This is a genomic window from Pseudorhodobacter sp. MZDSW-24AT, from assembly GCF_002794355.1.
Taxonomy (GTDB): Bacteria; Pseudomonadota; Alphaproteobacteria; order Rhodobacterales; family Rhodobacteraceae; genus Pseudotabrizicola.
The window spans coordinates 169,331-225,933 of the sequence record NZ_PGOI01000013.1; the positions used below are offsets into that span (position 1 = coordinate 169,331).

Below are 56,603 nucleotides of genomic sequence, written 5' to 3' on the forward strand. Positions count from 1 at the left end.
GCGCCAAAAGCCCTGTCGCAAGCACAAATGGCAAACCCAAAAACAGCACAGACGCCGTCTCACCCAGATGCGGCAAACCGTAGACCCAAGGCAGCACGATCAAATAGACGGGAAGGATCCCTGCATAGGCGATCGTCCATGCCAGCATTCGCCCTATCAGCCGCCAGATCGGATGCATGTCGCTTGGCCCGCGCCGTGTTGCCACCAAGGCCAGTCCCATCAGCATGGTTTGCTGCAAGATCAGCACGAATGCCGCAGGCAAGACATAGGTGGCATATCCCGCCACCGGGTTGAACAGCGGCACTTCCACCTGCGAGACGGGGCTCACCTGCGCCAAGGCCACCTCGGGCGCCGTGCCTTGTCCGATCAACCGACCGATTTCCACCTCGGCCCCCATCTGGCGCAGCGGCACGCCCGCGCCCTGCATGACGCGCTGATACATCAAAAAATAGCTGGCATCGCCATAAAGCGCGACCGGGCTTTGGTTGCCGCGCAGCAGCGCGCGTTCAAAGCCTTCGGGGATCACCATGACCCCATAGGCCTTGCGCGCCTGCACAAGACGCGTGGCCACGACCATATCGGGCGCATCTTCGGTCAGCGCCACCGCTTCCGAAGCGTCAACCCGCCGCGCAAGCTCGGCCGAAGAGGTCGAGCGGTCCAGATCCACCAGAACCACCGGAACGTCGCGCAACACTTCAGCGCGATACGGCAATGGGTAGATCAAGGCATAGATGACCAGCGACAGAAGCAGGATCAACCGCACCTGCGGATCTGCGAACATGCCGCGCCATTCCGCGCGAAAAGATGCCAGAACCGCCTTCATGAGGACGCCATGGCTGTATCGCGCAGCCCTTTCAGACGGGCAAGCACGGCAAGCCCCAACACCAAGGCAAGGATCGCCAACCAGACGACAGACCACACCGAAATGTCCAAAGGCGTGGCCCGCAACGACTGGTCAATCCGCAACTGCACATACCATGTGCCCGGGATCAACGCGCCCCAACCTTGCGCCAGTTGCGACATTGCCTCACGCGGGAACCCAAGCCCCATGAAGCCGAAGGCGGGCGCTGTCACGATCGCGATCAGGCTTGCCGCACGGCCCATGTCGCGCGTCATCACAAAGGCCAAAGCGCCAATCAACTGAACGCTCAGAATGAACAACACAGCGCCCGTCGCCATCAACAGAAAAGACCCGCGCAACGGCACGCCAAGCCAACCATACAGCACCAGATCGGATACCGCCAAGATCGTCAGGAAAATCAAGGTATAAGGCAGGATCTTCCCCAGCATCGCCGGCAAAAGGCCACCGGCCATCCTTGCCAACACGCGCGGATGGCGGCCAAGGCCGAAATCCAGCGAAATCGCATAGGCGGTCGCGGCCGCCGCGATGATCTGCAACACCGTCGGAACCAGTGCCGCCAGCAGGAAATGCACATAATCGAAAGCCGGATTGAACAGGGCATGCGCCTGCAGCGGAATGGGCTGAATGCGGACAAGCGCCTGAACCGATGCCTCGCCCTGCCCCTGCCGGATCGACAGCCGCAGCCCCGCCAGCGCGGTGTCGATGGCGTTGCGCGCCCCACGCGCCACCATAGACCCTGCGCTCATGTGCTGGTTGTCATAAAAGGTCACGATCTCGGGGCGGGCGCCGCGCAAAACGTCGCGCTCCAGCCCCTGCGGCAAATAGACAGCGCCGCGCACCGCTCCTTGGACAATCAGGGCACGCGCGGCGCTCAGGCTCAACGCCTGCTCCCGCACCACGATCTCGGGTGTGGCATCCAGCATCCGCGTGATAGACCGCGACAGATCCGAACGGTCCAGATCCACCACCACCATGGCCATCCCGGTGGGAATGCCCGCGCGGAAAATCCCGATCATGATCAGCAGCAGCATCAGCGGCAGAACCAGCGCCAGCCCGGCCAACGCGGGGCGTCGCAAGAACAGCCGGAATTCGCGCAGCATGACCGCCAACATCGCTTATCTGTCCAGCGAAATCAGCGCAGACATTCCCGGGCGCAGGCCGGAAACCGGCGCCACCGGGCGCGCCCGAACCTCAAAGCTGCGCAAGTCAAAATCACCCGTCGCACGGGTGGCGCGCCAGCTTGCGAATTGTCCTTGCACATTGATCAGCGTGATCTCCGCCTCCAGATCCCGCGCCAGCGCCGGCACATGCACGGAAAGCGTCGTCCCGACCTCCAGCCCCGTCAGCAGATCCTCGCGCAAGTTGAAGGTGAACCACGCCTGTTCCAGATCAACAATCGTGAACAGGGGCGCACCCGGACCGATGTTCTCTCCCAGTTCGATCAGTCGCGCGGAAATCTCGCCGCTCAAGGGTGCAAAAATGGTCAGCTCGTCCAGATCGGCCTGACGCTGCGCAAGCGCCGCTTCCGCCTGCGCCACTTGCGCGGCCGCCACTTCGCGTTCCTCCTCCGACGCGCCGGCACGGGCAAGGTCAAGCTGCGCCTGCGCCGCCTCGACCCGGCGCGCGGCGGTGTCGACGTTCCGCGTGGTCTGATCGATCACCGCCTGTGGCCGCAGGCCTTGCCCGGCCAAAGCCGTGTCGCGTGCGACCTGTTCTTCGGCAAGGCGCAAATCGGCTGCCGCTGCCGCCAGTTCCGCCTCCCGTGCGCGGATGACCTCGGGCCTTGTCGCCCCGGCAGCGGCCTCCGAGGCCCGTGCCACCTCCAGCCCGGATGCCGCCGCCGCATGGGCGGTCACCAGTTGCGGGTTGGAGAGCCGTGTCAGGACCTGCCCGGCCTCGATCCGGCCACCCAAATCCGCCGCCAGTTCCGTCACGCGACCCGACGCCCGCGCCGAGACATCGACCCGCGGTGCCGCGACCTCCCCTTGAATCAACAAGGGCCCCGGTCGGCTGACCCACCAGACCGCTCCGGCAATGAACGCGACGATAAGAAGGAACAGCACCACTGGGGCTGCGGATGTTTTGGTCAGGCGTTGCTGAGTTGGCATCGGTCAGGCTTTCCTGAAAGTGAAATCGCGAATCCTACAATTGACCTACGGGCCGCACGAAAGGATGACAATCAGCGCGGCGCGTATCTTCACGTCAGACAACGCAGTTTGCACAGACCATGTCGCCCCGCCCTCCCCGATGGAACGGTTCTCGGAATGCCGCGTTGCCAAGGGCAGCGCAAAGAGGACAACATGTCAACATTCAAAACCGTCAATCCGGCCACCGGCAAAGACCTGCAGACGTATCACCTGATGTCGCGGAACGAAGCGATGGAGCGCGTGGAGGCCTGCCATGCGGCCTTCGAGGATTGGCGGGGGCTGACGCATCTTGAACGGGCGGCCCATCTGAAACAGATCGCCCAAACCTTGCGGGACCATGCGGATGAGCTGGCGACATTGATGACGCAGGAAACCGGCAAGCTGCTGAAAGACGGCAAGACCGAAGTCGAGATCTGCGCGCAGATCTGCGATTACACGGCCCAGCACGGCCCTGACCTTTTGGCAGATGAAGACCGCACCTACGGCCCCGACCAGAAAAGAAGCGTGGTCAGCTATCAGCCAGTCGGTGTGATTTATTCGATCCAGCCTTGGAATTTTCCGCTCTACCAGCCGATCCGCGTGCTGGCGGCCAATTTGATGGCAGGCAACGGATGCGTGCTTAAACATGCCAGCATCTGCACCGGCACCGGCCTGCGTCTGCGCGAATTGTGTATCAAGGCGGGGCTGCCAGAAGACCTGTTTCAGGTAATCCTGATCGATCACGACACAAGTGACGCATTGATCGCCCATCCCAAGGTGCGGGGCGTCACGCTCACCGGCAGTGACGCTGCCGGACGGCACGTCGGCGCGGTGGCCGGAAAGGCTTTGAAAAAGACGGTGCTCGAACTCGGCTCCAATGATGCCTACCTTGTCCTTGAAGACGCCGACATCGAAACCGCCGTCAAGTTTTCGGTCATGGGGCGGCTTTACAACAACGGTGAAACCTGTGTTTCGGCGAAGCGCTTCATCGTGACGGAAAAAGTCTACGATGATTTCGTCGCGGCGTTTGTCGCGCAAATGCAGGCAATCCGCATGGGCGATCCCACCGATGCCGACACGCAACTTGGGCCGCTGTCCAGCACGGATCAGTTCGAGACCGTCAAGAAGCAGGTCGAAGACAGCGTGGCGCGCGGCGCCAAAATCCTGTGTGGCGGCAACCCTGCAAAGGATGCCGGAGCCTATTACCCCGCCACCGTTCTGGCCGACCTTGCCCCCGGAATGCCTGCCTATGACGACGAGATCTTTGGTCCTGTCGCCTCGGTCATCCGCGCCAAAGACGATGACAATGCCATGCGCCTCGCCAACGAAAGCCGCTATGGCTTGGGGGGCGGTATCTTCACGCAAGATCAGGATCGCGCCTTTGCCTTGGCGCGCGATCATTTCGATACCGGCATGGTCCGCATCAACTCCTTCGGCGCGATGGACCCAAACATGCCTTTCGGTGGCGTCAAGGATTCGGGCTATGGCCGCGAACATGGCGGTTTCGGGATGAAGGAATTCGTAAACGTGAAGGCGATCTTCTTGCCCTAAGCCGCAAGGCCTGCCATCGGGGCAGGCCTCGCTGAGTGCACGCCACGGAAACGTGGCGTGCTCAATCATTTGAACCCTATGTGACGCAAAGGACCGCAGATCATGCCCTCCCCTGACACCGTCAACCGCAAATTCGTTCTTGCACAGCGCCCGAAGGGCGAGCCTGACGATCAGACGCTGCGCCTTGAGACAGAGGCCGTCCCGACCCCGTCCCATGGGCAGATGCTGCTGCGCAACGAATATCTCTCGCTTGATCCCTATATGCGCGGCCGCATGAGCGATGCGCCGTCCTACGCCGCACCGGTCGAGATCGGCGCCGTCATGGTGGGCGGCACAGTGGCGCAAGTCGTGTCGTCCGATGTCAATGGCTTTGCCCCGGGCGATTGGGTGCAGGCTTTCGGCGGCTGGCAGGATTACGCGCTTTCCGATGGCAAGGGCGTGGTGAACATGGGCAAGTCCCCTGACCATCCTTCTTGGGCGCTTGGGGTCTTGGGAATGCCGGGGCTGACAGCCTGGACAGGGCTCACCCAGATCGGGGAACCCAAGGCAGGCGAGACGCTGGTCGTGGCGGGCGCTAGCGGGCCGGTGGGGGCCACGGTCGGACAGATTGGCAAAATCTTGGGCCTTCGCGTCGTGGGCATCGCAGGGGGCAGCGAGAAATGCGCCCATGTCGTTGACACGCTCGGCTTTGATGCCTGCATCGATTACAAGTCAGCCCGCTTTGCCGAAGCTCTCAAGGCCGCCGTTCCCGATGGCATCGACATCTATTTTGAAAACGTTGGCGGCGCCGTCTTTGATGCCGTGATGCCGCTTCTGAACACGCGCGCGCGCTTGCCGATCTGCGGCCTGATCTCACAATATAACGCGACCGCTTTGCCCGAGGGGCCGGATCGTCTGAACCAGCTGCTCGGCCTTATCCTGCGCAAGCGCCTGACGGTGCGGGGCTTCATCGTCTATGATGATTTTGGCCATCTCTATCCCGAATTTGCCCGGCAGATGGGCGCTTGGGTTTCCGAGGGAAAGATCCAGTATCGCGAAGAGATGATCCACGGGCTGGAGCAAGCGCCAGCGGCCTTTCGCGGCCTGCTTCGCGGCGAAGCCTTTGGCAAGCGCGTGGTCAAACTGCGGCCCTGACCACCGCACCCAGACCACCGGCGCGCTTTTTCCAAAGGCGCGCCGGTGGGACCGCCGCACCAAAGCCACCGAATTTCACGCTTTTGTGACGTCAGATCACGGCCACCCTCTGTTAAGAAACAAATCATGAACATACACTCTGTTCATGGCACAGAAAACTCTTCAGCAAAAACTGGCGATTCTCGCCGATGCGGCGAAATACGATGCCTCTTGCGCGTCTTCGGGCGGGGAAAAGCGGAACTCGCGCGATGGCAAGGGTCTGGGGTCGTCGGGCGGGTCCGGGATCTGCCACGCCTATGCGCCAGACGGGCGGTGTATTTCCCTGCTCAAGATCCTGATGACGAATTTCTGCATTTACGATTGCGTGTATTGCGTCAACCGGGTCTCAAGTCACGTGCAACGCGCGCGCTTTACCGTCGACGAAGTCGTGCAGCTGACGGTGGAATTTTACCGGCGAAATTACATAGAAGGCCTGTTTCTGTCGTCGGGCATCATCCGCTCACCCGATGACACGATGGCCGATATGGTCCGCATCGCGCAGACACTGCGCGAAAGGGAAAACTTTCGGGGGTATATACACCTCAAAACCATTCCGGACGCAGCGCCCGAGTTGATTGAAGCGGCCGGAAAATGGGCGGACCGCCTGTCGATCAATGTCGAACTGCCGACGGAACAAGCCCTGACAACGCTCGCGCCCGAAAAATCGGCGCAGACCATCCGCCGCGCGATGGCCGATGTGCGCAGCCGCCGCGAAGCCTCACAGGATGTCAGCCTGCGGGGAAAGCGGCCCACGCGTTTTGCCCCTGCGGGCCAGTCCACGCAGATGATCGTCGGGGCAGACAGCGCCACCGATGGCCAGATCCTCGGCACGGCGTCGCAACTCTATGGCTCTTACAAACTGGGAAGGGTCTATTATTCTGCCTTTTCTCCCATCCCAGACAGTTCGCGCCTGCTGCCCCTGATCCGCCCCCCCTTGATGCGCGAGCACCGCTTGTATCAGGCCGATTGGATGATGCGGTTCTACGGATTCTCGCATGATGAGATTGCCCCGAAGTCGGGCATGCTCGATCTGGCGATCGATCCCAAATTGGCTTGGGCCTTGGCCAACCGGCAGCATTTCCCGGTGGATGTGAACACGGCCCCGAAAGAAATGCTCTTGCGTGTTCCCGGGTTTGGGCCGCGCTCGGTGCAACGCATGCTGACCGCACGGAAGCATCGCACCTTGCGTTATGAAGATCTGGTTCCGCTCGGCTGCGTCTTGCGCAGCGCCCGCCCTTTCATCTCCCTGCCCGGTTGGTCGCCGCGCGGCATGGTCGACGATGTCAATCTGCGCGCGCGCTTCGCGCCGCCGCCCGAGCAACTGTCTTTGTTCTGATGCAGCAGATCCAGTTGCCAAAAATCGGAACCGTGGCTGCGTGGCGGTCACATGTGCGCAGGCTTGCGGCCGCGGGAACCCCCGCAGACCATGTTCTGTGGCAGGTAGGGACCGAAGGGACCGATCTTTTCACCGAAGCGGCGCCCGCGCCTGCACAGCCTCCGTCCGCGCGGCCCTCTGCGCCGCTCACGCTGTCACGCGACGCGCTGGTGGCAATCGAGACGGCGCTGTGCCACTCTGACCCGCAGCGATTTGCACGCGCCTATGCCTTGGTTCTGCGGCTGTGGCAGGGTGAAATCCGCTGGGGCGATCGCTCCGATCCCGCTTTGCGCCGCCTGCTGGAGCAGGAAAAGGCGGTCCGGCGGGACATTCACAAGATGCACGCCTTTGTGCGCTTTCGCGAAGTGTCCCCCCCGGGGGCGGCGCGCCGCGCCTTTGCCGCGTGGTTTGAACCGGATCATCCGATCGTCGAGGCCGCGACGCCCTTTTTCGCAAAACGGTTTGGTGACATGGATTGGGTGATCGCCACGCCAACCCTCACCGCGCGTTTCGAGGACGGCGCGCTCACCTTTCAGGAAACTGCAGATCGCGCTCCGCCGCCGGACGATACGACAGAAGCGCTTTGGTGCACGTATTTCTCCAGCATTTTCAACCCCGCGCGATTGATGGTCTCGGCCATGACCTCCGAGATGCCGCGCAAATACTGGAAAAACCTGCCCGAAGCCGCCTTGATCCCCGATCTCATCCGCACGGCGCCAACCCGCGCCAAGGCCATGCAGGACGCGATGCCCACGATCGCATCAGACCATGTCGCGCGCCTGCGCCCGCAACGCCCAGCTCTGGCGGCCGACATCGGCCTTGCGGATCTGAAACCAGCCCTTGATGCCTGCAGGCGGTGCCCGATCGGCGCCTGCGCCACCCAAGGCGTTGCCGGAGAAGGTCCACGCGGCGCGGCCTTGATGATTGTCGGAGAGCAGCCCGGCGACTCCGAAGATCTCGCCGGTCGGCCCTTGGTTGGTCCTGCGGGGCAGGTGTTCGACCGCTGCGCCCGCTCGGCCGGGCTCGACCGAAGCCTGTGCTACATCACCAATGCCGTCAAACATTTCAAATTCACCCCGCGCGGAAAAAAGCGCCTGCACCAGCGTCCAAACCAAGGCGAAGTTTCAGCCTGCAAATGGTGGCTTGATCTGGAACGCCGCGAAGTTGCGCCCAAGCTTCTGGTCGCGCTGGGCGCCACAGCGGCAGGGGCGCTGACGGGTTCAGATGGCCATCTTCTGGCCCGACGCGGCACCGTTGAAACCACCGCCGAAGGCCAACCCGTTCTGATCACGCTGCATCCCTCCTACATCCTGCGCCTGCCAGATCCGGTCGCCCGTGCGCGCGCCGAAGACTTTCTTGTGCAGGATCTGCGGCGCGCGCGAGAGCTCATCGCCCACCCGCCAGACGCGCAAGAGCATCCCACGGCGCGATAAAAGCCAGCGCGTCGCCGTTTGTCAGACACGCCTCTGGAAGGGTGCCCCGCCACGACCGCCCCCAACCAAGGGGGCCAACACAGCGCGCTAAGCGTTTTGCCTGCGCTCATTCCGCCAATGGCCAGAGCGGCGTCTTTCGGCTATGCCTCCAACCCAACCGTCTTCCTGCCCCCAGATGGAGAGCCAGATGCCTGTCATGCCGACCCGCCGCGCCTTCCTTGCCACATCGTTTCTGATGGCTGTTGCCCCCATGCTGCTGAACACCCCGGTCTTGGCGCATGAAAGCGATCCGTCAGGCTGGCTGATCGAAGCCAAAACGGCGCATGGCCTTTTGGAAAAGGGCGCGCTGCTGCTCGACACCCGGGCAGAGGCTCTGCGAAATGCGCCTCCCCTGCCCGGAGCGATCCCGGTCACATGGCAGGAGTTTTCTCACCCAGACCTCCCGGAAAAGGGCCATTTGCTGAAGGATGACGCGGTCTTGACGGCAAAGCTCCGCGCCTTGGGCGTGTCCGCAGCGGTCCCGGTGATTGTTGTTGCCGATCCTGCCCAAAGCTGGGGGGAAGACGGGCGCATCGTATGGACCCTGCGCGCGCTCGGCCACAGGCAGACCTATCTGGTCAATGGCGGCGTCGCGGCTTTGTTGGCAGAAGGAGAGCTTCCAGAACGCAGCGCAGTCGGCCCCGGGGATTTCACCGTCACCCGGACACCAGCGTTCGAGATCGAAAAGGAAGAGCTTGCCGCCCTCATCGGACAGCCCGATGTGGTCATCCTCGACACGCGCGAGCCGCGCGAATTCTCAGGGGCGACACCTTACGGCGAAACCCGCGGCGGCCATGTGCCGGGCGCAAAGCATGTCTATTTCAAAGACCTGATCGGCGCGGACGGCCGGGCATTGGAAGGCGCGGCCCTGCAGGCCCGGCTCGACAGCCTCGGCATCACCGCCCAGACGCAAGTGGTGTCCTATTGCACCGCCGGAATCCGGTCAGGATTAGTGACAGCCATTCTGCAATCTGCGGGCGTGAACGCGCGCAATTACGCAGGGTCGATGTGGGAATGGTCTGCCGCCGATCCCGCAACCTATCCGCTGGTCACAGAGTAGCACCCGCCACCTCAGCCTGGCGTCACCGACCTGTCACGCGCGCCGAGAGCCCTATCGCACCGCCCCCGCCCTCAGCGATCAGACGCGGCAGGTCAGGTCCTGATCGCGTGGCGGGATGTCCGGAAGAAGCGATCCGCACGGCGCAAGGGATGGCCCATCCAAGGGCCACCCCGCCCACCGGCCTTGGTCCAAAGCCGGCGGCCGTGCAGCCGGATCGGGCGGATGCGTGAACGGCCCCGCGTTTGCCAGCCCGCAAGGGGCGCAGATCCGCACGCGTTGGACCAGCAGCGCCCTTCATGCGCTGACAAACGCGCGCACGAAGGGGGTGGAGGGCCTTGCGCGGATGTCTGGGGGTTTGCCGATCTGCTCGATCCGCCCCATCGACACGACCACCATCAGATCTGCGAGTTCAATCGCCTCTTCCTGACCATGGGTCACAAAGACCGTCGTCAGCCCCGTAGTGTCGTGAATATCGCGCAGGCCTTGGCGCAGTTCCTTACGGACCCTGGCATCCAGCGCACCAAAGGGCTCGTCCAGCAGCCGCATGCGCGGCTCGATTGCCAGCGCACGGGAAAGATCGCCGAGGCGCTGAACTTTGACAAAGTCCCCGGCCCACGTGGCGGCTTGTGGGGCACTTCCACCAGTCTTCGTAACCGCAACGACGAGACCGGCATCTTGAACACGAGCTCTATGTGGGCCGCCTCGTCTGGAACCGACTTCATTTCAGCAAGGATCCGGATACCGGGAAGCAGCACGCGCGGCTGAACCCGGAAGACCGCGTCACCAAGGGGCCAATGGCACATCCGCGGATCATCGACGACACCCTCTGGGACCAAATGAAGGCGCGCCAGGGCGCGATGGAGACCAAGGACACAGATGTGCCGATGAGGGACCGGCGCCGACCAAAGTTTCTCTTCTTCGGCCTGATGGCCTGCTGTTGCTGCGGCGGCAGGTTCTCAAACGTGCCCAAGGACGGCTTCGCCTGCTCCACCGCCCGGAAGAAGGCCAGAGCGGTCTGCACCAACGTGGCAGTGATCAAGCAGGCCAAATTGGAAGCCCGGGTGCTGCTTGCGCTGGAACATCATCTGATGGACGAAGAGGCGGTGCAGATCTTATGCGAGGAATATGCGGTCAGACCCGACGCCTGCGCTCGGCCTGCGGATTGCCAGTGCATGCTGTGATCGACTCATCGGTCCGAACCCAAAATGCCTCGCGGGGAGCGGGGCGTAGAGGGCAAACAGTTTGCATTCAGCGGACGATGAGTTTCAAGGCATTAATATGTATGACGAAATATTTCTTTGGCTGCAGGGGCATGCAACCGCCGCAGCCTACCTGAACTCCGCTGCACTGTGCAATTTGCGAAGCTCGACGAATGCTTACAATCGCCGCAAGGCTGGTTCGATCCCTTCATAACCTAAGACTGTTAGGTTCCAGACTCATTGATTTTCATCGCCACAAGAGTACGTTGGCCGCATGAGCGATGGCTGAGAGGAACAGCGTCGGGCACCTTTAATAGCGCGTTGCGACGCGCCACAAGACCCTTAACTTGGCGAACATGATATCGATGCGACTGCGCCGTTCATAGCAGCGCTTGTCGTAGCCGATCGCCGTGCCGCGTGACTTCCGACCCAAAATACAGGCGTATATTCCCTTGTTTTTCAATGCGTCTCTGAACCAATCCGCATCATAGCCCCACTCGGCGATAGTCCAGTCGGAAACTGCCAGGCTGCTCAGCATGGCCGCGGCCCCAGTGTCGTCGCTGACCGCGCCTGCCGACATAAAGAGCCGGATGGGCCGCCCTGTGGCATCTGTTAAAGCGCACAACTTGGTGTTGAGCCCGGCCTTCGTCCGGCCGATCAGGCGCCTACGCCCCCCTTTTTGACCCGCAGGCTCGAGGCCGTGGGGTGGGCTTTCAGATGGGTGGCATCGATTATGATGGCCTTCTGCTCGGTGCCTTCGATAGCCAGGCCTTCCATCATCCGGGCGAAGATCCCCATGTCGCTCCACCGCTTCCAACGATTGTAGAGCGCCTTCGGCGGGCCATATCCCCTCGGCGCGTCACATCAACGCAACCCATTACGTTTGATTAAAATTACCCCACTCAACAGGCGCCGTTCGTCAGCCCTTGGCTTGCCGTGGGACCTGGGAAAGAACGACCGACGCCGGTCCGTCTGCACGTCGGTCAGCCAGAAAAGATTGCTCATCATTGCCCCCACAGTTCGGAAGCGTGATCCATGCAGCCAGCGCAACCGCAAACGGATTAATGGGTCCTAACCCTTAGGACTTTAACTGTATCGCTCATGGGATGGCCAAGCTGGCGGGAACCCGTCTGCCGGGTTGAACATCGCCGGCGCCCGCGGCATGTGAATGGGCCGGGTGCCACCAGTACCTCGCGCCTCACGACCCAAACAGGCAAAGACGCCAGATGAGACTCCTTTTGGTAGAAACGAACCCTGGCTTGCAGAGTCGCTGAGGGCGGTTCTTTAGCGCGAACGGTTCATCGTGGATCATGCGGGCAGTCTGGAGGCAGCACGGGACGCTGCCATGCTGGGGGCCTTTGATCTGGTCCTGCTTGACAGGTCTTTGCCAGATGGCGGAGGCCTGTCGCTGCTTCCGACGTTAAGGGCGCAAAGGCGGCAGAGTCCAGCGCAGAGCTTAGACTGTGAAGCCCGTTATAGACGCCATGCAAAACGACACAGGGTCAAACCGACCCTGTCGCCCGAAACAAAAGGCTCACGATCAGGCCCATAGGGGTTGCAAGCAGCTGAATGAGTCCAGCTGATGGACGATCCCGAATATCAGCGCGCTCAGGCCGACACCCGCCCAGAGGCCATATTTGTTCAGCGCATTCGCGATCACGCCTCGGAACAGAAAATCTTCGCCGATCGGGGTCAAGATTGCTCCGCCAACAAAGGCAAGGGCAAAGGGAAAAATTCCTGACTGCATGGCGACATGCAGCACCGCTTGAGTGTCCGCTTCCGAGAAACCGAAAACATTCCTGTATAGGTCCTGAATAAGGATGCTTGCGCCAAAGCCCCCGGCACCTAAGCCCACCGCAAGGAAAAGCCATGGCGCTGGCACGCGCCGAAGGCCAAGCGCGGCAAGGCTTCGGCCGCTGGTCAGATACACCGTGGCAAAGCCTGAAAGACCCGCCACCGCGCCGCCATAGGATGCCAAGATGCTTTGCAAAACCGCACGATCGCTGCCGACAGAGCCGACCACGAGCGCAGCCCAAAGAAGGGCGATGTGAAATGCGGCCAAGCCAACGGCTATTGCGGAGAGGGTTGGCGGTTTGCTTGGCCTGAAGACTGGGGTGCTGGTGTACATTGTGACATTCCTGATCTTGGCCGACAGCACGCATCCACGATGGCAGGCGCGCCGGGGCCAACGCGTGCGCTGTGCAAGATGCCCCGCGGGAGGGCGGGCCATGGTTTGCTGGAACAGGCAGGTCATCGGCGTGGATGTGACCGTGCCCATTCCAAGCGGTTTACGAAGATGATCCAGATTTATCGGAGCTTTGCCTTTACAGGTTCCGGCCTGTCAGCCCCAAAACGCCGGCCGTCTGGATCAAATGGCAACCCAAAGCCAGTCAGCATTCCCTGCGGCTTGGGTCGCGGTCGCAACGCTGTGCGCGGGCGCGGTCAGAGATGATCTGGGCATTGAGCGCGGTCTCGCTGGTGAGGTTTTGCAGTTGTGCCCGTTCCAGCGCAGAGCGATCGTCCTGCACGCAGCCGGCCAAAACGCCCATGACGGCCACGAGCCCAAGAATGTGGGTCGTCGTTCGCGACCCCTGCGACACCGAGGTATTGTCCATTTGATTTTCCTTTCGAAGGACTGAATGCCTGCTTGCGGCGGCGGGCCGCATGGCTGCGACCCTCCGTCGCCGTGCAAAGAGCCGACGAAGATTGCGTGAACATGGCGCGGACAAAAGAATTCAACCCGCTGCCGACGCTCTGTCAGGCATATCGCGGGGCGGCGCTGCCCTGAAACGTGTCAGGCGCGTTCCATGTCTTGGTTTTTGCGGTGACGGTCCGCCCATGCCCCCGGCGCAAGCCCCTCGTGGCGGGCGAAAGCCGTGGCAAAGGCGCTGACCGAACCATAACCGACACGGTGCGCTATTTCGGCAGTGGTCAGATCACGGCGCAACAGCAAGTCGCGCGCGACCGCCATGCGCCATGACCTTGCATATTCCATCGGCGCAGAGCCAAGCGCCTCTTTGAAACGTTCAAAGAAGATTGAGCGTGACAAACCCGCCTCGCGGGCCAATGTCGCCACCGACAGGCCAGTCTCTGTGGCGTTGTGAATCTGGTAGAGTGCGGCACGAAGTTTTGGGTCCGTCAACCCGCGCAAAAGACCGGGCAGACAGGTGTCACCTTTGTAGGATCGCAACGCCTCTATCATCAGCACTTCGAGCAGCCGCTCCAGCATCATGCCTCGGGCGGGCCGATCTTCGCGGGTCTCCTCATGCACCATCTTCACGAGCGCCAGCAGCCGTTCTTGGCCCGAGACATGGATCATCTGCGGAAGCAGCGACAGCAGCAGGGTCTTGTCCGGCGCGTCAAATCGCCAGTGCCCGACCAGTGCCTCCATCTTTAGTGGCCCGTCTGACGGACCAAGGCGAAACAGGCCGGGTCCGGTTTCAAACGGCGGCCGGAGCGCAGCTTTCGGGGGCGGGTCCTCGCTTGTCATCGTAAAATGGTTCGCGGCTGGCACCATGATAAAATCGCCAGCAGAGAGCATGACAGTCGGTTGATCCTGCACGGTGATGACCGCGCGGCCCGTGACGATCGCGGCATAGAACGGATTTGCCATGTCGCGGCGTTCCACGTGCCAGCGCCCTCTGGCCACGACCGCCTTTGCAATATCCGGGCGTGGTTTCAGCAAGGCGATAACGCTGGACAAAGGGTCTTGCGGGGCGTCAGGCATGATCCGGACTTTTGATGAATTTTATCGGATTTACGAATATAGATCATCCGCGACGTCGGGTCTACCTCTCTGCCACACAGACAAGGAGAGTTCATTTGCCCCGTATTCTTATCACCGGCTGTTCGTCTGGATTTGGCCAAGCCATCGCCGCCCATTTTCTTGATGAAGGTTGGGAGGTCATCGCCACAATGCGGTCCCCTGCGCAAAGCCGTTTGCCGGACTCGGCACGGCTGCGCATCCTGTCGCTGGACGTGACAGACCCGCTGAGCATCCAGACTGCGCTGGCAGAGGCCGGACCACTTGATGCGCTGGTCAACAATGCCGGAGTGGGGATGTTGAACGTGCTTGAAGGCGCCAGTATCGAGAAGGCGCGCGCGCTGTTCGAGATTAACGTTCTTGGCACTCTGGCAGTGACGCAGGCTGCGATGCCTGCGATGCGACAGCGCAAAAAGGGTGTGATCGTGAACATCGGTTCCAGCGTCACCCTGCGCGCCTTTCCGGCCCTGTCGATTTACACCGCCAGCAAGGCGGCCATAAACGCCTTTACCCAGAGCTTTGCCCTTGAAGCGGCAGAGTTTGGGGTGCGGGCGCATGTTGTGCTGCCGGGCAGCGCGCCGGAGACGTCTTTTGGCAAGAACGCGGTGGCGCGCATGGGGATGGATGTGCCGGATGCCTATGGTCCGTTTGTGAACGGATATTTGCAATCCCTTCGGAATGGCACCGAAAAGACATCCGCACGCGATGTGGCACAAGCGGTCTGGCGCGCCGTCACCGATGCCAATGCCCCGATGATGCTGCCAGCCGGGCCGGATGCAGAAGCCTTGTTCCAAAGCGTCAATCGCCACGCGGCGTGATCCGCGCACGTCGCCATACCCCACGGCAGGCCCCCCTGCCGTGGTTCATCCAAGGACCCCATACATGAACCGTTTGATTGATCTTGCCCGGCACGTGCCGACGTCAGAGGCCGCTTTGACGATCGCCTATACACCGATCCGGCTGACGCTGCCGAACCGTCAGGCTCTGGAGCTTCGGCTGACCGCACCGGCCTTTGGCCGTGATCTTCCCATCCTTTTGTTTTCGCATGGCTATGGTCCGTCGCTCTCTCTTCCGTCCAAGGATGGCTATGCGCCGCTTGTCCAGTTTTGGGCAGAGCGGGGCTTTGCCGTCATCCAGTCGACCCATGCCAGTTCCCGGATCGGCGGGTTGGGGCAGGATGGTGCTGACGCGCCCTTTTACTGGCGCGAAAGAGTGGCAGAGATGCGCGCGATCCTTGATCGGCTGCACGAGGTGGAGGTGCAGGCCCCTGCGGTGGCGGGACGCCTGAACCATGACCGGATCGCGGTGGCGGGGCATTCGTTCGGCGGGCACACAGCCGCGCTTTTGCTTGGGGCCCGGTTGGGTGGAGAGGATTTTTCCGATCCGCGGATCAGGGGAGCCGTGCTGTTGGCCGCACCGGGGCGGGGCGGGAAAGACCTGACACCGGAAAGTGCTGCGAGCTTTCCGTTTTTTGATGTGGACTTCAGCCCCATCAAAAATCCGATCCTTGTGGTCTGCGGTGCCACCGACAATCCTCATTTCACGGCGCGCGGTCCCGAGTGGCATGCGGATGCGTTTACCGATGCGCCGGGGGCAAATGCCCTTCTGACGATTGCGAGCGTGGGTCATGGCCTTGGGGGCATCGCCGGACTGGATGCAAAAGAGACAGAGGCCGAAATTCCCGACGCGCTTGAGGCGACGCGACGTCTGTCGCTGGCATGGCTTTACAAAACCTTGGGCTTTGACACAGGCCTGTGGGAAACAGCACGTTCTGTCCTGAATGGTGTTGGGGCCGATTTGGCTGTTCTGGTGGAAAAGGCGAAATAGCCGGCCCCCCCTAGATTGGCACGTCCCCGCGCAGAGTGCCGACACCAGCACCGAGGAGAACACCGATGGCCCTTAACGTGATGCGCGCCCGTGGCGACGGGAAAGGCCCTGTCCGTCGTCGGCGTGCAGCCGAACTCTTGCCGGTCATGCGGCGGAGCATCGGCAAGATCGTGCGGATTCTGGTTGCCCTGTGCCTCACCACTTTGACTTCGCAGGTCAGCGCCCAAACAAAGGGGGCGACGGAAACAGAGGGGAGACAGGTCTTGCAGGAAGAACTGACAGCTTCGGGTCCGGCAGGCGCACTCAAGGGCACCCTGACCCTTCCTGATGACGGGGAAACGCTTCGCGGGAACACGCCGGCCTTCCTGATCGTGCCCGGCTCTGGGCCGACGGATCGCGATGGCAATTCGCCGCTGGGCATCGCGGCCGCGCCCTATAAACTGCTTGCCGAAGCCCTCGCCAGCCGGGGCTTTCCTTCGCTGCGCATCGACAAACGCGGTATGTTCGGGTCCAAAGACGCGGTTTCCAATCCGAATGATGTGACGATTGACCGTTATGGCGATGATCTTGTTGCGTGGGCATCCGCGATACAGGCGCGGCTTCCTGCCGGGACGGGCGCACGCTGCATCATTCCCATCGGCCACAGCGAAGGCGGCCTTGTCGCGCTTGCCGCGGTGGGGCGTCTTCCAAATGCCTGTGGGATCATCTTGATCGCCAGCATTGGCCGACCCATGGATCAGGTGATTTCAGAGCAGTTGCGCGCCAATCCCGCGAACGCCCCCTTCCTTGCAGAAGCCGAAGCAGCCCTTGCAACGCTGAAGCAGGGCGAACGGGTTGACCAAAGCACCCTAAGCCCAGCGCTGCTGCCGCTGTTCGCGACAGAGGTTCAGGGCTTTTTGGTGGACACGATGTCTTATGACCCGGTGGAACTGGCCGCCACAACACAGGTGCCGATGCTGATTGTGCAAGGCCTGCGCGATATCCAAGTCACGCAGAAAGACGCGAGGATGCTTGCTGCGGCGGCACCCAAGGCCCAGCTTGCCCTGATCCCTGACGTCAATCACGCGCTGAAGGTGGTGGAGACTGACGAGCTTTCCGCCAATCTGTCGACCTATGCCAACCCTGCCCTTCCGATCTCTTCCGCCGTTGTCGAGGTGATCGAACGGTTCACGGCAGAGGTGATGGGGCGGCAGGCGAAGGAAATCGACTAAGCGAGGCACAGGCCCTTTTCGCCAGAGCTTACCCAGCGGGAGCGGCGGCCTTCAAAGCCGCGACGATTGCGGCCGCTTCTGCCGCAAGGTGCCGTCGCGTCGGGGTGATCCCCAAAACCACCATGCGCCAGTACAGCGGTGCTGGCAGCAGATCCAGCGCTAAGTCACGATCAAGGCTGTGCCCCAATTCCCCGCGCTGGATCGCACGGTCAAGGATGATCTGCGCCCGTTCCCTGCGCGCAAGAGCCACCTGCGTGTTGAGATCGCGCATCGGCGCGGAGCGCGCGGCCTCGGCATGCAGGTCTGGCAGGATGCGCCGGATCAGGGGGTGGCGGAACACAGCGCGCAAGCGCATCAGGAACGCCAGAACATCGGCCTCTAGGCTTCCATGATCTTCGGGCATGGCAATCGTCAGACCAAGCTCTGATACTGCCGCTTTTGCAAAATCATGATGTGACGAAAAGCGACGATATATCGCCGCCTTGCCTGCTCCGGCCCGCGAGGCGACCCTTTCCAGACTGATGGCGGCGAAGCCCCGCTCCGCCCATTCGTCAAAAAAGGCGCGATAAAGGGCTTCGGTCAATTTGGCACTTGGCACGGCTGCGCCGGATGGCTTTCGTCCGGAATTTTGGATGGAACGGTTGCGTTTCAACGATTGCGCCCTTATATGGTCGATACGTTACCGTATCATCCATATGAGGTTTCACTATGGCTGACAAGTTCGATCACTTTTCTGACCTTCTCTGCGCCGCTCTGGGTGAGCGGCTGCACCCCGCAGACAGCCTGCTTGGCATGTTTGCAGAGGATGTCATTTTCGAATTTCCCTATGCGCCCGATGGGCTTCCCAAACGACTGGACGGGAGAGCGGCGCTTGCGGCGCACCTAGAGCGAATTGGCCCCTTGCTCAGCTTTGGCACGATGGAACTGGGCGATGTTCATGCGGCAGGCGAAACGGTGATCTTTGAATTTGCCTGCGCAGGCGCGGGCGCCAAGACACGCGAGCCTTACAATCAAAGCTATATTTCCGTGGTCACGCTGCGCGACGGTCGTATCGCGCGGTATAGGGATTACTGGAACCCGCTCGTCGTGGTGCAGGCCTTCGGTGGCCCGGAGGCCGCTGCCGCCGCATTCAAAGGGGCTGCGTCATGAGTGGTGCAAAGGTTCTTGTGACTGGCGGCACGGGCAAAACCGGCCGCCGCGTGGCCTCGCTGTTGACCGCAGCCGGGATTGACGTGGCCATTGGCACACGTCGGCCCCAAACGCCAAAGGACAGGCGTTTCGATTGGACGGAAGCCTCTTCTGCGGCGGCCTTTGATGCAATGGACGCGGTCTATCTGGTGGCCCCAACCGATCGCACAGACCATTTGGCCGTCATGGCACCGCTTCTGAACGAAGCCCTTGACCGTGGCGTCCGGCGGTTTGTGTTGCTCAGTTCGTCACTGCTTCCGCCCGGTGGTCCGATGATGGGTGAGGTCCATGCATGGTTGGCAAACAATGCGCCGGAATGGGCCGTGCTTCGCCCCTCGTGGTTCATGCAGAACTTTTCCGAAGGGCCGCATGCCGCAACAATCCGCGACGGCGGGATACTCTATTCGGCGACCGGCACCGGGCGTGTTGGCTTTATCGATGCCGATGACATCGCGGCCACCGCCGCCATGGCCTTGACGGCTGCCCTGCCGCTCAATTCCGATATCGTGCTGACAGGCCCTGATGCGCTGAGCTACGATGACGCCGCTCAGATCATCTCGTCCGTTCTTGGCAGACAGATCCGCCATGCCTCACTTGACCCGGCGGCGCTTATTGCGCGATTTGTGGCGCAGGGCTTGCCCGCTGACTATGCAACAACGCTTGCGGGGTTGGATGCAGATATCGCAGCGGGCGCCGAAGATTACACGACCTCGGGCGTTGAACAGGTGGCCGGGCAGCGGCCTACGTCTTTCCAAACCTTTGCCAAGCGTGCGCGGAAAAGCTGGGCATGACAGCCCGATAGCTGCGGCCAAGGCGCTGCGGGCTGCAGCATCCTTTCGCGGAAAGAGGGCGTCTGCCCTTGGCAGCCCACTTTGGGTCACTCATTCGCAATCGGCGGTGTTCGGACCGGGCCGGACTTGGACGTGGACCACCAGATGATCCCTGTGATGATCAAGATCCCGACGCTGGGCACAAGGTTGACGGGCGTGCCGACGGTTTGGCCACGGCTGCCAAGGTCTGCCCCGATATCGAGGTGGAGCATCATGGCAAGACCAAGGGCACTGACGTTGTAAACGCCATGCAGCACCACGGCAATCTCAAGGCCCCCCGTCCTCCAGGTGATGATCGCCATGGAACCGAACAGCACGAGGTAGGACCCAAGGATGTAGGGGGCCAGACTGCCGTGAAGCACCGAGAACACCACGGTCGTCACAACAATACCAAGGGCCGCCCCAGACCGCGGCCCGCCTGTCCAACTGCCGATCACGCGGAACATCAGGCCCCGAAGCCCATATTCCTCGCCAGCGGCGGCGAGCGGCGTCAGAGTCATGCCAATGACGAAGAACGCGACCAGATCGGCCTTGCTCCACACGATCGCATCATCTGGCGTCAAGAAAACACCGACCGACATGACGACCAGCAAAAGCGGGCCAAAGGCCAGCAGGGCGCGGCCAAAGACGCCAAAGCGAAACCGCCCGGCGACGGAGTGAAGCGATCGTGCGGGCAGGCCGTAAAGCCAGCGCTGAAGCACCATGCTGTAGGGAATGAGCAAAGCCAAGGACAGCGAACCCGCAGCAAATTGCAACGGCGTGAATCCGGTTCGACCAAGAAGGTGCGTATCAATCGCCGAAGCGGCGGCAAGACAGATTTGCGCGAAGATAACCAAACCTGCGATCAGCGCTGCAATCGCGATCAGCCCCCGGCCAATCCGTCGGCCTGCCCCTGCGTAAACACGGTGATATTCCGCATCAGGCGGCACCTTATCTGCCCGAAGGCAAGTGTCGTTTTGCAAGAACCAGCTTGTTCCTGACATGCTCATCGTTCCCATATCCTTCTTTCAGCGCGTCAGAGCAGCCAAGCTGTCACTGACGCCCGACACGGTGGCCGCGCAAAGCCCTGCCGATTGATCCCCTCGCCCCAAGGCTGACAGAGTCAGTCGCGAAGCCGTTTCATGAAAAAATGCCGCGCCTCGTGATCGGGATAGCCCTCGATCCGGCCAAATTCGGTGTAGCCCAGACGGCGGTAAAACTCTGGCGCTTGAAACGAAAAGGTATCCAGCCAGATGCCATCCATCCCGCGGGCGCGCGCCTCGTCTTCAAGGCGCGCCATCAGATGGCCACCGATCCCCTTGCCCCGCCCCTCTTGTCCCACGGCAAGAAGTTCGACGAAGACCCATTTCAAATCGGGCGAAAAGCGCGCGACGAGGCCGCCAAGATAAAGCGTCTCTTCATAAGCCTCAAACGCCACCGTTTCGGATCTGAACGACTGTCCCTTGGCCTTGGAGTGGTCATCCAGAAGCGCCAGAATTCGTGTGCGTGCGGCATCCTCGTCGCCGTCGGCTGGGCGGATCTCGGTCATGATGGAATGTCCCGTCTAGGTGTGCAGGGGGAGAGATGCCCCCATGATGGCCTTATCTTGCGGTGCCCCGCCCTGCCCCGATTTGCACTTTGTTCAAATGGTGTGGAGCGACGGGTGCGCAGGTCATCAGGCCGTCCTTTCGGTTTGCTTTGGCGTGACGCCATGACTGACGGTTGCGCTGGTGACTGATGCGCCTAGTCGGAAGGCCGGACCTGAAGCCCGGTCCACCGCGCCGCAAACGCCCACATGTCGGCGTATTCGTCGATCACCATATGGGTCGGTTTGCCAGAACCATGACCTGCGCGGGTGTCAACGCGCAGAAGACGCGGACGATTGCCCAGATCGGCGGCCTGCACCGTGGCGGCATATTTGAACGAATGGGCGGGAACAACGCGGTTGTCCGTATCCGCCGTGTTGATCAGGATGGCGGGATAGCGCGCGCCCTCTTGGATCGTGTGAAGGGGCGAATAGGCGTGCAGGGTGTGAAACTCTGCCTCGACAGCCGGGTTGCCAAATTCCATGATCCAGGTGGAGCCGCTGGTAAAGCGGTCAAAGCGCAGCATATCAAGCACGCCAACACTGGGCAGAGCCGCGGCAAACAGATCGGGCCTTTGGTTGACCACCGCGCCAACAAGCAACCCGCCGTTGGACTCTCCGTGGATCGCCAGCCCATCTGGTGGCGTGATCCCTTGGTCTATCAGATAGTCCCCGGCGGCGATGAAATCGTCGAACACGGTTTGCTTGTTGGCCCGCCGCCCGGCGTGATGCCAAGCCTGTCCGTATTCCCCCCCGCCCCGGATGTTTGCCAAGGCATAGGTGCCGCCCTGTTCCACCCATGCCATGGCGGCGGCCGAGAAATGCGGCACCATGCTGATGCCGAACCCGCCATAGGCCGTCAGCATCGTTGGGGAGGGGCCGATAACATCCGTGCGCCGGACGACAAAGAGAGGCACCCGGGTGCCATCCTTTGACTTATAAAACCGCGGCTCGACAGAAATCTTTCGCAAATCAACCGCGAGTTCGGGGGCCGCCCATACCGTCGTGCGCTTGGCCGCAACATCAAGGCGCAGAACCGTCAGCGGCGCGTCATAACTGGTAAAGGCAAAGAAGGCCTCGTTCTTGCCGGGACGGCCCTGCACGATCCCGGTGCTACCGGGCCCCGGCAGCGAGACTGTGGCATCAAACGAGCCATCCAGCCGGTACAGGTTCACCTGTGACTGCACATCGACGGTGTAGGACACCAAAAGCCGGTCGCCCAGCACAGCCGATCCGCCTTCGCGCAGCACCGCATCGGGCCGTTCCGGAATAAGCTCTGAAACCTCGGGCTGCGGCTCTGTCAGATCGAGCGTCACGATCCGACCCCGCGGCGCATCCTTTTGCGTCGCAAAATAAAGCGTGGTGCCGATATTGCCCAACAGGACCCACCGATCGTCATGGCCCTGCACGATGGGCCTTGGGTCTGAACCGGGCACAGTCAGATCGGTGACCGTCACCGCGACGCCCCCGGTCAGCGCAGAGGTGTAGATGATCAGAAAACGGCCATCGGCGGTGACATCCACCGTATGCAGCAGCGCTTGGCCCGGTGTTGCCGGGTGGATCAGCCGATCTTCGGACTGCGGAGTGCCAAGCCGGTGGAAATAGACAGCATGGCCCTCTACGCTGGCGCTGAACGCCGCCCCTGCCTCGGGCTCGGGGAAGCGGGAGTAATAGAACCCCGACCCATCGGGATGCCACGCAAGGGTGGTAAAGCGGGCCCAGTCTAGCGTGTCATCCAGCAACGCGCCTGTCGCCGTCTCCATCACCCGAATGCTGCGCCAATCGGACCCGCCGTCTTGCATGGCAAACGCCACATGGGCGCCATCTGCAGAGGCAACCCATTCGGCCATGGCCACGCTGCCATCTTGTGACCACGTGTTCGGGTCAATCAGGACTTGATCTGCACCATCGACACTGTTTCGCATCAAAAGCTGCGTCTGATTGTCGAGCCCGCCACTGCGGGTAAAGAAATATCGGCCGCCACGTTCTGCCGGGGGCGACAGGGTTTCGTGATCGAGGATGGCTGTCAGCCGCTGACGAAAGGTATCGCGGCCATCAAGGCTTTGAAGATACGCCGCCGAGAGCGCGTTTTGCGCCTTTATCCAGTGCGCAACCTCGACATCCTCTTTCGGGTCGTTTTCCAGCCAGCGATACGGATCGGCGACTGTCACACCGAAATGCACCTCGGCGGCCGCGGTCTGGCGGGTTTCGGGATAGATCATGGGCGCAGTCTCCTCTGCAACGGTTGGGGCACCTGACAGCAGCAGCGCGATGGCCGTGCCACGAAAACGGCACAGCGCACGGGCACAGGCGCGGCCCAAGGTCCGGGGGGAAAGGGCTGTCATCAGGTCGGCTCCTCTTTTTGTGCGGGCGCAGCTTTCGGCGCGGGGCCGTCAGTCGACAGGGTCACAAATGGGCAGTGTCGCCCCCGCACGGATCGCCGCGATGATGCGGGACGTGGCGTCTTGTGCCGTCACGCGGGCCCCATCATTGATCACGGCAGAGCTGATCTCTTCGTCCACCAGTCGCATGGCGGCGGTGATGGAGGCGGCACAAAGCCTGACCTCAAAATCATCCGCAGGACGCGATGCCCGGTGGGCGACGATGGCGACAAGTTCCCTCTCGGCCTCGTCGCAGGCCATCAGCCACGCCGACCGGAGCGCAGGTTCGCGATACAAGATTGCGAGGATGCGGACAGCGGCGATGCTGTCGCGCACAAAGGCCTCGTCAGCGGCGAAAGCGGCCATGGACCGACCCAGAAACTGCTCGATACTCTCGGACTTGGGCCATTGCCCGAGAAGCGCCGCAAAGCGAAGCTCGCTCACCTTTAACACGGGTTCGACACAGGCCTCTTTCGACCTGAAATACCGCCAGACGGTGCGCGTCGATATCCCTGCCGCCGCCGCGATGTCATCGCCGCTGGTCGCCTCGAAGCCCTTTTCCCAGAACAGCCTTGCGGCGTGCCGGGAGACGTCAAGCCGGGCATCCGTCACTCTTGATCCGTCTGGCACTCTCTCGCCTTTCCTCGCTCTTGTTCGGTCAGGGGGGCTGCTAATCACGCCCCACCCTGTCACTAAGTGACACGCATGATATGTCACTTAGTGACAGAAAATGCAAGGCGTCGGCGGGACTGTCGCCAGACCGGACCTCAAGCCCAAGAAAGCAGGACAGCAACGCATTGGAATCACGCTGATTTTTGGAAAGAGCGCAAAATCATGGCAGACCGCCGATGCGGCACAAGCGGCCAGATCAGCCTCGCCAGTCCGTCATCCGGGGATCATCGGTTGCCGACATGCCCCGCAGCCACCGCGCGAAATCGACCATCGCGGGGCTTTGGGGGCGGTCTGCTGGCCATGTCAGAAAATAGCCCCCGACCGACAAGACGGTTGAGAACGGCTGAACCAGCCGCCGTTCCGCAATGCGGCGCGAGAACATGCCCACAGGAAGGAGCGCAACCCCAACGCCTTCGGACGCGACATCCGCCATCGCGAGCGAGGAATCAAACATCGGTCCCGTCAGAGGCGGACAGGATGTGCCGACCTCTGCAAACCAGCGGGGCCATTCATCCCCACGATAGCTGCGCAGCAGAACTTCGCGTTTCAGGTTTTCCGGCGTCTCCAGATATTCGGCAATAGATGGCGCGCAGAGCGGTGTGAGCGGAGCGTCCAGCAACAGTTCTGACTCGACCCCCGTCCAAGAGCCGGTCCCATAGCGGATCGCCATATCAAGCCCTTCTCGCAGGATCTCGACACGGTTGTTGTTTGTGGACAGGCGCAGGTCAATTGACGGATAGCTCTGCCGGAACTCTGGCAACCGCGGCAACAGCCACCCGACGGCAAAGGTGGTGACAACGCCGATCTTCAGCGTCTCGATATGACGATGCCCGGTGATCCGGTCGAGCGTGCGCGCCATCGCGTCAAACCCGTGTTCCAGCACGGGATAGAGCGCCTTTCCCTCATCAGTCGGCACCAATCCGCCGGAGGCGCGCACGAACAGGGCCACGCCAAGCCGATCTTCAAGCCGTGCGATCTGATGGCTGACGGCGGCTTGGGTGACGCGCAACTCTATGGCAGCGCGGGTAAAACTGCCTTGCCGATACGCGGCTTCAAAGACACGCAGGCCGTTCAAAGGCAGGTCTGGGCGATCCATGGGCATTACTCCAGCTAATGCCAAGGGTGATACTTTGTCGTTTGATGGCCGTAAAGTCGCAGGCTAGAGGCAGCCCCGCGACATTAACTGATGCCCTGTGTGCTTCAACCGATGATGGCCCTGCGCCTCGCCCGGCCGGATGCGGGGCGAAGGACGCATATAGCGCCATCCCCAAAATGAGGACGACCCTATGTTGACCAAAGCCGCCAAGCTGCCCTTTCTGGCTGCCGGGCTTGCGCTGGGACTGCTGACAGCCGCCCCCGCCATGGCCCAAAACCCGGAGGACCGTCTTGCCGCGACCATCGAACGCATCGAACGCGATCTCGACGCCCGCGTCGGAGTGGTGATCCGCGACAGCGGTTCGGCATGGTCGCTAGGCCACCGCGCCGATGAACGGTTTCTGATGAACAGCACCTTCAAGACCATGCTCTGTGGTGCGGTGTTGCGCCGTGTGGATGACGGTGTCCTTTCGCTCGACGAAGACATCGCGATCAGGGACAGCGATCTTCTTGACTATGCCCCTGTCACCGAAACGATGGTGGGAAAATCCATGAGCATCGGTGAGCTTTGCTTTGCCGCGCTGGATATGAGCGACAATACGGCAACCAACCTGCTGATTGACCGGATCGGCGGACCGCAAAGCGTGACCGCGTTCCTGCGGGACATTGGCGATCCGGTCAGCCGGCTGGACCGTCGCGAGCCCGACGTGAACAATTTTGCACCCGGCGACCCGCGCGACACGACCACCCCGGATGCGATGGCCTTGACCATGGACGCCTTGCTGAACAAAGACGCCCTGACAGCAGAGTCGCGCGCGCGGCTGGTCGATTGGATGAGCGCCGGGGGCGTCACGGGTGCCCTGATCCGGGCCAGCACGCCAGAGGGCTGGCAGGTGGCGGACAGATCGGGAAGCGGGGACTTCAACCGCAACATCGCCGCCATGGTCACTCCACCGGGCAAAGCGCCCTATTTCATTTCCATCTTTCTGTCAGATGCCGATGCCGACTTTGCCACCCGCAACGCCGCAGTCATCGCCCTGTCAGAGGCGGTGATGCAGGTTGTGACAAACCGTTGACGGCACCGGGACAGCGCTGCGCGGATCACTCTGCGCGGCGCCACTGGCGAATGTGATCGATCAACGCCCGCAGCTTGGGCGCCATGTGCTTGCGCTGCGGGAAATACAGAAAGAACCCGGAAAACGGCGGAAGATACTCGGTCAGCAGCGGGACCAGTGCGCCAGAGGCAAAATGCTCGCGCATGCAATCGCGCGGCGCAAAGGTGATGCCGCCATCCGCCAAGGCGACCCGCAACATCAGCCGCAGGTCGTTGGTCGTGACTTGCGGATCAACCATCACGTCAAAGGGCTTGCCATCCTCTTCGAATTCCCATCGCCACGGCGCGCTGTCGGGCGCAGGACGCCAGCCGATGCAGCGATGCTGCAGCAGATCCCTTGGATGCACCGGCACACCATGCACCGCGACATAGCCGGGTGACGCTGCCGCCACTTCGGTTTGCGGGCCACTGACCGGCACGGCGATCATGTCTTGCTCGATCACCTCGCCCAGCCGGACACCGGCATCATAGCCGCGTTCGACAATATCGAACTCATCGTCCGTCACCGTCACGTCAACGGTGATCTTTGGATAGGCCTGCGCAAATCCGGCGAGCAAGGGGCCGGACAGGAAATCTTCGGCAATGGATGTGACCGCCAGCCGCAGCTTGCCACTGGGTGTGTCGGCATTCACCTCGAGCGCGTCCTGCACCGCCGCCATGGGCGCGCGCAAACTGTCCACCAGCCGCTCTCCGGCTTCGGTCAGGCGCACCGCCCGCGTCGTGCGCATGACGATTTGCAGCCCCAGCCTGTCTTCAAGACGGCGGATCCCTTGGCTGACAGCGGATCGCGTCACACCAAGCCTGTCTGCCGCGCTGCGAAAGTTCCGCTCTTCTGCGACGGCAAGCAGGAGTGGCAGCAAGTTCAGGTCCATCCGATTGCCCCATTGTCCAGCATGACTAACCAGCCAGTCCAATATCGGGCCAATACCGTTTACAGTCACGGTCGTCCATCTTGCTTTGCACCATCAGGTTGAAAAGGAGACAGCGATGGACAAAGTCATTCTGATTACCGGAGCGTCCAGCGGGATAGGGGAAGGCATCGCCCGCGAACTTGCAGCAAGGGGGGCAAAGGTGTTGATGGGCGCGCGCCGCACCGAACGGCTTGACGCCATTGCGGCGGCCCTGCGCGCAGGGGGCGCAGAGGTTGCCACCCACGCCCTTGACGTCACAGACCGTGCCGCGGTGCAAGGCTTCGCGCAGACCGCCCTCGACCTTTGGGGGCGCATTGATGTGTTGGTGAACAACGCCGGGGTCATGCCGCTGTCCCCGATGTCCGCGCTTCAGTTCGAGGAATGGGAGCGGATGGTGGACGTCAACATCAAGGGCGTCCTGTGGGGAATAGGCGCTGTATTGCCCGCGATGGAACGGCAAGGCAGCGGCCAGATCATCAACATCGGGTCGATCGGAGCCTTGCAGGCGGTGCCGACCGCCGCCGTCTACTGCGGCACGAAATTCGCCGTTCGCGCGATATCGGACGCGCTGCGCCAAGAAAGCAGCCGCATTCGGGTCACCTGTGTCAATCCCGGTGTGGTGGAAAGCGAGTTGGCGCACAGCATCACCCATGATGCGACGCGCAAGTTGATCGCGGATTATCGCGCGATTGCCCTGCAACCTGCCGATATCGCGCGCGCCGTGCGTCAGTTGATCGACGCCCCACCCGGCGTGGACACGACAGAAATCACCATTCGCCCGACAGCATCCGCAAACTGAGGCCCATCATGGAGAAAACGATCATGCTTACCGCCGCACTTTTGGCCATTGGCGCAGAGTTTGGCCAAAGCGCCACGCCCCATCCTTATGTCGGAATGTGGGTCACCGAAGATGGCCGTATCCGGCATGAACTTTTGCCCAATGGCCGTTATGTCGAGGCCCGTGGCAACCGCGAGCGCGCCTATGAAGGCCGCTATGAAATCACCGGAACCCATATCAACTACTGGGACGATACCGGCTTTACCGCTGACGGTGAATTTGTCGAACCAGATGTGCTGCACCATGCCGGGATGATCTTATACCGGAAGTGATCGGCGCAGCGCGCGCCAGCGCTTTGACTGCACCCCCCCGGGTCGGCCCCTTGATAGGGGCCGACCCGATCTTGTCATGGGTTCAGGACGGGCAGGGCCCGCAACCTGTCACGGGCAAAATCCACGAAGCGACGCAGTTTTGCCGATACCCGCCGCCCCTCTTGATGGACCAGATGCACGGGCATGCGGTCTGGTTCATGGGCGTCCAGCACGGTTTGGAGGGTGCCAAGCCGAAGATCCGGGTCAATCTGATAGGACAAGGCCCGGGTCAGACCCCAATCGCTGCGCGCCAGTTCCAGCGCGGCACCGACACTGGACACAAAGAGCCGGGGTTTCAGGCGCACCCGCTCTGGCTGATTCCGGCCAAAGCGCCAGTCGATGCCGTGGCTGGTGCCACCGATCGCGATGATCTTGTGGTTCACAAGATCAGCAGGTGTCTGCGGCACACCACGCGCCGCGAGATAGTTTGGCGATCCACAGACGACACGACGCACCTCTCCCACGCGCAGCGCGATCAATCCCGAGGATGGCAGATCGTCGATGCGCAGGGCCACGTCTATGCCTTCCTCTGCCAGATTGACGATCCGATCAACCGTCAGCAACTCTGCTGTCACGTCTGGATAGCTGTCCAGAAAATCTGCAAGGATTGGTGCAACGAAGCTGCGCCCAAACTCAACGGGCGCGGTAATCCGCAAATGCCCGGCGGGACGCACCGCCATGCCCGATGCCAGATCGTCAGCGGCCTGCAGATCGGCGAGGATGCCGCGCACCTCTTCCAGATAGTCCCGCCCGACATCAGTCAGCCGGACAACGCGCGTTGTGCGGATCAAAAGCCGTGCACCAAGGTGGTCTTCAAGCGCAGTCACACCCCGGGTGACAGTGGGTGGGCTGAGCCCTGTCGCCCGTGCCGCACCGGCAAAGCTTCCAGTCTCGGCGACGGCGACGAAGAGTGTCAGCATCTGTATCCGGTCCATGGCATCATTCCGTATTGCGAAAGAGTGAATTCCAAACGTGCGGTATTCTTTCCAAACATCAATGGAAATAGCTCTGGATCACCGGATGGGTGCCGCCGAAGGGCACAACCCACCCCACTGATCACCCCATGCGCCAAAGCTGCTTGCGGCTATGGCCGTCAGGAAAAGGACTGAACCCATGCGCCCTGCCATCACGCTTTACCGCCACCCCAAATCGGGTCACTGCCACCGCGTCGAGTTGATGCTGAGCTTTCTGGCGCTGCCCTATGACACCGTTGATCTTGATATGGCAAACGCGGCCCACAAGGCGCAGGACTTTCTTGCCATCAGCCCCTTTGGTCTGGTGCCTGCGATCCGTGACGATGGGTTTTGCCTGTCTGACAGCAACGCGATCCTTGTGTATCTGGTGCAGACTTACGCAAAAGACCTGCACTGGATGCCCCAAGAGCCCCGGCACAGCGCCGAGGTGCAAAGATGGCTGACGGTGGCCGCTGACAATATCTTTGCCGGTCCCTGTGCCGCGCGTCTGGTCAAGGTCTTTGGCACCAATCACGACCATGCGGCTGCGGTTGCCAAGGCGCATGACCTTTTCAAGGTGATGGACGCGCATCTGGCCACGCGTGACTGGCTGGCCAGCAGCACGATCACGATCGCCGATGTGGCGTGCTACAGCTATATCGCTCACGCCCCAGAAGGCGGCGTTGACCTTGCGCCCTATCCCAATCTTCGCGCGTGGCTGGCGCGGATCGAGGCACAGCCAAACTTCAAGCCGATGGCCCCATCATCGATTCCGGCCCTGACATGAAAAGCGTCGATTCTATGGGTCAGACCGTGCCAACTCTGCGTGCAGACAGGGTCCAAACCGAACGTCCCACCCCCTTTCACGAAGGCGAGCGAGTCGCACAGATGCGGGCGGGCGTAGGAGATATGACCGCGCAGGGCGGCGGCTTCATCCGTGACCACCTTCCTGAACAGCACCGGGCCTTTCACAGCAGATTGCCTTTTCTGGTGGCCTCGGGTGCGGATGCGTCGGGTCATGTCTGGGTGACGATTCTTGAAGGCGCGGAGGGTTTTGTGTCATCGCCCGATCCGCAGCACCTTGGCCTTGAGACCCGACTGGCAAAGGATGACCCGCTGGCAGATCCTTTTCAGGTCGGTGCCGATATCGGTTTTCTTGGGATTGATCTTGCCACACGCCGCCGCAATCGGTTCAACGGCCGGGTTCAGCAATCCGGGACCGGATATTTGGTAGACATCCGGCAGACCTTTGGAAACTGCCCCCAATACATCAATCCGCGCACTGTCACGCGGGGGGATGACACGCCCGGAAAAACACAACGGTCAGACTCGTTGACGCCCGCCCAAATGGCCCGCATCGCGGCTGCCGATACGCTGTTCATCGGCAGTGGCCACCCCAAAGCGGCGGGGCGTGCGGGCGGATATGACGCCAGCCACCGCGGCGGCGCTGCGGGCTTTGTTCGCGTTGACACAGCGCGCCGCCTGTTGATGCCCGATTATGCGGGCAATAATTTCTTCAACACGATTGGCAATCTGATCGCTGACCCGCACGTGGGCCTGCTGTTTGTGGACTTTGCGACAGGCGGGCTGCTGCACCTGACCGGGCGGGCAAGGATCGATTGGGCACCGAACATCGCAGCCGACCCTGATGCCTTGCGGTGGATTGACGTCGAGATTGAGGCTGTGGTGGACCGACCAGCGGCCATCTCTTTGCGCTGGACCGCTGCGGACGACTCGGCACGGCAACTGAGGATTGCACAGAAGCAGCGTGAAAGTGACGACATCACCTCTTTTTATCTGGTCGCCGCAGATGGCCGCCCGCTTGATCCGTTCAAGGCAGGCCAGCATCTAAGCGTGGGCGTTCAAATTCCCGGGCAGCAGGGCCTTGCAAAACGCGCCTATTCGCTGTCTGGCCCACCGGATAGGCGGGGATATTACAGGATCAGCGTCAAGCGTGAGGACAAGGGGCGTGTGTCGCGGCATCTGCATGACCGCAGCGCCGAAGGCAGCCTAGTCTGGGTGACGGGGCCCGCTGGCGACTTTGTGGCACCGGAGGGTGATGCCCCGCTGGTATTGGTCAGTGCGGGCGTCGGCGTGACGCCGATGCTGTCAATCCTCTGGGCCAACGCTGGCTGCAGCCTGCGGGATATCTGGTTCGTGCACGGCACGCAAAACGGCACAACGCATGCGTTCAAGGCCGAGCAGAACAGGCTTCTGGCCAACGCTCCAAGACGCCACAGACAGGTCTTTTACAGCCAACCACAATCGACCGACCGCCTCGGCGACGATTATGATGCAGCCGGACGGATCACTGCCGCAGATTTACTTGCCTTGGGCGCAGGCCCAACTGCGCAGTATATGCTGTGCGGGCCTGCGATGTTTCAGTCCGATCTTCAGCGCGGCCTTGAAGCGGGTGGCGTCCGCCCCGACCAGATCTTTCAGGAAAGCTTTGGGCCCGAGAACCAAAAGGTATTTCCGCCAGACGGCTGATCATGTGCGAGCGGTATCTGCTCTGTCGTTGAGGGCCTTGCCAGCCGTGAAGTGGCGCCCGTCATCGACACCCTAAGGTTACGTCCATTGCGGCATGAAGGCTTCGGGATAGCGTGCGCCAAATCCACCGGACGGCAGGATGCGCGCAATCTCTGCCAGATCATCGGCTGACAGTTCGACATGCGCAGCGCCGACATTTTCATCAAGCCGCGCGATGCTGCGTGTGCCCGGAATTGGCACGATGTGATCGCCTTGTGCCAAAAGCCAAGCCAGCGCCAGTTGAGAGACCTTGATGCCGCGCGCTTGCGCCAAAAGGGTCAGTTGCCGAACGGCTTCAACATTCTGTTCAAAAGCCCCGGGCTGCCAGCGCGGATCAAAGCTGCGCATGTCGCTTTTGTCATAGTCCGCCGCGGGCTTTGCCGACCCGGTCAGGAAACCACGGCCAAGCGGCGAATAGGGAACAAACCCGATGCCCAACTCGCTCAGCACAGGAAACACCGCTTCCACATCGCGTTCGAACAGCGAATATTCGGTTTGCAGCATCGCGACAGGCTGAACCGCATGCGCGCGCCGGATCGTTTCTGGCCCGGCCTCGCTCAGCCCGAAGTGGCCAACTTTCCCGGCGTCGATAAGATCTTTTACCGTGCCTGCGACGTCTTCGATTGGCACTTCGGGATCAACGCGGTGCTGATAAAGGACATCAACATATTCCACCCCAAGACAGCGCAAGCTGTTGTCCAAAACCTTGCGGATATGCTCCGGTCGGCTGTTATAGCCATAATCGCGCGTCCAGCCGAATTTTGTGGCGATCACCACATCCTCCCGCACGGGGGCAAGCGCTTTGCCAACGATGCGTTCATTATCGCCCCAGCCATAGAGCTCTGCCGTGTCAAAAAAGGTCACGCCAATCGCGTGGGCGTGCCTGATCGTTTTGACACCATCGTTGGTGCGATCCGACCCGTAAAAGTCAGTAATGCCCATGGCGCCATATCCGATTGCTGACACCACGGGGCCATTCCGGCCAAGCCTGCGACGTGGCAAGGCGGTTTTGTCCTGATCTTGGACCACGGTTGTCTCCTTTTCGAAACTGGCCTATTTTGGCATTGCGATAACTATTTGGCACTGAGTGCCATAATGTGCATGGAGTGTCAATGCCCGGAGAATCTGCGGTTCCTTCCCGCGCGCTTGGAAAAATCAAGGCGGATGCAGTCGCTGCCTCCATTTCCGCGACCGCGCTTGTGCTGTTTGACGAAAAGGGCTTTGACGCTGTGACCGCAGACGAGATTGCGTCTGCCTCCGGGATCTCTCGGCGAAGCTTGTTTCGCTATTTTGCGACAAAGGAAGACATCGTCGTCGCGGGCCACGCCGCTTACGGAGCCAGAATTGTTGACAGGGTAAAAGCCCGACCGACAGACGAAGATGTCTGGACCTCGTTGCGGCGGGGGTATGATGTGCTTGTCGAAGGTGTCGAAAGCGACCCAATCGCCGCGGCCAGAACCATGCGGGTCGTCAACAGCACAGCAAGCCTGCGCGCGCATACCTTGGAAAAGCATGCTGCTTGGGCTGTTGATCTTGTGCCTGAAATCGCCCGTCGCCTTGGCGACGCAAAGGCACGCCGACTGGAGGCAGATGCGCTGACGCACGCGTCTTTTGCCTGCCTTGATGTGGCACTTGCGCATTTCACCTTTGCCCCGGGCACATCGTTTCGCGACAAGCTAGACGAAGCGTTTGGCGCTCTGCGTCCGGGTCATGCGCGCTGATCATGCCTTTGGGCAGAGCGGCGCAACTCTGCCGTCAGGTGGTCAATAAAGGCGCGAACCCGGGGATCAACCAAGCGCCGGCTGGGGAAAAGGCAAACCACTTTGACCTGGCCGGTCTCCATGTCCGGAAACAGATGAACCAAGCGCCGCGCCGCCAGATCTTCGTCGATCAGAAAAGACGGCAGCAACGCGATCCCAAGCCCCGCGCTTACAGCGTTGTAAATCGCTTCGGCGCTGTTCATCCGCAATCTGGCGGCCGTTGGCAGCCTCTCGCGCGTGGCGCCTGCACTTTGCCCGAACCACTCTTGGGTTCGGGTGCCGCTGCGAAACAGAAGGCAATCGTGTTGGCTCAAGCTCTCTGGGTGGGAAGGATAGCCCCGACGTTCAAGATAGGACGGGGCCGCGCAAATCCGCACCGGATAGTCCGCAATCACCCGCGACACGATGCCAGCAGGGGCGCTTTCGCCGCCAATCCGCACCGCCAGATCAAAGCCTTCCTCCACAAGGTCAACAAGCCGATCCGAAACATCAATGTCGATGCGAACGTCAGGCCATTTTTCCAGATAGCGCGCGACAAGCGGCATGATGATCTTTCGACCAAAGGCATCTGGAACACTCAGGCGCAGCAATCCCTGTGGGATGCCAGAGGGCGTGGCAACGCTTGCTTCCGCCTGATCAATCGCTTCAAGGATCGCCCGCCCGCTGTCCCGAAACCGCTCGCCCTCTGATGTCAGACTAAGCGCCCGCGATGTCCGATGCATCAGCCTGACACCAAGCCGCGCCTCCAGCCGCGCAACGGCTTTGCTGGCGGCTGATCCGGTCAGGCCCAAGGCCTCCCCCCCACGCGCAAAGCTTCCCGCCTCAGCGACAGCCATGAAAATGATGATTTCATTCAGGCTCTTGCCCGTCACACTGTCTGCTCCGCTGTGATGCTGTTGGCTTTGGCAGCTCGCTGATCTGATGGTCAAGCTATCTGCTCGTTGCACACTCTGTCCAGAACGGGCCCGGCCCGTCGCCACGATCAATGACGCCCAGTCATCGCTGGGCGGACATCGCTTCCACGCCGGATCGCTTATCTAGTGCTGGTCACGCGACGGTTGTCGTTGCCGCAAAAGGAGCCAGATCACCATGACCAGACCACTCACGCGCCTGAACCCGCCAGACTTGTGGGATTCGACCCAGAACCACCACTCACAAGGAACTCTTGTCGAGGCAGAGCGGCTGGCCTTTTTCTCGGGCCAGATCGCCGCGCGAAGTGGAAACGCCCTCGTGCCCGCTTCTTTGTTGGAGCAAACCGAGATCGTTTGCAGCAACCTGCGGCTTTGCCTTGACAGTATTGGCGCAACCTCTGCCGATATCGTCAGCCTGCGGGCCTATATTGTCGATTGGGGCCCCGAGAAGGCCGCAGAGGTATTCCCGCCCCTTCTGGCTTTTCTTGGCGATGCCATGCCGTCGATGACAGGCATCGGCGTCAGTGCGCTTTTCTCTCCAGACCTGAAGATCGAGATCGAAATGATCGCCCGCGCGCCGAAATAGGCGCAGGCTGCCCCTGTCTGAACCCGTCAGGGCCGGCAGTTTCCTGCACTGTTATAGGTGACGGAAACTGCCACACCTGCGCCTGCACCCGCGCGGCTTTATGCGGCGTCTCAGGTGCCAAAGTAATGTGGCGCACTCAGGTCTGAAAGCAGAGTCGTCCCGCGTGGTGCCCAACCCAACTGCGCTTGTGTCCAATCACTGCTTGCCGGACAGTCAGCCGAGGCGAACCCAGTGAACCAGCCAAAATGGCTGGCGGCGTCCTCTTTGGTCAAAGACCGGACCGGCAGCCCCAGACCCTTGCCAATGGCAACGGCAATGTCGCGAAAGGTGACCCCCTGCTCTGCGACACCGTGGTAGGTGGCACCCGCCACGCTCCGTTCCAAAGCCAGACGAAACAGGCTCGCCGCATCTGGCCGTGAGATCGCAGCCCAACGGTTTGATCCATCTTCGATGAAAGCTGAAAAGCCCTTTTGTCGGGCAATCGAAATCAGCATCGGCACAAACCCATGATCGCCCCGACCATGAACTGACGGCGCCAACCGCACGACCGATGCATGGCCCCCGATTGCGCAAACCGATGCGGCCGCCTGTTCTGTCCGGCGCGGATAGGCTTCGGACGGTGCAGGCCCGCCATCTGCCTCAGTTGCCAACCGACCATTGGCGACAAAGGCGACACTGGCCGCAACGACCAAGGGCTTGCCCGACGGGGCCAGTGCGCGCCCCATCGCCTCGATCGCACGGGCATCTACCTCACACATGTCGGCAAAGCGGCTGAAGTCATGGATGAAACCTGTATGGATGACGCCATCTGCGGCCTCCGCTCCGGCCACAAGGCTCTCAACATCCCGAAGATCGCCGCGATGCGCGACGCCCCCCGCCGCCGTCACCTGCCGGGCTGCTTCATCCGATCTTGCCAATCCCAAGAACTGATGACCCGAAGCCAACAGGTCGGCCACCAGTGCCGCCCCCACAAAGCCGGTCGCTCCCGTCACAAATACCTTCATCTTCTTGCTCCGATCCTCTGTCTTGGGCGGTCACCTTGCCACCACCCGACAAAGACTAAGAGCTGGCATTCAGACGATCTATGCGGCAAACTCCAAAAAACCTTCTCTATCATCCAAAGGTCGCGCAATGGACCCGCTGTCATCCGTGGTCGCCCTTTTGCGACCGCGCAATTACCTCTCTGCTGGCTTTGAAGCGGGCGGAGACTGGGCAGTTCATTTTCCCGCGCAGCCGAACGGGATCAAAACGGGCGCGATCGCGGCTGGAAACTGCTGGTTGATGGTGGAGGGAGAAAGCCACCCTCACCAACTCTTTGCAGGCGATTGTTTCTTGCTGCCGCGCGGCCGCGCCTTCCGATTGGCGAGCGATCTTGGCACAGCACCAGTGAACGCCGATCAGGTGTTCAAGGCTTTGCCCGACAGTGGCATTACAGTCCTGAATGCACCAACCGACTTTTCGATCATCAGCAACCGATTTGTTCTGACGCAGGATTACGCCACCCTTCTAGAGCGCCTTTTGCCCGCAGTCGTGATCGTTCGCGCGGCGCAGAACCATGGCACCCTCTCGGAAGACATCCGGCAGATGCTTGTGGAATTGCGCAACCGCCTGCCGGGCACAGATCTGATCATTGAACATCTAGCGCAGAAGATGCTGGTTCAGACGCTTCGGGCTTTTCTGCTTCAGGGCGCCAGTGAAACCGGATGGATTTTTGCCCTTGCTGACCGACGGATCAGCACGGCACTGAACCAGATGCACGATCATCCCGCGCGCCGGTGGACTGTCGAGGAGCTTGCCACCATCTGCGGCATGTCGCGGTCTGGCTTTGCGGCACGGTTCAAGACACTCGTCGGCGTTGCACCCTTAGCCTACCTGACCCATTGGCGCATGACGCTGGCGGGAGATCGTCTTCGCCGGACCACAGATCCCCTCAGCACCATCGCTCTGGGCGTTGGATATGAGTCAGAGGCAGCGTTTAGCACTGCGTTCAAAAAGACGATGGGATATGCACCGCGGGACTATGCGAAACGTGCAGTGCATCTGGGAACCTGAAAGGGTTTGTCAGATCCCGCAAGTTGAGCTTACGCGTCGGCCTTCGGCCCCAACCGCGAAACCTGCCAGGCGCCGCGATGCCCCTTTTGGAAATGCGCTGCCGCCAACTGCAACCTGCTTTGCGGCCATGATTTCGGTGCGTCTATCAGCAGCAATCCGGCAATCCCGAAGCCGAACTCGTCAAGGTCACGAAGCCTTGCCTTCGTTGTCATGTTCACGGCCGGCGCAAGCCGCACAGTGTTATCTGCTACGGTCATCGCATGACGGGTAAAGTCTCTCGGGCGCGACCAAGGCGGGTTGGTGATGATCCAGTCAACCGGCCGCTTCCACTCAAGAAAATCACGTCCATCCGCCAGCTCGCACCAATCATGGCTGAGGTTTGCTGGAAACTGATCAAAAAACGCCCCTTGGCCACGCGCGGGACCCAAGATGCTGCCATAAAGCTGTTCCGAAAACTGAGTTATGATGGCGGCGGCCAACGGCGCCGGTGTCATGACCAAATCCCGTGCTGGCGCATTTGGCGCGGGAACAAGACCGCTCATCCGCACATCAACTTGTTGCGCAGCAATTCACGAACACCAAGGACGGTCAAAACCGCCGACAGAATGGAGACGCTGCCCGAGAGGTGCTTTTCAAGGGCGATGATGGTTGGGCGTGAGCACCCTGCCCTCTCGGCCAAGATTGCCTGACTAAGCCCCCTCTTCCGACGCATTGCAGCAAGAAGTGCAGCCAGATCCTGATCCAACCGCGCCCAACCCCAGCGAAGGCCAAGCACTCCCATGCAGCGGCGCATTGTTAGAAGATTTCCTTAGCCCCGCTCCAAGGCCCTTAGCGTAGGGATGCTGATACCGATTTCTTTGGCAAGATCACCCTGCGTCATGCCTCGGGAACGGCGAATTTGTGCAATCAGGGGATTAAAAGCATGTAAGAATTTCTTGCTATTGCAGGGCCAACTTTACAAAGGAATATTGACAGCTAGACGCAAATGAAAGGCCGCTCGCGGCCTATAGCGGACTGTCATTCCACCGCGCACGTTACACCGAAGCGGCCATCCGAGCGCCGCGTAGTGTAAGAAGGCAGCCTTTTCTCGGACTTTCATGCAAAGTGCAGCTCGCGATAGGACACTGGTCCGGCTATCAGGTGTCCTTGCCCGACTTGGCAGACGTTCCCGGCGGATCTGGAGACTTGCGCGCTCAGCTAGCTGACGCGAGAAATGGGAGCGGCATGAACCGCGCCGGGTTTGCCGGAGGCTGATTTTAGTTAGTTACGCGGCCAAGGTCTCACTTGCCAGAGCCTCTTAGAAGTCGGCCTCGGCTTCTGCGGGCAGGATGTTCCCTATGGCTCGAGAAGACGGCGGTTGTTGAACCAGTCCACCCATTCGAGCGTCGCGTATTCCACGGCTTCCAAGCTGCGCCATGGGCCACGGCGGTGGATGACCTCCGCCTTGAACAGGCCATTGATCGTCTCGACCAAGGCGTTGTCGTAACTGTCTCCGACCCTGCCCACCGAGGGTTCGATACCGGCCTCCGCCAAGCGCTCAGTGTAGCGAATAGACAGGTATTGCGAGCCCCTGTCGCTGTGGTGAACCAGCCCCATGCCCTTTCCCGGGCGGCGATCATGCACCGCCTGTTCCAGGGCATCGAGAACGAACCCCGCATGCGCCGATGTGCTGACGCGCCAGCCAACGATCTTGCGAGCATAGGCATCGATGATCGAGCCATGGGAACGCCACTGGTCCGAGTGACCTTGGCGAGGGGCGACATAGACGAAACCGTTCCAGGTGGCGACATAGGTGAAATCCGACACCCACAGCATGTTCGGGGCCGGAACGCGGAACTGGCGGTTCTCTTTGTCCAGCGGACAGGGGGCTTTCTTGTCCGGGATCGTCGTTCTGTGCGGCTTGCCGCGGATAATGTCTTGAATACCCATACTCTTCATCAGCCGCGCGACAGTGCAGCGGGCCACATCGAAACCCTCACGGCGAAGCTGCCGCCAGACCTTCGGACGCCGTAGATCCGCCAGTTCTGCTCGAACACACGCCTTATCTCAGGGCGTAGCGCCTCATCCCTGCGCGCACGGTCCGACCGCCGGGCGGGATCAGCCCGCCTGGCTAGATGATCGTAATAGGTGGAGGGGGCAATCGGCAGAACGCTGCAGATCGGCCTTGTCCATCGGGCTCGGACCGATGGCGCCGCGATGGCCAAGCCCCGTGCGCATTCCGATGCGCATCAATAACGCCCACAATCACTTCGACCGGCGGTCGAGTTCCGCCATCGCAAAATACGCTGACGCCTTGCGAAGGATCTCGTTCGCTTGGCGCAGCTCACGATTCTCGCGTTCCAGTGCCTTCACGCGGTCGGCCATCTCGGCCGGAATACCCGCCCGCTTGCCGCTATCAACCTCAGGCTTCTTGACCCAATCGTTCAAGGTCTGCGGCACGCAGCCGATCTTCGCCGAAATCGACATGACCGCATGCCACCGCGATCCATGCTGCCCCTCATTGTCGAGGACCAGCCGCACAGCGCGCTCGCGCACTTCAGGGGAAAACTTGTTCGTGGTCTTGCTCATGATGCTCCATCCTACTCAGGAGTTGAGCCTCCGGCAAACCCGGCGCGGTTCAATAAATCAGGCCTTTGATAGTTTCATTGGCAGGATTTGCCAACTGTTTCGCGATTTCGCGCGAATTCGTCCCGTTACACAGCTCCAAACAGGTGGGACTGCAATAATGACGACAAGGCAATCTTGCTGTGCGTCAGAGCAGCCTATCTTGACTCCTTAGACGTAAGTCCAATGGAGACTTAGCAATTCGCAACGCGCTTCCGCTCAGCTCTCAAAGTGCAAAACCTGCTACGACTTGCCATTCTGTCCTTCCGGAATCTCTCCCCCAAAGCAACGGGCAGGATACTGACCACGGCCCTCGGCGAAGCCATAACGCTGAACCGCGATTATCTTTGCTGCGGTGCAGGCCCGGCAGAGCCGCGTTCTATCAAAATATTGGGCACAAACATGCGAAGAGGCGCAAACTCGACGTCCGGGTTGCGCAACCGCGCATCGAGGCGCCTGAGAGCGTTACGCCCAATTTCCGAGGCACGGATTTTCATGGTGGTCAGCTGGGGGCTGACTTGTGTTGCCGCGCTGAAATCGCCGAACCCGACCACCGATACATCGCGCGGAATACGCCATCCGCGTGCCAAGATATCAGTATACGCGGTGATCGCCATTCCGTCATGACCGCAAAAGAACCCGGTTGGTCGGCCGCCTGCCGCAAGGATCTGGTCAAGCCCGTCGGAAAAACTCTTGTCTCCACCCCAGGTGAGATCATAGCAAGTCAATCCGCGCGTGGACGCTGCAAACTCTTGCAGCCCATGCCAGCGTTCCCGACGGCCACGCAAATCTATATCGCCGTGAACAAAGACAATCTCGCGGTGGCCAAGATCGAACAAATAGCGTCCGGCAGCGACGCCCGCTTCACGGTCGGTGCCGCCCACATGATCCACTTGTTCGAGAGGCTCCAGCCACCCTGCGCGCACAACGGGTTTGCCGCTGGCAAGAATTTGCGCCAAGGCCGCCTTGTCCTGAATGTTGACAGAAAAGATCCCGGCACACCCTTCGACGAACCTTGCCAGACTGCGTGCGTCCGAGGCCCAATGCGCATGAATTGTATAGCCGAGCCGAGCTGCCTCGCTTTGTAAGCCATTTTGGATCTGAATGTTCATTTCGCCGTTAACCGGATCTTCGCTGGCAAACACCGCGCCGATTGTGCTGGTCTGAACAACAGGCGGCTGATCTGGACGGGCATAGCCAAGGCGCTCTGCCACCGCGATGACGCGGGCCCGGGTCTCTTCGCTGACCCCCACCTTGCCGGTCAACGCGCGTGAGACGGCAAACTTTGAAAGTCCCGTTGCTTCAGCGATGATTCGCAGCGTGATCTTGCTCATCTTCCACCTCTTCTAGTGCTGCGGCGCGGCGCACTGGCCACAAGTTTCTTGAATAACAAGTTGCTACGCGTTTGCTGACGCAGAAACTATTATTTTACATAACGCTTTACCTAACAGTGTGTCTCAATCGATCCTGAATGGGAACTGGAAAGCGGTTTCGTTCTGGGAGGAACAGCATGAATAGGATCGGGAGACGCGGCTTCATTGTATCGACTACTGCACTCGCAGGGGTCGCATTGTGTGGATTTCCAGTTTTTGCGCAGAGCGGAGACCTTCCCGCACTTGATAAAAGACTGCCAAAAAATCCTTTGATTATAACGCCTACGGATCGCCCAGGCGTTCAGGGAGGCACATGGAACCATGCACTTGTCGGCGGTGGTTCACTGTCGATGCTGATCCGATATCAATCCTATGAACCGCTGGTGCGCTTCAACCCAGAATGGACAGGAATCGAACCTAACGTTGCTGAAAGCTATGAGGTGAACGAGGATTCCACAGTTTATACTTTCAAGCTTCGCGAGGGGCACAAATGGTCTGATGGCCAGCCCTTCACGACAGAAGACATTCGGTTTTGGTACGAGGATATTTTTACTGATCCCGAAGGCGGATCAACCAATGGCCAAAGCTTTTGGCAAGCAAACGGCCAGATCGGTGCACTGGAAATCGTCGACGAAACCACATTTCGCGTCGTGTTTGCCGCGCCCAACGGCTTTTTTGCGCAAGGCCTTGCTTGGGCAAATCAGGACCAACTGACCCGTGCGCCAGCCCACTATCTCAAGCAGTTTCATATCCGCTACAACCCCGAGGCAAACGCCCTTGCACAGGCGCAAGGGTTCGAAGGCTGGGGTGCGCTCTTCGCCCGTGAGCATGGTTTGGCCGAAGACAACGTGCACTTTCAGAACTCCAATCGCCCGACGTTGAATGCATGGATGTTCACAAGCGCCCCCGGCGAAGACACCGAACGGGCCATTGCAGTCCGCAACCCCTTTTACTTCAAGGTTGATACTGCGGGCACGCAACTGCCTTACTTCGACCGTGTGGTCTATCAGATGGTCGCCGACCCTGAGGTTTTGCTTCTCAAGACCTTGCAGGGTGAAATCGACATGATGGATCAGTATATCGCGACGCCGACGAACAAGCCTGTTCTGTTCGACGGGCAGCAAACCGGCGACTATCGCTTCTATACCCTGCGTGAAACGGCGGCCAATGTGATGGTGTTCTGCCTCAACCTCAATCACACCGATGACGTCAAGAATGCGCTCTTCAACACGCTGGAGTTTCGTCAGGCCTTGTCACTGGCGATCAACCGGCAGGATCTGATCGATGCAGTGTTCGTGGGACAAGGCGCGCCCGCGCAACCCTCGATCATCGAAGGGGATCCGCTTTACAACGAGCGGCTGGCCACGCAGTTCACTGAATATGACCCGGTTCGCGCCAACGAGATGCTGGACGCGATTGTGCCAAACCGGGACAGTGCGGGGTTCCGGCTTGACCCGGCGGGGCGGCGGCTGTCGATCATCTTCGAGATCGACCAGACCCGGACCACCTTTGTCGACATGTTCGAACTTGCCCTTCCGATGTTCGAGGCCGTGGGCATCGCGGCGCAGATGCGAACCATGGATCGCTCGCTGTGGGAAACTCGGGTGCGAAACGGGCGCGAATTTGACGCGTCGGCGCACCAGTTCGGGGCAAACTCAGGCATCGCGGCCATGCTGGATCCGCGCTATTTCATCCCGTTCAGCAGCAACTCGATCTATGCACCAGGCTGGGCTCTTTACTTCACTGCACCCGAAAATCCGGATGCGATCGAACCACCTCAGGCGATTAAAGACCAACAGAACCGCTATCGCGAACTTCTGGCAACCGGCGACCCTGTCGAGCAGCAGGTCAAGATGGCCGAAATCCTTGAAGTGGCCGCCGACCAGATGCTTGTCTTCGGTGTGTCGCTGCCGGCCGACGGGTATGGGGTGGTCAAGAACAACATGGTCAATACCATGGATGTGATGCCCAACAGCTTTGGCTGGCCAACACCGGGGCCGTCACGGCCAGAGCAGTTCTTCAAGACTTAGCGCGCGGGTCAGTGGTTTGGATGGCGCGCAGCGCAAAAGTCTGCGCGCCACCCGATCCACACGATCCCTGATTGACCATCCTTTACCGAAAGTAGACCCATGCCCGATACGGCGATCGATTCCGCACGCCTGCTGCGCAGCCCAAACTGGTATCGCGGAGCAACCCGATGGACGCAGTTGACCTTGGCCGAAGATGATCCAGTCAAGTTCGATGTGGATGAGTGGATAGACGTCTTCCGGCGCACCGGATCGAACGCGGCCTGCCTGAGCGCGGGCGGCTATGTTGCCTATTATCCAACAAAGGTGCCCTATCACTATCGCAGCAAGTGGCTGGGCGACAGCGACCCCTTTGGGGCGCTGGTAGACGGCGCGCGCGCCCTCGATATGCATGTAATGGCACGGGTCGATCCGCACGCGATTCATGATGATGCCGCAACCGCCCATCCAGAGTGGGTAGCGGTGGATGCCGCAGGCAATCCGCGTCGACACTGGGCCTATCCGGATGTCTGGGTGACCTGCGCTTATGGGGACTACAACACGCAATACATGCCGGAAATCGTGCGCGAAATCGTGCGCGACTACGATGTGGACGCCGTTTTTGCCAATCGCTGGCAAGGGCATGGCATCTGTTATTGTGAGAGTTGCGCCAAAAAGTTTCGTGACGCATCTGGCTATAATCTGCCACAGGCAAGCGACCCTGCCGATGCGGGCTGGCGCGCCTGGGTGGCATGGCGGCGCGAACGCTTGACGACGATGGTTGTGGATTGGGATCGGGCGGTGCAGGCGATCCGGCCAAATGCGAGTTTCATCCCCAATATGGGGGGGGCGTCGCTGATGGAGTTCGACCTTGCAACGATCGAGGCGCATTGCCCCTTTCTTGTCGTCGACCATCAGGGCCGCCACGGGTTGGAGCCGATGTGGATGGCCGGGCGCAATGCCAAGCGTATCCGTGCGACCTTCCGCGACCGGCCCGTGGTGCTTATCACCTCCGTCGGCCCAGAAGAACCGGTCCACCGCTGGAAAGATTCTGTCACCACCGGACCAGAGATGACCAGCTGGATCGCCGACGGTGCCGCACATGGCATGCTGCCGTGGTTTACCAAATTCAACGGGGTGATCCCCGATCCGCGCTGGATATCACCTGTCGCGGATGGCTTTGATCTGCATGCAAAGATCGAAGCTGCATTGACGGCGACGGAACCCGCCTGTGAGATTGCCATTCTGGATGCGACCACCACCCTGCGCTTGCACGATTGGCAAAAGCGCGATGCAGCCGAAGCGGATGAAAAGGGCTTCGGTCACGCATTGATCGAGGCAGGGCTCGCGTTTGAATTCGTCTCCGACCACGCGATGACGGCCGCGATGCTGGACCGGTTCCGGGTGCTCATCCTCCCCAACGCGCGATGCCTGTCTGATGCGCAATGCGCGCTGATCTCCGATTGGGTCAAACGCGGGGGCAGTCTGGTTGTCGCCGGGGAAAGCGCACTTGCCACCGAAGAGGGCGTTGCGCGCGATGAATGCGGGCTGGCCGACGTGTTGGGCACCCGGCTGACTGCCGCGCCACGCGGCCCGGTGAAAAACACCTATGTCGAGCTATCCGGAACCCATCCGCTCAATGCGGGTTACAACGGGGCGCAGCGGATCATCGGCGGCCTGCGGCTTGTCTCTGTCGCCGCCGAAGCCGGCACCGAGACACCTTTTCTCACAGTGCCGGATTTTCCTGACCTGCCGATGGAAGAGGTCTATCCACGCCTTGCAGCCACCGATCCGGCAGCCGTCACGCGCGAAACAGAGGCGGGCGGGCGCACCGTGCATATCCCTTGGAATATCGGTGCCACGTTCTGGGAGGTGCTGGCGCAGGATCATCAGCGACTGATTGAAAACGCGGTGCGCTGGGCGCTGAACGGTCCGTCGATGGTCGAGGTGACGGGGCCGGGCGTGCTGGATATTGCGGTGCGGACGGCACCGGGTGCCTGTCTGGTCACGCTGGTCAACCTGACCAATCCGATGATGTGGAAAGCCCCGATCCGCAACATCTATCCGGTTGGTGCGCACGAGGTGTCTATCGCCGTGCCCGATGGGATCACGGCCGCATCGGCGCAGTTGCCCATCTCGGGAAAACAAGCAAAGGTTGAGCTGCGCGAGGGGCGTGCCATTGTCACTGTACCCGGCATTGAAATCCTCGAAGCCGTATATCTGACATGGAAGGAACCCGGCTGATGTGGGTCTATGTCGTCAAACGCATCTTTCTGATGATCCCGACCTTGTTTGGCATCTCGTTGATTTCGTTCTTCATCATCCAGTTGCCACCGGGAGATTATCTGACGTCTCTGCTCGCCTCGATGTCAGACAGCGGGCAAACCATCGACCCTGCCGAAATCGCCCGGATGCGCGCGACCTATGGTTTGGATGATCCGATGGTTGTCCAATACTTCAAATGGATCAGCGGGATCGTGCTACGTGGCGACTTTGGCTATTCCTTTGAATGGGGCCGCCCAGTCAGCGATTTGATCTGGGATCGCATGGGGTCCACGCTATCGATCTCGCTCGCGGCACTGGTCTTTGTCTGGGCGGTATCGCTGCCCATCGGCATCTATTCGGCGGTGCACCGGCATTCTGTCGGCGACCATGTGGCGACCTTCTTCGGCTTCCTCGGCCTTGCCATCCCGAACTTCATTCTGGCGCTGACACTTATGTATGTCAGCTACAAGTACTTTGGCCAAAGCGTCGGCGGCTTGTTCTCGCCCGAATACATCGGCGCAGACTGGACCTGGGGCCGAGTGTGGGATCTGTTCATGCACCTGTGGATTCCGATCGTCGTGATCGGCACATCAGGCACCGCTGCACTGATCCGCATCCTGCGCGCCAACCTGACCGACGAATTGTCCAAGCCCTATGTGGTCACCGCACGGGCAAAGGGGCTGTCAGAGTTCAACGTGGTGATGCGCTATCCGGTGCGCATCGCGCTCAATCCCTTTGTCTCGGCCATTGGATGGGTTCTGCCCAACCTTATTTCCGGCGTCACCATTACCGCCATCGTGCTGAACTTGCCGACTGCGGGACCGCTTCTGCTGCGGGCACTGGTCAGTCAGGACATGTATCTGGCGGGCAGTTTTATCCTGTTGATGGGCGTGCTGACCCTGATCGGCATGCTGATCTCCGATGTTTTGCTGGCCCTCCTTGACCCACGGATACGCTTCACATGACGCATCTCGATTACCCGTCCACTGCGCTGCCTGATGATGGCCCTCATGGCAGCGAAGAGCGTGGCCCCGCCATAAGCCCGCTTCGACCGGGGATGGACCCGGGCAAGATCGCCGTCTCGTCGCAGTGGACCCTCATCTGGCAGAAGTTCTTCTCAAACAAGGTGGCCGTTGCTGCCGGGGTCGTGGTGCTTTTTTTCTATTTCATCGGCCTCTTCGCCGAGTTTCTGGCGCCAACGTCCCCGTCGCTGGCGCAACCCCGTTTCACCTATGCGCCCCCGCAAAGCCTTTCCTTCTTTGTCACCGACGCGGATGGTGGCTGGACGTGGCAACCACATGTAAAGGGCTACACCACCACGGTGGACCCTGCATCTTTGCGCCGTGCCTTCGCCATCGACGAAAATTCAGTCATTCCCGTCGGTTTCTTTGTCGAAGGAACCCCCTATCGCTTCTGGGGCCTGATCGAGATGAAGACCCATCTTTTCGGCCCGCTTGACCCGTCGCAACCCATGAACCTTCTGGGCACCGACAGTCTGGGCCGTGACCTTCTCAGCCGATTGATCCACGGCACCCGAATCTCGATGTCGATTGGTCTCATCGGCGTGGTGTCCAGCCTCGTCATCGGCGTCGTCCTAGGGGCGTTGTCCGGGTATTTCGGCGGCTGGACCGATCTGGTGATCCAACGCATTATCGAGGTGATCAGCGCCATGCCGACCATCCCGCTCTGGCTTGGGCTTGCGGCAGCGGTTCCGATCGTGTGGTCGCCCATCACCGTATACTTCGTCGTGACGCTGATTGTGTCGTTGCTAGCGTGGACAGGGCTTGCGCGTGAAGTGCGGGGGAGGTTTCTGGCGCTGCGCGGGGAGGATTTCGTCACCGCTGCCATTCTGGACGGATCAGGTCGGGCGCGGGTGATCTTTCGCCACATCCTGCCTTTGCTGACCTCGCACATCTTGGCGGTGGTCACGCTGGCGATCCCGACAATGATCGTGGCCGAGACAGCGCTGTCGTTTCTCGGGATCGGCCTGAAGGCACCCGTCGTCAGCTGGGGCGTTTTGCTGCAAGACGCGCAGAACATCCGCACCGTTGCGACAGCGCCGTGGCTTTTGATCTGGCCCGCTGGAGCGGTGGTGATCACCGTGCTGGCCTTCAACTTCCTTGGGGATGGGATGCGTGATGCCGCAGACCCGTATGAGACATGAACATGCCCATGACCACACAAACCCCTTCCGCAACAGCTCTGGCGAAGCCTACGCGCGCCCAGCATGACGATCTGGTAAGCGCAGCGGCCTCGGCACCCGTCTTGTCTGTGCGCGGGCTAAGCATTGACTTTCACCTGCGCACCCATGTGCTGCACGCCGTCCGCGACGTAAGCTTTGATCTTTTCTCTGGCCAGACGCTGTGTCTGGTGGGGGAAAGTGGATCTGGAAAGTCCGTCACCGCGCGCGCCCTGCTGCGGCTGATCGATCCGCAGGCCAAGGTGTCGGGGGGCAGTATCACCCTGCAGGGGCCTGACGGGGAGCTACGGCTGGACACACTGGCGCCCAACGGGCGCGAGATTCGGGCCGTACGTGGCGGACGGATCGGCCTGATCTTTCAAGAGCCGATGTCCTCACTCTCTCCCGTGCACACCATAGGATCACAAATCGTCGAGGCGCTGCTGTTGCACCGCAAGATGACCAAGGCCGAGGCGAAGGCAGAAACGGTCAAACTTTTGCGGCAGGTCGAAATTGCCAATCCAGAACAGATGGCCGACCGTTACACGTTCGAGTTTTCCGGGGGTATGCGGCAGCGCGCAATGATTGCGATGGCTCTCGCCTGCAAACCCGACATCCTCATCGCGGACGAGCCGACCACGGCGCTTGATGTAACGACGCAAGCCGAGATCATGGATCTGATCGCCCGGTTGCAACGCGAAACTGGCATGGCAATGCTGATGATCACCCATGACCTTGGGCTTGTGGCCGAGGTGGCCGACTCCGTCGCTGTGATGCGCTGGGGGCGCGTGGTGGAACAGGGGCCGGTGGATGCGATCTTTCATGCACCGCACCATCCCTATACCCGGAAACTGCTTTCCGCGACCCTGCGTCTGGATACAGCCGCCAAACGCACAGCCCCCGCAACCACTGGCCAGCCGCTTTTGTCAGTGCGAGGCCTTTGCAAAGGGTTTGGAACAACGAACTGGCGCGGCCAGCAGACCTTTGCCATCAAGGCGGTCGACGACGTAAGTCTTGACCTCTGGCCCGGTGAAAACCTCGGCATCGTCGGCGAAAGTGGCTCGGGCAAGACGACCTTGGGGCGCATGCTCTTGCGCATCATTGAACCTTCGAACGGCAGCATCCTGTGGCAAGGCAATGGGCAGGCAGCCGAAGTGACAAAGATGCAGCGCCCCGAACTGGCGCAGTATCGCTCTGCCGTCCGGCTGGTATTTCAAGACCCCTTCGCCTCCCTCAACCCGCGCATGACAGTTAAGCAGGTGATCGCCGATCCGCTGATCGTCGCGGGCGCCCTGAAAGGGGCGGCGCTGGAAGCGCGAGTAGGTGACTTGCTGGAGTTGGTCGGATTGGAACGGTCGGCGATGGAGCGCTATCCGCACGCCTTTTCCGGCGGCCAGCGTCAGCGCATCGGGATCGCGCGAGCGCTTGCGCTTGATCCACGCGTTATCATCGCGGATGAGGCGACCTCGGCTCTCGACGTGTCGATCCGCGCGCAAGTGCTTGATCTGCTTCTTGATCTGCAAAAGCGCCTCGACCTCAGCTTTGTGTTCATCGCGCATGACATTTCGGTTGTCCGGTACTTTTGTGACCGTGTCGTCGTGATGCACAAGGGGCGGATCGTCGAGACCGGCCCTGCCGAACAGATCTGCACTCGGCCCGCCGAACCCTACACCCAAAGTCTGATTTCTGCCGTTCCGAACCCGGATCCGCGCAACCGCCGGATGCTGCACCGAACGCGGTTCGGCGCCTGACCTGTCTCTGAGAGGACGTGATGACAAAGTTCTGTGCCAATCTGTCGATGCTCTATGCCGAACTGCCGTTTCTGGACCGATTTGCCGCCGCTGCGGTCGACGGGTTCAAGGGCGTTGAATACATCGGGCCATATGACCACCCAGCCGCAGACATCGCCACCATTCTCAAACGCGAGAATCTGACTCAAGTCTTGTTTAATCTGCCCTGTGGCGACTGGGCCGGCGGAGAGCGGGGTATTTTGTGCTTGCCTGACCGTCGTGCCGAATTTCGCGACGGGGTGGATACGGCGCTGCAGTATGCAATGGCACTGGGCTGCCATCAGATCAACTGCCTGACCGGCATCGCACCTGCAGAAGTTGCCCCGGCCGATCTTGATGCGACCATGATCGAAAATCTGTCTTATGCAGCCCCCCGGATGGCGGCCGCAGGAGTGCGGCTCTTGCTGGAACCTGTCAACTCACGCGACATTCCGGGGTTTCACTGTGCGACGGTGGATCATGCCTTGCGCATCATTGATGCGGTGGGCCATCCGAACCTGTGGCTGCAATATGATTTCTATCATGCGCAGATTATGCAGGGCGATCTTATCCCCACTTTTGAACGCCATCACCATCGCATCGCCCATGTGCAGATCGCGGATCACCCGGGCCGGCACGAACCGGGAACGGGTGAGATCAACCACGGCTATGTGCTTGGTCGCCTCGACGGCCTTGGCTACGAGGGCTGGGTCGGCTGTGAATACAAGCCAAAGGCGGGCACCTCGGAAGGGCTCGGCTGGATGAAAACGCTGGGAGGCCGCGCATGAAGATCGGATTTATCGGCTTGGGCGTCATGGGGCGCCCCATGGCATTGCATCTCATCGCGGCTGGGCATGATGTCTTTTTGCACCGGGTAAAACCGGCGTCTCAAGCGCTGGTCGAGGCGGGAGGCACAGCCCTGAACAGCCCAGCAGAGGTCGCGGCAGCGGCCGAGGTGATCATCCTGATGCTCCCTGACACACCGGATGTCGAAACAGTGCTGTTTGGCACTGAAGGCGTGGCCGGGGCGCTGCAGCCCGGTGCCTTGGTGATCGACATGAGCTCAATCTCACCTGTGGCGACCAAGCAATTCGCTGGCAAGATTGAAGCGGCAGGGCACGACTGGCTCGACGCGCCGGTATCTGGCGGCGAAGCGGGGGCCAAGACCGCCGCGCTCACCATCATGGCGGGTGGCACCCCTGCCGCCTTCGCCCGTGCGCTGCCCGTTATGCAGATTCTGGGCAAACGGATCACCCATATTGGCCCTGCGGGCGACGGACAGACCGCAAAGGTCTGCAACCAGATCATCGTCGGCCTCACCATTCAGGCGGTGGCCGAGGCGCTTACTCTGGCCGAATGGGCAGGAGCGGACCCGGCAAAGGTGCGCGAGGCGCTGCTTGGCGGTTTTGCCGACAGCACGATCCTCAAGGTTCATGGCGAGCGGATGATCGCAAAGACCTTTGATCCCGGGTTTCGCATCGCATTGCACCGCAAAGATATTGGCCTTGCTGTTGATGCCGCCCGCGCGCTTGACCTGGCCCTGCCCAACACCGCCATGATCCATCAACTGATGTCCGCCGCCATCGGGCAGGGCGATGGCGATCTTGACCACTCCGCGCTGGTGCGAACCCTGCAAAGCTTCTCCCACAGCGCCTAATCGGCCAACGCCGCCGATTGGCGGACATTCAACCCAAAGATCCAGAGCGTGCCCGTCAAAGGTGCCGAAAGGAATTCCATGCCTATTCCCCAACCCCAGATCCCCTACGGCGCGGTGTATTTCCGCAAGTCAAACCCACCGCGAAAGGATTGGGCCCGCGATTATGGCGTAGCCGCATCCGATGGTCTCAACACCTTTCGGCACTGGTTCATGTGGTCGGCGATCGAGCGGGCCCCGGGCCGGTTTGACTGGGACGATTGCGACCGCCAGCTTGATCTTGCTGCCGAACATGGCATGACGACCGTGATCGCAGAATTCACGATGGCAGCGCCCGACTGGCTGACCCGCAAACACGGCCATGCCCGGATGCGCACAGCCGACGGGCGGGCCATGGCGTCGCAGCTCAGCCCCTCCGTCGCGGTCGGAGGCTTTGGCGAAGGCTTGGGCGGGGCTGGGCCGATGACGCTCAACGCGCCCGAGGTGCATGAAGCCGTGATGGGCTTTCTGACCCGGCTGGCCGAACGCTATCGCGGCCATCCCGGCCTGATGGGCTATGACGTGAACAACGAAGTGAACTATCAGCCGGACTTTGACTTTTCTGATCCGACCGCGGCCGCTTTTCGGGTCTGGTTGCGCAAAAAGTACGGCAGTCTGGATGCGCTGGCAGAGGTTTGGCACCGCTATTCCTATGCCGAATGGGATGACATCATGCCCCCCCGGCAAGTGCAGCCCTATGCCGAATGTCTCGATTGGTTGACTTTCCGCGAGGATAATTTCTACGGTCATGTTGACGACAAGATTGCGGCCATCCGCGCCGCGGACCCGCAGGCCAAGATCATCTCGCACGGAATTGCGGGGACTATAACGGCGCTGGCGGGCCATGGCTGCAATGACTGGCGCGCAGCCGAACAGGTCGAGATTTACGGCTACACATGGATTGCGGCGCGCAAGGGCAACCAACCGTGGCGCAACTTTTATGCGGGCGATCTGGTGCGGGGGGCCGCGCGCGGAAAACCCTTTTGGCATGCCGAGCGTCAGGGGGGGCCGCTGTGGATGCAGCCCCAGGTTCTGGGCCGCGCCAAGGACGATGCGCGTGTGGCAACGCCCGAGGATATTTGCTTGTGGTCGCTCGCCTCTTTTGCAGCGGGGGCACGGGGAATGATGAACCTGCGCTATCGCCCCCTGTTGGACGGGCCGCTGTTTGGTGCTTTCGGAGCCTATGGCATGGACGGTGAGCGCACGCCAAGATCCGAGATGCAGGCGCAGATCGGGCGCTGGGCCAACGCGCCCGAGCAGGCCGGGTTGATGGCAGCCAAACCAGTGCGCGGGGAGATCGGCCTGCTGCTGATCCCCGAGGCACAACGCTTTGACCGGCTTTTGTCAGCCGAAGGCGGTTTCACCACCTATCAAAACGCGATGTGGGGCGCATATCGCGGTTTCTTCGATCTTGGCGTGCAGGCCGATTGGGTGCACTGCGATGACATCGACCAATATGATGTGCTTTATGCCCCCTACCCAATCTTGATCCCAGCCAATCTGGCTGAACGCCTAGCCGCATGGGTGGCCAACGGGGGCAAGCTGATTTCCGAGGCTTGTCCAGGCTATTTCGGAGACATGGGCCGCGTCGGTGTGAAGCAACCGCACAACGGCCTTGCTGCCGTGTTCGGCGTCGAGCAAGACGAGGTCGAGTTCATGCCCGACATCGCCGACAGAATTGCGCTGACGCTGGACGGATCGGCGCTGCGCGGTGGCGGCTTTCTGCAGTCCTATCACCCGATTAACGCAACGGTGTTGGGCTCCTTTGACGACGGCCGCGTCGCCGTTACCACATCCACCCACGGCGCAGGCCGCACCTTGCTGATCGGGACGCATATTTCGGCGGGACATTTCCGCGATATAGAGGCGGGCAGCGAAGGGGCTGCCGCTTGGTTTGCAGCCTGCATGGCTTGGGCTGAACGCGCCCCAATCATCGAAACGGGCAATGCGGCTGTACAAGGCCGTCTTCATGCTGATGGCGAAAAGCGCTATCTGTGGCTCGTGAACCCGACGGACAAAACGCAGTTCATTTCGGCACGGATAAATGGAAAGCCGCTGACAGCGGAAGTAGTTTATTGGGGCAGAGAGTCGCTGGCAGAAATTCCTGCTCAAAACGCGCTAATCATTGGGCTTTGTATATAACAGGACGCGATGATTATGACGAAGGTCCAATCGCCTGCACAATCTCGGCAATCCGCGTGGCTGTCGTCGTGCAGTCAAGGCGGGTTGTCACTCGGACCAAGCTAATCTAGGCTCCAGACTCATTGATTTTCACAGCCAGAACATGATGGTGGCCGCGAGCGCGACGGCGGAGAGGAAGGTTTTGGCGCATCTGCCATAGCGGGTTGCGACCTTGCGCCAGTCTTTCAGGCGACCAAACATGATCTCGATGCGGTTGCGGCGGCGATCGCGCCGCTTGTCGTAGCGGACAGCTTTGCCACGCGACCTCCGACCGGTGGTGCAGGGGCGTATCCCTGTGTCTTTCAACGCTTCTCGGAACCAGTCAGCGTCATAAGCCCGATCGGCGATCATCCACTCGGCCGCAGGAAAACTGCCCAGCAGGGCTGCGGCTCCGGTGTAGTCACTTGACTTGGCCCCCGGTCATGAAGAACTTCAGGGGCCGTCCCTTGGCGTCAGTGACGGCATGCAACTTGGTGCTCAAACCACCCTTCGTGCGCCCGATCAGACGCATGCGCTCGTCGTTATCCCCCCCTTTTTGCCCGCAGGCTCGAAGCCGTGCGGTGCGCCTTCAGGCCCTTGCGCGGGCATGCTCGAACCATGTATGGATTGCTCCCTCGTGACAAGGGGGTCTGTGATCTTTGGCGACTGGTCGGGTGCGGCCATGTATTCGGCGTCTGATCTGCGGCGGTGCCGCGCGCCCTGATGAACGTCCGCGTAAGGTTCGGGTCCCTATTAATGGCACGCGCTTGAAAGCGCTTCGGTGCGAACGGGGTGTCCCTGCCTTGTGTCCGTCAGTTTGCCATCATCTCACGTTGCCCTCGCCATTTCGGTCAGGCCGTCACCGGCCCGGATTTCATTGGCTCACGCCGCTCGCCAAGTCTCGCCTGTTCTCAGCACTGCTCAGCCGGCCCGCGCCATGCGGTTGGCAAGTGCGATCGCAACGACCTTCAGTGGTTTCGTCCTGATCAGGTCACCCAGCCAATCGTCGCCGGGATCCGAGCGCTTGCGGGTTGAGATCACGCCCATGGCACCCAGGTAGAGGAGCCGTCGGATGTATCTGTTCCCCATCTTGGAGATCGCCCCCAACCTTTCCTTGCCGCCGCTTGAGTGTGGCTTGGGTGTCAGACCTAACCAGGCCGAGAGGTCCCGGGCCGAGCGGAAGGCCGACACGTCCGGTAGTGTGGCGGCCATAACACTGGCCGTGATCGGCCCAATCCCCGGCCAATCGCCGGGAAAACGATCCCCCGGATCATTTTCTGGCGCGGCTCATATCTGCAGCCGCCGGGCCGTCTCATCCACCTCTGCGGTGCGGCGCAGATCAGCGGTGATGGCGTCGATGCGCGCCTTGGTGTCGGTGAACTGCCCGAGGAGCAGATCAAGCGGCATGCGCGCCTCCATCGGAAGATCGGCCCCCTCGGCCTCTGCAAGGAGACGGCCCATGTTGTGGACACCCTTCGGCACGACAAGGCCGAACTCCCCGAGATGCGCGCGGATCGCATTGGCAAGCTGGGTCATCTGGCGGACCAGAAAGTCCCGTGTCCGATGCTGCATCAACACGGCCTGCTGAATCTCGGCCTTGAGCGGCACGAAGCGCATCGTGGGCTGCGTCACAGCAGTGCAGATCGCCTCTGCATCCGCAGCATCGGTCTTGCCCCGCTTGACGAAGGGCTTGACGTAAGAGGGCGGGATCAGCCGCACCTCATGGCCGAGCTTTGTCAGCTCACGCGCCCAATAATGCGCCCCGGCACAGGCTTCCATCCCAATCAGGCATGGGGCAAGGCTTGAGAAGAACAGCATCATCCGCGCCCGCCGGATCTGGCGTCGGACCACAACCGTCCCAGCAACGTCAACCGCGTGAACCTGGAACACGTTCGTGGCCAGATCTAGGCCGACCGTGGTAATCTCCTTCATGGATGGCTCCCTTCATGGGTTAGTGTGACATCGCCCAATGTGGCACATTGCGATGCCGGGAACGGGTGCCATCCACTCCATCAATGGCTCGATCCATGGCCTTCATTAGGTGGATCAGCGCCCCATCCATCCCGCAATAGTTCGCCCGCCACGTCTAGAACGACGCATGGCTCATGGCATGCGCGCGGCACGGCTCTGCCACCGGAACACCGCCTTCGGCCTCCCGCAGGATCGCGATGATCGTGCCTCAGTCTATCTGCTTGTCTTCATTCAAAATCTCCTCAAGCATGTTGCCGAGAAATTTCTGCTCATGCAGCCCCTTACTTTCGGAGAGGATTACCCTTGCCCGCCTCGGCCACCAAGGCGGCGAGGCGGAAAAAGCCGTGCACCATCTTGGAAAACGGCATCAGCAGAAACAGCACCATCACCGTCGCCAGATGGGTCGCGAGCAACGGTCCCACCAGCCCGGTGCCGGTCGCCGCGTAAAGCGCAAGGCCGGTCAGCGCCACCCCGCCAAGCAGCAAGATAAAGGCCATCTCGCCGCCCCAAACCCGCGCCGCCCCCAAGGCCGGGTCTGCCCGCAGCTTGAGCACGCCAAGCCCCAGTGCCCCTGCCACCATCATCAGCCCACCCGGCACGCCAAAGAGCTTGGGCAATGACAGGAGGGGATAGGGGGCCTCCCACCCCAACGCGTAATGCATCACCGTGCCGCTGGCGGTCGCGGCAAAGCACAGAAGAAAGCCATACATCATCAGCTGGTGATAGATCCGGCGACGGTGGGTAAAGCGGTCGCCCTCCTCGAAATTGCACCCCTCTCCGTGACCGCCCGACAGGTTCTTCATCCGGGCCGCCTGATCAAAGGCACGCAGCAGATGCGCCAGCCGCACCCGCCCGCCCCCGACCTCGCGCCAATAGTCGCGGACCGATAGCGCAACCAGCGCCAAGGGCAGCACAAAGGCCGGGAGAAAGATCATGACCAGCGTGTTATGCGCCAGATGGGCGTAAAACCCGGCACCGGTCTCGGGCCGCCACAGGGTCAGCGCCCAGAAGAACCACGCCAAGGCCACCACCAGCAGCCCCGCCATCGCCACACCCTGCGTTTGGAACACGCGGGCAAACGCCTGCGGACGCGCCAGACGCTCCCAGCTTTCCACCCGCACTTCGGCGAGCGCGGCGGGAATGTTCAGCGCAAATTCATGCGGTTCGGTGTATTGGCAGGCGTAATAGCAGCCTCGGCAATTGTGGCACAGATTGGCAAGCTGGGTCAGATCACCATCTGCAAAGGCCTTGTTGCGGGTCATGGCGGGA

Annotated in this window: 49 protein-coding genes, 7 pseudogenes and 1 other annotated feature (2 of these 57 running past the window's edge); of the genes and pseudogenes, 28 read left to right on the forward strand and 28 right to left on the reverse strand. The window is 61.0% G+C overall.

Annotated features, from left to right (window positions below; translation table 11 throughout):
• The 3 genes in view from CUR21_RS17515 to CUR21_RS17525 are tightly spaced (at most 3 nt apart) and all read right to left on the reverse strand, a layout consistent with a single transcriptional unit that may run on beyond the window.
• Window positions 1-823, reverse strand: partial view of an ABC transporter permease gene (locus CUR21_RS17515; protein ID WP_100198359.1) — the 5' portion only. It extends 293 nt beyond the left edge of the window; only the first 823 of its 1,116 coding nucleotides appear in the window; its start codon is at window positions 821-823; its stop codon lies beyond the left edge, outside the window.
• The gene (locus CUR21_RS17520; protein ID WP_100198360.1) at window positions 820-1,974 is read right to left on the reverse strand and encodes an ABC transporter permease; all 1,155 of its coding nucleotides are present in this window, start codon (window positions 1,972-1,974) and stop codon (window positions 820-822) included. Before CUR21_RS17520 ends, CUR21_RS17515 begins: the two co-directional genes overlap by 4 nt.
• A gap of 3 nt (window positions 1,975-1,977) precedes the next feature.
• Window positions 1,978-2,970, reverse strand: coding sequence for an HlyD family secretion protein (locus CUR21_RS17525; protein WP_100198361.1), 993 nt, complete (start codon window positions 2,968-2,970; stop codon window positions 1,978-1,980).
• Between the two features lie 192 nt (window positions 2,971-3,162).
• Here CUR21_RS17525 and CUR21_RS17530 point away from each other — a divergent pair, with 192 nt between their 5' ends.
• From CUR21_RS17530 to CUR21_RS17550, 5 genes are all read left to right on the forward strand, one after another.
• Window positions 3,163-4,539, forward strand: a complete 1,377-nt coding sequence (locus tag CUR21_RS17530) for an NAD-dependent succinate-semialdehyde dehydrogenase (RefSeq protein ID WP_100198362.1) — start codon at window positions 3,163-3,165, stop codon at window positions 4,537-4,539.
• A 102-nt stretch (window positions 4,540-4,641) separates the two neighbouring features.
• Window positions 4,642-5,673, forward strand: a complete 1,032-nt coding sequence (locus CUR21_RS17535) for an NADP-dependent oxidoreductase (RefSeq protein ID WP_100198363.1) — start codon at window positions 4,642-4,644, stop codon at window positions 5,671-5,673.
• Between the two features lie 145 nt (window positions 5,674-5,818).
• Window positions 5,819-7,048: a putative DNA modification/repair radical SAM protein gene (locus CUR21_RS17540; RefSeq protein ID WP_100198364.1), complete on the forward strand. Its 1,230-nt coding sequence runs from the start codon at window positions 5,819-5,821 to the stop codon at window positions 7,046-7,048.
• Window positions 7,048-8,520: a UdgX family uracil-DNA binding protein gene (locus CUR21_RS17545; RefSeq protein WP_100198365.1), complete on the forward strand. Its 1,473-nt coding sequence runs from the start codon at window positions 7,048-7,050 to the stop codon at window positions 8,518-8,520. Before CUR21_RS17540 ends, CUR21_RS17545 begins: the two co-directional genes overlap by 1 nt.
• A gap of 187 nt (window positions 8,521-8,707) precedes the next feature.
• Window positions 8,708-9,619, forward strand: a complete 912-nt coding sequence (locus CUR21_RS17550) for a sulfurtransferase (RefSeq protein WP_232622848.1) — start codon at window positions 8,708-8,710, stop codon at window positions 9,617-9,619.
• A gap of 294 nt (window positions 9,620-9,913) precedes the next feature.
• Here CUR21_RS17550 and CUR21_RS17555 read toward each other — a convergent pair.
• A pseudogene (locus CUR21_RS17555) lies at window positions 9,914-10,195 on the reverse strand (putative 2-aminoethylphosphonate ABC transporter ATP-binding protein); the annotation flags it as partial.
• 107 nt (window positions 10,196-10,302) lie between these two features.
• Here CUR21_RS17555 and CUR21_RS19090 point away from each other — a divergent pair.
• Window positions 10,303-10,455: pseudogene (locus tag CUR21_RS19090) on the forward strand (recombinase family protein); the annotation flags it as partial.
• Window positions 10,456-10,503: 48 nt separating this feature from the next.
• Window positions 10,504-10,800, forward strand: coding sequence for a recombinase zinc beta ribbon domain-containing protein (locus CUR21_RS19095; protein WP_369802549.1), 297 nt, complete (start codon window positions 10,504-10,506; stop codon window positions 10,798-10,800).
• A 265-nt stretch (window positions 10,801-11,065) separates the two neighbouring features.
• On the opposite strand, the pseudogene CUR21_RS17565 reads toward CUR21_RS19095, so the two are convergent.
• The 4 genes and pseudogenes from CUR21_RS17565 to CUR21_RS17585 form a co-directional block, all read right to left on the reverse strand.
• Window positions 11,066-11,823 (reverse strand): annotated as a pseudogene (locus CUR21_RS17565) (IS5 family transposase).
• 535 nt (window positions 11,824-12,358) lie between these two features.
• Window positions 12,359-12,946, reverse strand: a complete 588-nt coding sequence (locus CUR21_RS17575; protein ID WP_157792055.1) for a CPBP family intramembrane glutamic endopeptidase — start codon at window positions 12,944-12,946, stop codon at window positions 12,359-12,361.
• Window positions 12,947-13,208: 262 nt separating this feature from the next.
• A complete protein-coding gene (locus CUR21_RS17580) occupies window positions 13,209-13,433 on the reverse strand; it encodes a hypothetical protein (protein WP_100198369.1) in 225 nt (74 codons plus the stop codon).
• A gap of 179 nt (window positions 13,434-13,612) precedes the next feature.
• A complete protein-coding gene (locus tag CUR21_RS17585) occupies window positions 13,613-14,545 on the reverse strand; it encodes an AraC family transcriptional regulator (protein WP_100198370.1) in 933 nt (310 codons plus the stop codon).
• A 95-nt stretch (window positions 14,546-14,640) separates the two neighbouring features.
• Between CUR21_RS17585 and CUR21_RS17590 the strand changes: the two genes are divergently transcribed.
• The 3 genes from CUR21_RS17590 to CUR21_RS17600 all read left to right on the forward strand — a co-directional run bounded on the left by CUR21_RS17590 (window position 14,641) and on the right by CUR21_RS17600 (window position 17,619).
• Window positions 14,641-15,399: an SDR family oxidoreductase gene (locus CUR21_RS17590; RefSeq protein WP_100198371.1), complete on the forward strand. Its 759-nt coding sequence runs from the start codon at window positions 14,641-14,643 to the stop codon at window positions 15,397-15,399.
• 64 nt (window positions 15,400-15,463) lie between these two features.
• Entirely contained in the window at window positions 15,464-16,408 is a 945-nt protein-coding gene (locus tag CUR21_RS17595) for a dienelactone hydrolase (RefSeq protein WP_100198372.1), read from the forward strand.
• 65 nt (window positions 16,409-16,473) lie between these two features.
• Window positions 16,474-17,619 (forward strand): alpha/beta hydrolase, encoded by a 1,146-nt coding sequence (locus CUR21_RS17600; RefSeq protein WP_232622849.1) that lies wholly within the window; start codon window positions 16,474-16,476, stop codon window positions 17,617-17,619.
• A 28-nt stretch (window positions 17,620-17,647) separates the two neighbouring features.
• Here the strand turns inward: CUR21_RS17600 and CUR21_RS17605 are convergent, their stop codons facing one another.
• Window positions 17,648-18,202: a TetR/AcrR family transcriptional regulator gene (locus CUR21_RS17605; protein WP_232622850.1), complete on the reverse strand. Its 555-nt coding sequence runs from the start codon at window positions 18,200-18,202 to the stop codon at window positions 17,648-17,650.
• A gap of 125 nt (window positions 18,203-18,327) precedes the next feature.
• On the opposite strand from CUR21_RS17605, the gene CUR21_RS17610 reads away from it, so the two are divergent.
• Entirely contained in the window at window positions 18,328-18,768 is a 441-nt protein-coding gene (locus CUR21_RS17610) for a nuclear transport factor 2 family protein (RefSeq protein WP_100198374.1), read from the forward strand.
• Entirely contained in the window at window positions 18,765-19,598 is an 834-nt protein-coding gene (locus CUR21_RS17615; protein ID WP_100198375.1) for an NAD-dependent epimerase/dehydratase family protein, read from the forward strand. The genes CUR21_RS17610 and CUR21_RS17615 overlap by 4 nt, the downstream gene beginning before the upstream one ends.
• 86 nt (window positions 19,599-19,684) lie before the next feature.
• On the opposite strand, the gene CUR21_RS17620 is transcribed toward CUR21_RS17615, so the two are convergent.
• The 5 genes from CUR21_RS17620 to CUR21_RS17640 all read right to left on the reverse strand — a co-directional run bounded on the left by CUR21_RS17620 (window position 19,685) and on the right by CUR21_RS17640 (window position 25,350).
• Window positions 19,685-20,626, reverse strand: a complete 942-nt coding sequence (locus CUR21_RS17620) for a CPBP family intramembrane glutamic endopeptidase (protein ID WP_100198376.1) — start codon at window positions 20,624-20,626, stop codon at window positions 19,685-19,687.
• A gap of 113 nt (window positions 20,627-20,739) precedes the next feature.
• Window positions 20,740-21,165, reverse strand: coding sequence for an N-acetyltransferase (locus CUR21_RS17625; protein WP_100198377.1), 426 nt, complete (start codon window positions 21,163-21,165; stop codon window positions 20,740-20,742).
• Window positions 21,166-21,359: 194 nt separating this feature from the next.
• On the reverse strand, window positions 21,360-23,546 hold the full coding sequence (locus CUR21_RS17630; RefSeq protein ID WP_198431744.1) for a prolyl oligopeptidase family protein: 2,187 nt from the start codon (window positions 23,544-23,546) through the stop codon (window positions 21,360-21,362).
• 48 nt (window positions 23,547-23,594) lie between these two features.
• Entirely contained in the window at window positions 23,595-24,194 is a 600-nt protein-coding gene (locus tag CUR21_RS17635) for a TetR/AcrR family transcriptional regulator (RefSeq protein ID WP_232622851.1), read from the reverse strand.
• Window positions 24,195-24,450: 256 nt separating this feature from the next.
• Complete coding sequence (locus CUR21_RS17640) at window positions 24,451-25,350, reverse strand: LysR family transcriptional regulator (protein WP_198431745.1); 900 nt, start codon at window positions 25,348-25,350, stop codon at window positions 24,451-24,453.
• Window positions 25,351-25,540: 190 nt separating this feature from the next.
• On the opposite strand from CUR21_RS17640, the gene bla reads away from it, so the two are divergent.
• A complete protein-coding gene (gene bla / locus CUR21_RS17645; protein WP_100198380.1) occupies window positions 25,541-26,425 on the forward strand; it encodes a class A beta-lactamase in 885 nt (294 codons plus the stop codon).
• Between the two features lie 25 nt (window positions 26,426-26,450).
• Here the strand turns inward: bla and CUR21_RS17650 are convergent, their stop codons facing one another.
• On the reverse strand, window positions 26,451-27,335 hold the full coding sequence (locus tag CUR21_RS17650) for a LysR family transcriptional regulator (protein WP_100198381.1): 885 nt from the start codon (window positions 27,333-27,335) through the stop codon (window positions 26,451-26,453).
• Between the two features lie 115 nt (window positions 27,336-27,450).
• On the opposite strand from CUR21_RS17650, the gene CUR21_RS17655 reads away from it, so the two are divergent.
• Complete coding sequence (locus CUR21_RS17655; protein ID WP_100198382.1) at window positions 27,451-28,173, forward strand: SDR family oxidoreductase; 723 nt, start codon at window positions 27,451-27,453, stop codon at window positions 28,171-28,173.
• Between the two features lie 8 nt (window positions 28,174-28,181).
• On the forward strand, window positions 28,182-28,484 hold the full coding sequence (locus CUR21_RS17660; protein ID WP_100198383.1) for an Atu4866 domain-containing protein: 303 nt from the start codon (window positions 28,182-28,184) through the stop codon (window positions 28,482-28,484).
• A gap of 74 nt (window positions 28,485-28,558) precedes the next feature.
• Here the strand turns inward: CUR21_RS17660 and CUR21_RS17665 are convergent, their stop codons facing one another.
• Entirely contained in the window at window positions 28,559-29,458 is a 900-nt protein-coding gene (locus CUR21_RS17665) for a LysR substrate-binding domain-containing protein (protein WP_100198384.1), read from the reverse strand.
• Between the two features lie 178 nt (window positions 29,459-29,636).
• Here CUR21_RS17665 and CUR21_RS17670 point away from each other — a divergent pair, with 178 nt between their 5' ends.
• Both CUR21_RS17670 and CUR21_RS17675 read left to right on the forward strand, forming a co-directional pair.
• On the forward strand, window positions 29,637-30,263 hold the full coding sequence (locus CUR21_RS17670; RefSeq protein ID WP_100198385.1) for a glutathione S-transferase family protein: 627 nt from the start codon (window positions 29,637-29,639) through the stop codon (window positions 30,261-30,263).
• A gap of 122 nt (window positions 30,264-30,385) precedes the next feature.
• Window positions 30,386-31,966, forward strand: a complete 1,581-nt coding sequence (locus CUR21_RS17675; RefSeq protein ID WP_232622852.1) for a pyridoxamine 5'-phosphate oxidase family protein — start codon at window positions 30,386-30,388, stop codon at window positions 31,964-31,966.
• A 78-nt stretch (window positions 31,967-32,044) separates the two neighbouring features.
• Here CUR21_RS17675 and CUR21_RS17680 read toward each other — a convergent pair whose 3' ends face one another.
• On the reverse strand, window positions 32,045-33,034 hold the full coding sequence (locus tag CUR21_RS17680; RefSeq protein ID WP_232622853.1) for an aldo/keto reductase: 990 nt from the start codon (window positions 33,032-33,034) through the stop codon (window positions 32,045-32,047).
• A gap of 83 nt (window positions 33,035-33,117) precedes the next feature.
• Between CUR21_RS17680 and CUR21_RS17685 the strand changes: the two genes are divergently transcribed.
• On the forward strand, window positions 33,118-33,726 hold the full coding sequence (locus tag CUR21_RS17685) for a TetR family transcriptional regulator (protein ID WP_100198387.1): 609 nt from the start codon (window positions 33,118-33,120) through the stop codon (window positions 33,724-33,726).
• On the opposite strand, the gene CUR21_RS17690 is transcribed toward CUR21_RS17685, so the two are convergent.
• The gene (locus tag CUR21_RS17690) at window positions 33,714-34,637 is read right to left on the reverse strand and encodes a LysR family transcriptional regulator (RefSeq protein ID WP_100198388.1); all 924 of its coding nucleotides are present in this window, start codon (window positions 34,635-34,637) and stop codon (window positions 33,714-33,716) included. The genes CUR21_RS17685 and CUR21_RS17690 overlap by 13 nt on opposite strands.
• Window positions 34,638-34,854: 217 nt before the next feature.
• Between CUR21_RS17690 and CUR21_RS17695 the strand changes: the two genes are divergently transcribed.
• A complete protein-coding gene (locus tag CUR21_RS17695) occupies window positions 34,855-35,262 on the forward strand; it encodes a RidA family protein (RefSeq protein ID WP_100198389.1) in 408 nt (135 codons plus the stop codon).
• A 110-nt stretch (window positions 35,263-35,372) separates the two neighbouring features.
• On the opposite strand, the gene CUR21_RS17700 is transcribed toward CUR21_RS17695, so the two are convergent.
• The gene (locus CUR21_RS17700; RefSeq protein WP_100198390.1) at window positions 35,373-36,266 is read right to left on the reverse strand and encodes an SDR family oxidoreductase; all 894 of its coding nucleotides are present in this window, start codon (window positions 36,264-36,266) and stop codon (window positions 35,373-35,375) included.
• Window positions 36,267-36,288: 22 nt separating this feature from the next.
• Here CUR21_RS17700 and CUR21_RS17705 point away from each other — a divergent pair, with 22 nt between their 5' ends.
• A complete protein-coding gene (locus CUR21_RS17705) occupies window positions 36,289-37,314 on the forward strand; it encodes an AraC family transcriptional regulator (RefSeq protein WP_198431746.1) in 1,026 nt (341 codons plus the stop codon).
• A 29-nt stretch (window positions 37,315-37,343) separates the two neighbouring features.
• On the opposite strand, the gene CUR21_RS17710 is transcribed toward CUR21_RS17705, so the two are convergent.
• The 5 genes and pseudogenes from CUR21_RS17710 to CUR21_RS17730 form a co-directional block, all read right to left on the reverse strand.
• Window positions 37,344-37,808, reverse strand: coding sequence for a hypothetical protein (locus CUR21_RS17710; protein WP_157792056.1), 465 nt, complete (start codon window positions 37,806-37,808; stop codon window positions 37,344-37,346).
• Between the two features lie 44 nt (window positions 37,809-37,852).
• On the reverse strand, window positions 37,853-38,107 hold the full coding sequence (locus tag CUR21_RS19100) for a helix-turn-helix domain-containing protein (RefSeq protein WP_100198393.1): 255 nt from the start codon (window positions 38,105-38,107) through the stop codon (window positions 37,853-37,855).
• 15 nt (window positions 38,108-38,122) lie between these two features.
• Entirely contained in the window at window positions 38,123-38,224 is a 102-nt protein-coding gene (locus tag CUR21_RS19105; protein ID WP_369802550.1) for a helix-turn-helix domain-containing protein, read from the reverse strand.
• A gap of 387 nt (window positions 38,225-38,611) precedes the next feature.
• Window positions 38,612-39,882 (reverse strand): annotated as a pseudogene (locus CUR21_RS17725) (IS3 family transposase).
• Window positions 39,447-39,601 (reverse strand) — a sequence feature (AL1L pseudoknot). It overlaps the preceding pseudogene by 155 nt.
• A 377-nt stretch (window positions 39,883-40,259) precedes the next feature.
• The gene (locus CUR21_RS17730) at window positions 40,260-41,252 is read right to left on the reverse strand and encodes a LacI family DNA-binding transcriptional regulator (protein ID WP_100198394.1); all 993 of its coding nucleotides are present in this window, start codon (window positions 41,250-41,252) and stop codon (window positions 40,260-40,262) included.
• Between the two features lie 176 nt (window positions 41,253-41,428).
• Between CUR21_RS17730 and CUR21_RS17735 the strand changes: the two genes are divergently transcribed.
• The 8 genes from CUR21_RS17735 to CUR21_RS17770 all read left to right on the forward strand — a co-directional run bounded on the left by CUR21_RS17735 (window position 41,429) and on the right by CUR21_RS17770 (window position 53,345).
• Window positions 41,429-43,321, forward strand: coding sequence for an ABC transporter substrate-binding protein (locus CUR21_RS17735; protein WP_100198395.1), 1,893 nt, complete (start codon window positions 41,429-41,431; stop codon window positions 43,319-43,321).
• A 99-nt stretch (window positions 43,322-43,420) separates the two neighbouring features.
• The gene (locus tag CUR21_RS17740; protein ID WP_100198396.1) at window positions 43,421-45,541 is read left to right on the forward strand and encodes an alpha-amylase family protein; all 2,121 of its coding nucleotides are present in this window, start codon (window positions 43,421-43,423) and stop codon (window positions 45,539-45,541) included.
• Window positions 45,541-46,527 carry an ABC transporter permease gene (locus CUR21_RS17745; RefSeq protein WP_100198397.1) on the forward strand — a complete coding sequence of 329 codons (987 nt, stop codon included), beginning with the start codon at window positions 45,541-45,543 and terminating at the stop codon, window positions 46,525-46,527. The genes CUR21_RS17740 and CUR21_RS17745 overlap by 1 nt, the downstream gene beginning before the upstream one ends.
• Window positions 46,524-47,726, forward strand: coding sequence for an ABC transporter permease (locus CUR21_RS17750; RefSeq protein ID WP_232622854.1), 1,203 nt, complete (start codon window positions 46,524-46,526; stop codon window positions 47,724-47,726). Before CUR21_RS17745 ends, CUR21_RS17750 begins: the two co-directional genes overlap by 4 nt.
• Window positions 47,727-47,734: 8 nt before the next feature.
• Window positions 47,735-49,492 carry an ABC transporter ATP-binding protein gene (locus tag CUR21_RS17755; RefSeq protein WP_100198445.1) on the forward strand — a complete coding sequence of 586 codons (1,758 nt, stop codon included), beginning with the start codon at window positions 47,735-47,737 and terminating at the stop codon, window positions 49,490-49,492.
• 20 nt (window positions 49,493-49,512) lie between these two features.
• Window positions 49,513-50,298, forward strand: coding sequence for a hydroxypyruvate isomerase (gene hyi / locus CUR21_RS17760; protein ID WP_100198399.1), 786 nt, complete (start codon window positions 49,513-49,515; stop codon window positions 50,296-50,298).
• Entirely contained in the window at window positions 50,295-51,167 is an 873-nt protein-coding gene (locus CUR21_RS17765; protein ID WP_100198400.1) for a 2-hydroxy-3-oxopropionate reductase, read from the forward strand. The genes hyi and CUR21_RS17765 overlap by 4 nt, the downstream gene beginning before the upstream one ends.
• A 78-nt stretch (window positions 51,168-51,245) precedes the next feature.
• Window positions 51,246-53,345 carry a beta-galactosidase gene (locus CUR21_RS17770; RefSeq protein WP_100198401.1) on the forward strand — a complete coding sequence of 700 codons (2,100 nt, stop codon included), beginning with the start codon at window positions 51,246-51,248 and terminating at the stop codon, window positions 53,343-53,345.
• A 129-nt stretch (window positions 53,346-53,474) separates the two neighbouring features.
• Here CUR21_RS17770 and CUR21_RS17775 read toward each other — a convergent pair.
• The 4 genes and pseudogenes from CUR21_RS17775 to tcuB form a co-directional block, all read right to left on the reverse strand.
• Window positions 53,475-53,956, reverse strand: a pseudogene (locus CUR21_RS17775) (IS5 family transposase); the annotation flags it as partial.
• A gap of 328 nt (window positions 53,957-54,284) precedes the next feature.
• A pseudogene (locus CUR21_RS17780) lies at window positions 54,285-55,295 on the reverse strand (IS110 family transposase).
• Window positions 55,296-55,386: 91 nt separating this feature from the next.
• A pseudogene (locus CUR21_RS18940) lies at window positions 55,387-55,536 on the reverse strand (transposase); the annotation flags it as partial.
• 79 nt (window positions 55,537-55,615) lie between these two features.
• On the reverse strand, window positions 55,616-56,603 hold the 3' portion of the coding sequence (tcuB, locus tag CUR21_RS17785; RefSeq protein WP_100198402.1) for a tricarballylate utilization 4Fe-4S protein TcuB. It continues 92 nt past the right edge of the window; only the last 988 of its 1,080 coding nucleotides appear in the window; its start codon lies off the right edge, out of view — the gene reads right to left on this strand; it ends in the stop codon at window positions 55,616-55,618.

Excerpts from the sequence above, each read along its gene's own strand:
- CUR21_RS17595 (WP_100198372.1), top strand. The coding sequence starts at position 15,464 with ATGAACCGTTTGATTGATCTTGCCCGGCACGTGCCGACGTCAGAGGCC.
- CUR21_RS17520 (WP_100198360.1), bottom strand. The coding sequence starts at position 1,974 with ATGTTGGCGGTCATGCTGCGCGAATTCCGGCTGTTCTTGCGACGCCCC.
- CUR21_RS17700 (WP_100198390.1), bottom strand. The coding sequence starts at position 36,266 with ATGAAGGTATTTGTGACGGGAGCGACCGGCTTTGTGGGGGCGGCACTG.
- CUR21_RS17660 (WP_100198383.1), top strand. The coding sequence starts at position 28,182 with ATGGAGAAAACGATCATGCTTACCGCCGCACTTTTGGCCATTGGCGCA.
- CUR21_RS19100 (WP_100198393.1), bottom strand. The coding sequence starts at position 38,107 with ATGCGCCGCTGCATGGGAGTGCTTGGCCTTCGCTGGGGTTGGGCGCGG.
- CUR21_RS17525 (WP_100198361.1), bottom strand. The coding sequence starts at position 2,970 with ATGCCAACTCAGCAACGCCTGACCAAAACATCCGCAGCCCCAGTGGTG.
- CUR21_RS17625 (WP_100198377.1), bottom strand. The coding sequence starts at position 21,165 with ATGACCGAGATCCGCCCAGCCGACGGCGACGAGGATGCCGCACGCACA.
- CUR21_RS17545 (WP_100198365.1), top strand. The coding sequence starts at position 7,048 with ATGCAGCAGATCCAGTTGCCAAAAATCGGAACCGTGGCTGCGTGGCGG.
- CUR21_RS17670 (WP_100198385.1), top strand. The coding sequence starts at position 29,637 with ATGCGCCCTGCCATCACGCTTTACCGCCACCCCAAATCGGGTCACTGC.
- CUR21_RS17695 (WP_100198389.1), top strand. The coding sequence starts at position 34,855 with ATGACCAGACCACTCACGCGCCTGAACCCGCCAGACTTGTGGGATTCG.
- CUR21_RS17770 (WP_100198401.1), top strand. The coding sequence starts at position 51,246 with ATGCCTATTCCCCAACCCCAGATCCCCTACGGCGCGGTGTATTTCCGC.
- CUR21_RS17630 (WP_198431744.1), bottom strand. The coding sequence starts at position 23,546 with ATGACAGCCCTTTCCCCCCGGACCTTGGGCCGCGCCTGTGCCCGTGCG.
- CUR21_RS17685 (WP_100198387.1), top strand. The coding sequence starts at position 33,118 with ATGCCCGGAGAATCTGCGGTTCCTTCCCGCGCGCTTGGAAAAATCAAG.
- CUR21_RS17575 (WP_157792055.1), bottom strand. The coding sequence starts at position 12,946 with ATGTACACCAGCACCCCAGTCTTCAGGCCAAGCAAACCGCCAACCCTC.
- CUR21_RS17665 (WP_100198384.1), bottom strand. The coding sequence starts at position 29,458 with ATGGACCGGATACAGATGCTGACACTCTTCGTCGCCGTCGCCGAGACT.
- CUR21_RS17610 (WP_100198374.1), top strand. The coding sequence starts at position 18,328 with ATGGCTGACAAGTTCGATCACTTTTCTGACCTTCTCTGCGCCGCTCTG.
- CUR21_RS17535 (WP_100198363.1), top strand. The coding sequence starts at position 4,642 with ATGCCCTCCCCTGACACCGTCAACCGCAAATTCGTTCTTGCACAGCGC.
- CUR21_RS17600 (WP_232622849.1), top strand. The coding sequence starts at position 16,474 with ATGGCCCTTAACGTGATGCGCGCCCGTGGCGACGGGAAAGGCCCTGTC.
- CUR21_RS17755 (WP_100198445.1), top strand. The coding sequence starts at position 47,735 with ATGACCACACAAACCCCTTCCGCAACAGCTCTGGCGAAGCCTACGCGC.
- CUR21_RS17650 (WP_100198381.1), bottom strand. The coding sequence starts at position 27,335 with ATGGACCTGAACTTGCTGCCACTCCTGCTTGCCGTCGCAGAAGAGCGG.
- CUR21_RS17615 (WP_100198375.1), top strand. The coding sequence starts at position 18,765 with ATGAGTGGTGCAAAGGTTCTTGTGACTGGCGGCACGGGCAAAACCGGC.
- CUR21_RS17585 (WP_100198370.1), bottom strand. The coding sequence starts at position 14,545 with ATGCCTGACGCCCCGCAAGACCCTTTGTCCAGCGTTATCGCCTTGCTG.
- CUR21_RS17675 (WP_232622852.1), top strand. The coding sequence starts at position 30,386 with ATGACCGCGCAGGGCGGCGGCTTCATCCGTGACCACCTTCCTGAACAG.
- CUR21_RS17735 (WP_100198395.1), top strand. The coding sequence starts at position 41,429 with ATGAATAGGATCGGGAGACGCGGCTTCATTGTATCGACTACTGCACTC.
- hyi (WP_100198399.1), top strand. The coding sequence starts at position 49,513 with ATGACAAAGTTCTGTGCCAATCTGTCGATGCTCTATGCCGAACTGCCG.
- CUR21_RS17765 (WP_100198400.1), top strand. The coding sequence starts at position 50,295 with ATGAAGATCGGATTTATCGGCTTGGGCGTCATGGGGCGCCCCATGGCA.
- CUR21_RS17640 (WP_198431745.1), bottom strand. The coding sequence starts at position 25,350 with ATGGATCGCCCAGACCTGCCTTTGAACGGCCTGCGTGTCTTTGAAGCC.
- CUR21_RS17730 (WP_100198394.1), bottom strand. The coding sequence starts at position 41,252 with ATGAGCAAGATCACGCTGCGAATCATCGCTGAAGCAACGGGACTTTCA.
- CUR21_RS17750 (WP_232622854.1), top strand. The coding sequence starts at position 46,524 with ATGACGCATCTCGATTACCCGTCCACTGCGCTGCCTGATGATGGCCCT.
- bla (WP_100198380.1), top strand. The coding sequence starts at position 25,541 with ATGTTGACCAAAGCCGCCAAGCTGCCCTTTCTGGCTGCCGGGCTTGCG.
- CUR21_RS17740 (WP_100198396.1), top strand. The coding sequence starts at position 43,421 with ATGCCCGATACGGCGATCGATTCCGCACGCCTGCTGCGCAGCCCAAAC.
- CUR21_RS17550 (WP_232622848.1), top strand. The coding sequence starts at position 8,708 with ATGCCTGTCATGCCGACCCGCCGCGCCTTCCTTGCCACATCGTTTCTG.
- CUR21_RS17530 (WP_100198362.1), top strand. The coding sequence starts at position 3,163 with ATGTCAACATTCAAAACCGTCAATCCGGCCACCGGCAAAGACCTGCAG.
- CUR21_RS17540 (WP_100198364.1), top strand. The coding sequence starts at position 5,819 with ATGGCACAGAAAACTCTTCAGCAAAAACTGGCGATTCTCGCCGATGCG.
- CUR21_RS17580 (WP_100198369.1), bottom strand. The coding sequence starts at position 13,433 with ATGGACAATACCTCGGTGTCGCAGGGGTCGCGAACGACGACCCACATT.
- CUR21_RS19095 (WP_369802549.1), top strand. The coding sequence starts at position 10,504 with ATGAGGGACCGGCGCCGACCAAAGTTTCTCTTCTTCGGCCTGATGGCC.
- CUR21_RS17655 (WP_100198382.1), top strand. The coding sequence starts at position 27,451 with ATGGACAAAGTCATTCTGATTACCGGAGCGTCCAGCGGGATAGGGGAA.
- CUR21_RS17620 (WP_100198376.1), bottom strand. The coding sequence starts at position 20,626 with ATGAGCATGTCAGGAACAAGCTGGTTCTTGCAAAACGACACTTGCCTT.
- CUR21_RS17745 (WP_100198397.1), top strand. The coding sequence starts at position 45,541 with ATGTGGGTCTATGTCGTCAAACGCATCTTTCTGATGATCCCGACCTTG.
- CUR21_RS17710 (WP_157792056.1), bottom strand. The coding sequence starts at position 37,808 with ATGACACCGGCGCCGTTGGCCGCCGCCATCATAACTCAGTTTTCGGAA.